A 57671-nucleotide genomic window follows, 5' to 3' on the forward strand; every position below is an offset into this window, starting at 1 on the left:
AAAATATTGCAAGGGTTTTCATGAGAGAGTGAGCTTGAAGGCTTTATTCTGTGTTTCCGTTTGAATGTATGGTAAAGACTATGAGATTGTCGGAACAGTGACTGGGACGCAGGAACCTCTTCAGTCCTTCAGCAAAAATTGCCCTCATGATCCTGAAGGCATACACCGGATTCTCCGACAGACAACTGGTGGAATATCTTAACGGAAACATACCCTACCAGATGTTCTGCAGAATTATGATAAATCCCATCCTTTCCTATAACCAACTTCAAGATACTCTGTATTATCCGTAATGAAATTGCATTCTATCTTGGTATTGATCTCCTTCAGACGATTCTAGTTTCAGACTGGAAATCTTATCTTGAGAATCTTTATGTCTGCATGTGGCATCAGTCATATATGCGTCCTTATTCCAGAAAAATTTTTAGATCTTATATCAAAGCCGGAAACAGTTTGCCGGATTTCTGCACGACTTTTTCTTCTGCCTGCAAATAGGAGAGGGCCTGCATGGCAAGTTCTTTCTGGTCGAACAGCCTGTCGGCAACTTCATGAACGGACAAAGGTCCTTCATTTAACAGAGAAAGAATTTTTTGGATCATTTCCTGAAGGTCCTCTGTCTGCTTGTGTGACTTATGTCTGGTAATGCATACGTCACACTGTCCGCAGTTATGTTCGTTTCTTTCTCCGAAATAATATAACAGCATGCGGCTTCTGCATTTGTCTTCCGTATCAGCATATTCCAGCATGGCATTGATGCGGCGGATATAGCTTTCTTTCCGGTCTTCATAGACTTCCCGGCTTAAAACGATGCGGCGGGTTTCCTGACGTTCACGGGTATAGACGATGTATGGGGTCTTCTTTCCCGGGATATAGTTCAGGATACGCCGTTTGGAAAGAGCGATTAATGTATCATAGACCTGTTGCCGGTTCAGGCCGCTTCGGAGTGCCAGTGTATCTTCATTGATGTAGGCATAATCAGTAAATAAGCCGGTATAGGAACGGAGGATGGTACGCAGGAGCTTTTCCGTATCTTCATTGTTCTCGTGAATACGGTATAATTCATCCCGGTTCAGTGTAAATATCAGTCGGGAGGCGTTGTCCTGTTCATCCGTATATTCCAGATAACCCGCGCGGGTCAGTATTTTCAGGGCACTGTCTACCTGGATCGGGAAATGCTTGAAATTCTGGCAGAATTCATCGATGTTGAAAGCATAAGTGCATCCCAGTCCGTCTCCCATAGCCATCTGGTAATAGTAATTGATGTCTTCGTAGACTTTCCGGATATACTCTTTCTCTGGGAAAGTGTCTGCGATGCGTTTCTTTAGCAAGACTTTATCGTTTTGTGCGTATAACAATACGGCATATGCTTTCTGGCCGTCTCTTCCGGCTCTTCCTGCTTCCTGGAAATAAGCTTCCGGTGAATCCGGGAAGTCAGCATGCAGCACCAGTCGGACATCCGGTTTGTCGATTCCCATACCGAACGCATTGGTTGCTACCATAACCCGGCAGGTTCCGCTTACCCAGTCCTTTTGGCGCTGGTCTTTCAGCTCGTTGCTTAATCCTGCATGATAAAAGGTAGCCGTGATGTCGTTCTGATTGAGCAGCAGGGCAATCTCCTTGGTCTTTTTTCTGTTACGGGTATAAACGATGGCTGACCCGTTTACGCTTTTCAGAATGTGCAGCAGTTCATCAGCTTTGTTTTCTGTTCGCCGGACAATATAAGCCAGATTGCTCCGTTCGAAACTCATCCGGAATACATTTTCCTTTTCAAAGCCGAGTCTCTGCTGGATGTCTTTGACAACTTCGGGAGTAGCTGTCGCCGTGAGTGCCAGTACGGGTATACCGGGCAGTAATTTTCTGATGTCTGAAATCTTCAGATAGGCGGGCCGGAAGTCATATCCCCATTGGGAAATGCAGTGGGATTCATCGACGGTAATCATGCAGACTTTCATGCTGCGCAGTTTGATCTGAAAGATTTCGGAGTCAAGCCGTTCGGGAGATATATATAAGAATTTGTAATCGCCGAAGATGCAGTTCTCCAGTGCAATGACGATTTCCTCGCGCGTCATGCCCGAATAAATGGCAACAGCTTTGATACCCCGGTCGCGCAGGTTTCGTACCTGATCCTTCATAAGGGCAATCAGCGGAGTTATGACAAGACAAAGACCGGGCTGTGCCAAAGCAGGAACTTGGAAAGTGACAGACTTTCCTCCTCCTGTTGGCATTAATCCCAATGTATCTTTTCCACTTCCGATGCTGTTGATGATGTCTTCTTGTATGCCCCGGAAGTGATCATAGCCCCAATATTGCTTCAGTATGCCCTGATAGTCCATGTTTACGAGCGGCTCGGTTTGATGTCTTCAATCTGTAACTGGATTTCCCCGCGCTTGTGGGTATTTTCTTCAATGGTGTAACAGATATTGAAAGACTGTTTGGTCTTGATATACCGGGCCTGTGAACTTTGTCCGAAGGCAATACCATTCATGACGTTGTTGGATTTGTTGTCTACCAGTTCCAGTTTGATGTGTTCCTGATCACGTCCGACGACTTTGCTGGTTCCGTAGTCGTATACATTCAGGGTAGCGAATACGGGTTTGTGGTTGTCGGGGCCGAAAGGATTGAATTTCTTCAGGTCAAAGAAGAACTTGGGAGTGATATCCCGGAAATCCAGCTGGGCATCAATATTGATTGTTGCACTGGTTTGTTCGGGGAGAATGTGGCTGGTGACATAATCCTCAAAGCGGCGTGTAAACTCAGGAACATTCTCCACTTTCATGGAAAGTCCGGCAGCATAAGTATGACCGCCGAAATTTTCCAGTAAATCCCTGCAATTCTCGATTGCCTTGTATACATCAAATCCTGAAACAGAACGTGCAGATCCTGTAGCCAGACCGTCAGTGCGAGTCAATACGACGGCAGGACGGTAATAGATTTCCGTCAGTCTTGACGCAACGATTCCGATCACTCCCTTATGCCATGCTTCGTTATAGATAACAATTGTACGGCGTTGTGAAAGGTCAGAAAGCTGATCCACAATCTTATTGGCCTCTTCCGTCATGCTTTTGTCCAGATCCTTTCGGGTTTCATTGTATCTGTTGATGCGGTTGCTCTTTTCAAGAGCCTGCTGGAAATCCTTTTCAATAAGCAGGTCGACAGCTTCTTTTCCGTTTTGGATACGTCCGGAAGCATTGATTCGCGGACCGATCTTGAATACAATGTCGCTCATGGTGATATCCCGTTCAGCCAGTCCGCATACGTCGATGATGGCTTTGAGACCGATACTGGGATTTGAATTAAGCTGACGCAGGCCATGATAAGCAAGAATCCTGTTTTCACCCATGATGGGAACGATATCGGATGCAATGCTGACAGCAACTAAATCCAGTAAAGGAGTCAGCTGATGGAATTCGATTCCATTATTCAGTGCAAAAGCCTGCATGAACTTGAATCCTACTCCGCATCCGGAAAGGTGATGGTAAGGATATGTGGAGTCATGGCGCTTGGGATTCAGAATGGCAACCGCTTGCGGAAGTACTTCATCCGGAACATGATGGTCACAAATGATGAAGTCTATTCCTTTTTCTTTGGCATAGGCTATTTCCTTTACGGCTTTTATTCCACAATCTAGCACAATAATGAGTTTTACACCTGTTTCGTAGGCGTAATCTACTCCTTTCTTTGAGACTCCATATCCCTCATTATATCGGTCCGGTATATAATAGTCAATGTTCGAATAGAACTGTTGAAGGAATTTATATACCAGGGCAACGGCAGTCGTACCGTCCACGTCATAATCTCCGTAGATAAGAATCCGTTCCTTTTTTCCCATGGCTCTGTTTAAGCGTTCTACAGCAATGTTCATGTCTTTCATCAGGAACGGATTGTGCAGTTCGCTCAGTTGGGGCCTGAAGAAACGTTTGGCTTCTGCAGCGGAGTCGATACCTCTTTCCCGCAGCAGATGGCATAGGATCGGGTTAATTCCCAATTCCTTGGACAAGGCTCTGGCTGCTTCTCTTTGTTCTTGAGTTGGAGGCTGATAGTTCCATTTGTAATTCATTATATATGTTTTTTCTTTCTTTTCTATCTTCGTGAAGGCGATTGGTCTGAGTCAAGGTTTCAGATGGATACTATATATCAGTTTATATTTCGCCATTCAATCTGTAAAATTAGCAAAAAAGAAAGAATAAACGGCTAATTCCATCTTAAAATTATGGAATTAGCCGTTTAATAATTTATAACAAGTCTATTTTATAAAGACTTATAAACCGAGTTTCTTTGCGATATCAGCCGGAATAGCATCTTTATGTACAAGAATGTTCATAGTCTTGTAAGCAACAAACGCTTTGGAAGCATACCAGATTCCTTTGTATTTGCCGCTTTCTCCCCATGAGTTCTTAACCATGAAGTATTCTTTACCGTTCTGATCTTTTGCAATACCGTAAATCAGCATACCATGGTCGTCGGTAGTTTCCCAGTTGTCGAAAGCTTCCTGACGCATTTCTTGTGTAACAGTGATTTCAGGCATCGGTTTGCTTGTCAGCTCCTTGCGTTTGTCAGCCTGGCTCATGCCTGTCCAGCGTGCCATATCTGATCCGGTAAGTTCTGCACCTTTGGCTGCATCCGGACAAACTGCGATACCGTCGCGGGTGAATCCCTGTTCGCTGACGTCAGAACCCCAAGCGAATGTATATCCGTTTTTCACTGCATTGTCCATAACGGCCATCAGTTCGTCAATCGGCAGGTTGTATGACAAGGCATTACGCCAGTTGTCCTGGATTTCAATGTTGAATTTCTGGTAGAACGGATGATGAGTGTAAGAAGTCAGTGATACATAGTCATCCATATTCAAGCCCAGAACTTCGTCAGCAAAGCTTCTCGGAGTGTAAGTTTTGCCTTTGTAAGTAAATTCTTTCGGGCATTCTCCCAGATAAGTATCATAAATAGAGCTCAAACCCTTTTTCCATACAGGAGTCAGTTTGGAGAAGTTTCCTTTTCCGATGGCTTTCACGTATGCTTCAGCAACTGCATCCAGTTCGTTGTGTACGGGCAGTGAGTCACCATACATGATGCCCGGCATAGCTTCCTGCGGAACCATACCATAGTTTTCATAACAGTAAACGATGTCGTAGAAACTTCCGCCCGGTGAGAAAGAAGCATCTCCGTGATAGCGTACGTAGTTTGTAGCACGGTCTTCCATCGTTTTGTGTACTACGAACATTTCTGAAAGGTCGAATTCTCCTTTACCCAGGCGGAGAAGTTCTGATTCCAGATAACCCAGAGAAGAGAATGACCAGCATGTGCTGGAACGGTTCTGGTTCTTGATGGAAGTGATCGGGTTTTCTTTTACGGTTGTGAAAACGAATCCTTCGTCGTTTTTGTCCTTTTTAGGTCCTTTGGCATAAACGCTGCTGAAACAAAGTCCTAAAGCGGCAAGTGCGATAAGTTTGTTCATTTGTCTTTAGATTTTATTGGATGTTAATTAAAAATGATAATTATTCGTTCATAATAGCTTCAACTTCATCGATGGTGATCGGAATCCGTTTGTCACCGGTGAAACGTGATCCTTCCGGAGTGATCAGAATATCATCTTCCAGTCGGATACCTCCAAAGTCTTTGAAGCGGTCGATGGCATCAAAGTTCAGGAAGTCAGTGTGCAGATGCTCTGCTCTCCATTTATCGATAAGAGCAGGAATAAAGTAGCATCCCGGTTCATCTGTGATGACGAATCCTTCCTGCAGGCGTCTTCCCATACGCAGAGAAGCCAGTCCGAATTGATCGGAAGGACGTACTTCATCATCATAACCGACGTAACACTGTCCCAGATCTTCCATATCGTGTACATCAAGACCCATCATGTGACCTAATCCGTGAGGCATGAAGAGGGCATGGGCTCCTGCTGCAACAGCTTCGTCGATATTGCCTTTCACCAGCCCCAGATCTTTTAATCCCTGAGCCAATACTTTGCAGACATCCAGGTGCACGGATTTATAGGTTACTCCCGGACGTGCCAGTTCCAATGCTTTGTCATGGCAAGCCAGAACGATGCTGTAGACATCTCGTTGGCGGCTGGTAAATTTACCTCCTACAGGGATAGTTCTTGTGTGGTCTGAACAGTAGTAGTTCATCAGTTCAGCTCCGGCGTCAGTCAACATCAGTCGTCCTGTTTCCAGTGTGTGGCTGTGATCGTGATTGTGGAGAGTCTGACCGTTTTGAGTCAGGATTGTGGCAAATGAGGTCATGCGTCCGTAAGAAGTTGCAATTCCGTCCAGTGCTCCGGCTATGTATTGCTCCGAAACTCCGGGTTTGCACAAGCGCATGGCAGTCGTATGCATTTCGTAGCCTACGTTGCACGCTTTGTCTATTTCGGCTATTTCACAAGGCTCTTTGGAAGAACGCAGGGAAACAATGGCTTTGATCAGTTCTACGGAAGCATGTTGCTTGAGCATGGAAGTGCGAATACCTGTCAATTCTTCCAGCAGCAGCATATTGTCATACCGGTAGGGAGGCAGAAAATGGATTTTCTGATGCCGTGCAATGGCATTTCCTACGATTTCTTTCAGTTTGGCAAAAGGAAAACTCTTTTCAATACCTACTTGAGCCGCCAGGTCTTTTACGCTGGGCTGTGGTCCCATCCAGATGATATCGTCCATGTCAACATCATCTCCGAAGAAATATTCTTCTCCGCTATTGGCGTCGATGATACCGGCATATCCCGGATGAGAATGTCCGAAGAAGTAAACAAAAGAGCTGTCCTGGCGAAATTTGTATGTATTGTCCGGATAGTTAGCCGGTGCTTCGTTATTACCTAGGATTAGGATAAGTCCGTCGCCTACTTTTTCACGTAAGTTACAGCGACGTTTCTGATAGGTTGCTGAATCAAACATATTTTTTCACTTTAGTTTCAAAGGTATGTGTTATCAGTTGCAAATGTAGCAAATAAATTAGAAAAAAGCCTCCTTTGTATATCTAAAAAACATATCTTTGCGATAAGAACTAAAGAAAGAGGATATGGCTATGGATTTTCAAAAAATGGGTCTGGTTCTCGAAGGCGGTGGGATGCGCGGCGTTTTCACCTGCGGAGTTCTGGACTTTATGATGGATAAAAAGATTGAGTTCCCTTATGCGGTAGGAGTATCGGCCGGGGCATGTAATGGCTTGTCTTATTTGTCCCATCAGCGAGGGCGTGCCAAGTATAGTAACATTGATTTGCTGAAAAAGTATGATTATATTGGCCTGAAACATCTTTTCCATCAGCGCAGTATTCTGGATCAGAAATTGTTGTATGAACTGTTTCCCGAAGAGATCCTTCCGTATGATTATGATGCTTATTTTCAGAATCCAACCCGTTTTGAGATGGTGACGACCAATTGTATGACAGGGCGTGCCTGTTATCTGGAAGAAAAGGAAGACAAGGAGCGTCTTTTGCGGATTGCAAGAGCTTCAAGCAGTTTGCCGTATGTTTGTCCGATTGTGCATGTGGATGGCCGCCCGATGCTGGATGGCGGAATTGTAGATTCGATTCCGGTGGAAAGAGCTATGCAGCAGGGATATGAAAGAAATGTTGTGGTGCTGACCCGTAACCGTGGTTACCGTAAATCGGAAAAAGATATAAAGGTTCCTCATTTCATCTATACACGTTATCCGCGTCTGCGGGTTGTGCTGAGCCGCAGATGTCAGGTCTATAATGAACAGTTGGAAGAAATAGAACGTCTGGAAGATGAAGGCCGTATTATAGCCATCCGACCGGTTAAAAAGGTTGTTGTCAACCGGATTGAGAAGGACATTAAAAAGTTGACGGACTTGTATGAGGAAGGATATGCCTGTGCGGAAAAAGTTTTGTTGCCTTTGCTGGATGAAAAGGTAAAATGACAGATTTTATCAGATAGAGAGTCGCTGCTTAAGGCAGCAGAAAGATAATGGACCTCTTTGCTCCTAAAAAAGCGAAGAGGTTATTTATTGGAATCTGATGATGGAATTCCAATTCTAACCTCTTCGTTTTTATATCAGAAGTAACTGATTACTTGGCGAAGCTTACGGCACGGGTTTCGCGGATAACCGTGATCTTGACCTGTCCCGGATAAGTCATTTCATCCTGAATCTTCTTGGCGATTTCTGTTGACAGGTTTTCTGTCTGTTTATCGTCAATCTTGTCAGCTCCTACAATAACGCGTAATTCACGTCCTGCCTGGATTGCATAAGTCTTGGTTACACCCGGATAAGACATTGCCAGCTGTTCGAGATCATTCAGACGCTTGATGTAAGCTTCCACGATTTCACGGCGTGCTCCCGGACGTGCACCAGAGATGGCATCACATACCTGTACGATCGGAGCCAGCAGGCTGGTCATTTCGATTTCATCGTGGTGGGCACCGATAGCATTGCAGATATCTGCTTTTTCCTTATACTTTTCAGCCAGCTTCATTCCCAACAATGCGTGCGGCAGTTCCGGTTCTTCATCAGGCACTTTACCTATATCGTGCAGCAGACCGGCACGTTTGGCTTTCTTCGGGTTCAGGCCCAGTTCGGATGCCATGACAGCACAAAGATTGGCTGTTTCACGTGCATGCTGCAACAGGTTCTGTCCGTATGAAGAACGGTATTTCATCTTACCGATGATTCGGATCAGTTCCGGATGCAGGCCATGGATACCCAGGTCGATGGTTGTACGTTTACCGGTTTCAATGATTTCATCTTCTACCTGTTTGCGTACTTTGGCTACAACTTCTTCAATACGTGCCGGATGAATACGACCGTCGGTTACCAGCTGGTGCAGGGCCAGACGTGCAATTTCACGGCGTACGGGGTCGAATGCAGAAAGAACGATTGCTTCCGGAGTATCGTCTACCACGATTTCTACACCGGTAGCAGCTTCCAGAGCACGGATGTTTCTTCCTTCACGTCCGATGATACGTCCTTTGATTTCGTCTGATTCGATATGGAATACTGTCACTGAGTTTTCGATGGCAGTTTCGGTAGCTACCCGCTGGATAGACTGGATAACGATGCGCTTGGCTTCACGGTTAGCTGTCAGCTTGGCGTCATCCATGATGTCGTTGATATATGACTGAGCCTGGGTCTTGGCTTCTTCTTTCAGAGAGTCGATCAGTCTTTCCTTTGCTTCTTCTGCTGAGAGCCCGGAGATAGTTTCCAGTTTCTCGCGTTCCTGTGACTGGAGATTGTCCAATTCTTCTTTTTTCTTCTCGATGATGACCATCTGTGCATCCAGATTTTCCTTGATGGCTTCTGTTTCGTTCCGTTTGCGCTGCAGTTCCTCGTTCTTCTGGTTGAGTACCATTTCGCGCTGCTTCAGTTTGTTTTCAGCCTGTTGGATTTTCTGATTACGGATAGCAACTTCTTTTTCCAGATCGGCCTTTTTGTTCAGAAACTTTTCCTTCACTTCCAGGAGCTTGTTCTTTTTGATAACTTCGGCTTCTGTTTCGGCCTTTTTGATAATGGATTCATATTTCGACTTCAAGCCATACTTGAAGAATCCATATGAAAGTGCCCCTCCCACGAGAAAGGCAACAACCGCTAGTATTACTGTTGTCAACATTATAATTAAATTAAGTATATAATAAAAAAACGCGCACAAACCTTCTGCCGTAAATGTTTTTCCGGCATCAAGCTTGTGCGCAAGTTCACAGTCTCCTTATTTCTTCTAAACCGTTCCGCTTTTGTCCTTTTCGATATACTTGTCAATGTCTTCCTCCAGCTGTTTCAGCTTGTCCACATAGGGTTGTGTATCGTTTCGGTCCTTCATAGACATGTTCTCAAAGGCCAGTTCCAAAGCCGCCATAGCCCAGTGTTTCACGGTACTGAACTCCGGGTAAGCCCTGCGGTACTTGTTTAGTTTATTGTCAATCTGCTTGGCTGCGTCCCGGTATAACTGTTCTTCTTCCCTGCGGATAGTCAGCGGATACCGTTCTTTGTCAATCAGCAGATGTATTTTCATTTTGTCTTCCATAAGCGTATCGTTCCTGTTTCCTCCTGTTTCATTCATTCAGTAGAGCGATGCACTTGTCGACTTCGCGCACAAGCCTCGCCAATCGTTGTTTAGTATCTCTGAGTTCATTGTCGTTGATACTGATTATGCGAGCCATTTTGAGATTGGTGTATTGTGCTTCAGCTTCTTTGATGCAGCTTTCCATACGCTGTATTTCCGCTTCCTTTTCGGAAAGCAGTTGCCGGAGTGAAGCGTTTTCTTTTTTCAATTCATCGTATAGAAACATAAAATGCCTCAGTTTTCCTTCGAAAGTATTCAGTTGCTTTTTATCTTCTTCCGTCATCTGTACACCAAATTCTACACAAATATAATGTATTGGTGAGAAACACAAAAATTTTTTGGCCAATATTTTCATTCTTTTTATCTTTGTCCTTGCACTGAGGTGACATTAAGTGCAAATTCGACAAATTAATTTTTTTAGGAATAATTATGTATACAGTTATTAAGCGCATGGAGGTTTCGGCTTCTCATAGTCTGAAGCTTTCTTATCAGAGTAAGTGTGAGAATTTGCATGGTCACAACTGGATTATCACAGTTTTTTGCCGTTCCAAAGATTTGAATGAAGACGGGATGGTGGTTGATTTTACACATATCAAGGAAGTGGTGATGGGGCAACTTGACCACCGGAATCTGAATGATGTTCTTTCCGTCAATCCTACTGCGGAAAATATTGCTCACTGGATTTGTGAACGTATTCCTCATTGTTTTAAGGTTGAAGTATGTGAATCGGAAGGAAATACGGTCGTTTATGAAAAAGATTAATGAGATTTTCTACAGCCTGCAGGGAGAAGGATATCATGCAGGCACTCCTGCTGTATTTGTCCGTTTTTCGGGATGTAATCTGAAATGTGACTTTTGTGATACGCGCCATGAAGAAGGAACAGAGATGGAAAACGGGGATATTGTGAAAGCTGTTGAACAATATCCTTGCCGGATGGTGATTCTTACAGGGGGAGAGCCGGGCTTGTGGATTGATTCGGCTTTGGTGGATGCTCTGCATGCTTCGGGACGTTACGTCTGCATTGAAACTAACGGTACTTGTCTTCTTCCTGAAAATATTGATTGGGTGACCTGTTCTCCGAAACAGGGGACATCTTTGAAGGTTGCTCATGTGGATGAGGTAAAGGTCGTTTATCTGGGACAAGATGTTTCTGCTTGCTTGGATATTCCTGCCCGTCATTATTTTCTTCAGCCATGTTCCTGCCAGAATACGGATGAAGTGATTGCCTATATCAAGCAGCATCCGGTCTGGAGGCTGAGTTTGCAGACTCATAAGCTGATCAATATTCCTTAGAAAAACGTCGAAGCGTTTTTCTTGAAACGCCGAAACGTTTTCTTCAGAACGTCGAAACGTTTTTAAAAAAGCTGGGCAGCTTTTTCGGGATTCTCCGGAGCTTGTCCGGCTTATAAACGAATAAAAGCTGCAACTTATTCAGTTACAGCTTTTTATTCTTGCACGGGAAGAGAGGCTCGAACTCCCGACACTCGGTTTTGGAGACCGATGCTCTACCAACTGAGCTATTCCCGTGTTTGCGGTTGCAAAGGTAGTAATAATTCTGTTAACTCCAAATGTTTGATAAATATATTTTGCCTGTATTCTTTTAAAGAAGCCCTAATTCATTGAACATAAGTCGGTAAGTTTCTGCTTTTTTTTCGAGCTTCAGCGGATAGGCACGGCTGGATGAGGGCATTCTGTAGAGAGAAAGTTGCCTGTCTTCGTATTCAAAACGGGTTTTAGCTCCAACGGGAGGTTCCGATGCGTGCAGTTGCATGCGCAGCGTATCGGTTGCTTTTTGTCCGGTTGTCACGATGGCCTGGCATCTGGGAAGTTGTTTTAACAGCAGTCCGATATCGGTCGGTTCCACTATTTCCAGGAACTTGTCGGAGGCATTGTCCTGCAGGCGGCGTACGGCTGAGGCTGTATCATACAATGCAATTCCCTTTTCCTGAAGGAAGCTGATAATGCCTTCTTTGTCAAAAGCTTTTTTGTGAGGAAGCAGAAAATGGTCCTTGTTTTCGAAGAAAATCAATCCAAATATGCGCCACATATCGTTTTGCAGATTCGGATAAAAAAAGTCCATGCTCCAGCGTTTCTGTTGGGGAGGAAAGCTTCCCAGCATCAGCAATACGGCATTGGAAGGAAGAAATGGTTCAAGGGGGTGATTTTCTACCGGAGGGAGATTCAGAATGTCAGACATGTCGGAGTGAGATTGGTCAGAATGACTCCGGACAGGAGTTCGTGGCCGGTTGTATGGCGATACTCTTCCTGTCCGGAGAAATGGAGTTATGCTTTAGGCTTTGGCTCTTTTTTAGCCAGAAGCACAATGTTGTAGACATATTCGGTCATCCAGCTTTCAGAATAACCCAATGTATGCTGGTAATGACGGATGTTGGTACAGGTTTTGCGTACGCCATCGTCTTTCCAGTCGGTTTTGGTCAGGATGTCATGGATGGTTTTTTCCGTCATGTTGCGCAGCATTTTCTTCAGTACGCTGGGCATCCGGAATTTCCATTGCATCAGATTGCCGATGACCATCATCAGATCCTGGCTGAATCCCTGGAACATAAACAGATAAGTTTTGACATCGTTTACGTTCTTACAGTTCTTTTTGATGGAGTTGTCTATTTCCTTAAAGAACGAATCTGTCAGTCCATAGATATCAGCCAGCATTTTGCGGCAGCGTGTCTTTTCGGCTATACCTAATTTGTTGTTTTGAGTTGGTATTTTTAATGTACGTTTGAAGACAGCCATGTCAGGCAGGAAGTTGATGTTACTGATACCCAGCTGTGCAGCCATTACCGCCTGGTAATATACACGGATGAGTGTCATGAAGTCTTCCATACCTCCCACACGGACAGTTTCTTCTGTTGCTTCGGCTTGTTTTTTGCTAAACAGTTTAGAGAATATGTTCATAATTGTTTTATTGATAGTTTAATTGTTTGCAAAGATACGAAAAATGTTACCAACACTCGATGTCTTTCTCAATATCTTTCATTTGCTTTTTATGAAATACCGGACTTTTAATACCTTTGCGTTTTTGGGCCAGGTAGTCGTCCAGCAGGCGGAACGCATATTTTCCCAACAGGATGATGGCAGTCAGGTTGCAGATAGCCATGAGTGCCATAGTCAGGTCGGCAAGGTTCCATACAATGCGCAGATGGGCCAGTGAACCGAAAAGGACCATTCCTCCCACAAGGATGCGATAGACTGTGATCATCCATTGCTTCTTTGTGATGAACCGGATATTGGCTTCTCCGTAATAATAGTTTCCGAGGATACTGCTATAAGCAAAGAAGAGGATAGCTACTGCGACATAAATACTTCCGATGCTTCCGATTTCATTGTTGAGGGCAGCCTGTGTCAATTGGATTCCGTCCAGGTTTTTATCCAGATGGAGATTGCTGAACAGAATGATGAAGGCGGTGCAGGTGCATATGACAAGGGTATCGGTAAATACTCCCAGAGCCTGTATCAGTCCTTGTTTGGCAGGGTGGGTGACATGGGCTGTTGCGGCAGCATTGGGAGCAGATCCCATACCTGCTTCGTTGCTGAACAGTCCTCGTTTGATTCCTTGCATCAGAGCCGCCCCGACTCCACCGCCGATTGCCTGCTCGAATCCGAAAGCGTTTCCGATGATCAGTTCGAGAACAGCCGGCAATCGGGTGATATTGCTCAGGACAATGTAAAGAGCCAGCAGAATGTATCCTAATGCCATGAGCGGTACCAGGATGCTGTTGATCTTGGCGATGCGGTGTATACCTCCGAAGATGATGATCAGGGTGAGCAGCGTGATTGCCGAACCCATGTATAACGGACGGATCTGGAAGGCACTGTCGAATGCCGCACAAATCGTATTGCTTTGTACGGAATTAAAAGCGAAACCGAATGTAATGGTGATCAGTACTGCGAACAGAATTCCCATCCACCGCTTCTTCAGGCCGGTTTCCATATAGTAAGCAGGACCTCCGATGTAAGAGTGACGACTCTTTCGTTTGAAGAGTTGGGCCAGTGTGGATTCGACGAAAGCACTGCTTGATCCCAGCAAAGCGATGATCCACATCCAGAATACTGCTCCCGGACCACCCATTGTGATGGCTGTTGCTACCCCTGCCAGATTACCGGTTCCGACACGGCTGGCCAGCGATAAAGTAAATGCCTGAAAGGATGAAATATGTTTTTCGTGTCCGTTTATCCTGGCGGTGGAGTCCCCGAGCAGATGAATCATTTCGCCCAGCATACGGAACTGGACAAAGCGTGTCCGTATCGTAAACCAGCAGGCGCAGCCCAGCAGAAGGGCAATAAGTATATAAGTCCAAAGAATGTTGTTAGTTGTATCAATCAGTTGTATAAAATAGTTCATTTATTGGGTTTCTTTTAATTGAAAATAGAAAGTATGTCCTCTGAATACTTGTTCTACCAGTTCAAACCGGATGAAGTCAGCCAACAGTCTGCATAATTCGTGCCGCGGCATCCCCGTAAGCTTCCTGCACTGGTTAAGTGTCAGGGCGCCTTGCTGGTTGAGAAGGGTAAGAAGTTCCTGTTCTCTGGGGCTGTAAGTGACGATAACTTTTTCGTCATTACGGTTGTGCTGCCAGATTTTTAAATGTACGGGGCTGGCCAGAATGTTCTCATCCTTGATGCGGACATAAGCCCAGGCCTTGCCTGTTTCGTCGAGAGCGCATATGGGTTTCCGGTCACTTTCTGCGACACGTACTTCAAGCACATCCTTTCCCTCCACCTTATATATATAGTTCTCTAACTTTACGGGAGGCTGGCAATACATCTGGGCGGCTGCATCAATCATGTAGATTTCTTCTTCCGAGCGTACACCGGCTATCTTTCCGTTGTCTTTGACTCCCACCAGCAGTCGTCCGCCTTGCGTATTGGCAAAGGCGGACAGGCTTTTGGCGATTTTCCGTGCGTCCGATATAGCAAACTTGAAGTCTTGGCAGACATGTTCACCTTCACTGATAAGTTTCTGTATGTAGTTTGTTTCTGTTACAGTTTTCATGATGGGTCCGTACGGAGATAATATTGACCGGGCTGAAGGTCAGTCACAATGTTTGTGAGTCATGATGTCCAGCACCAGTTTGTCTGTTTCGTTCATACCCTGCGAGCCGATTTTGGTCAGGTTGCGGATACTGAGGTCTACATTGTCTTCAATGATTCCTTCTACGGAAGTTACACATTTGTTTTCCATAGCAAGGATGGCTGAAAGAACCGCAGTAGAAACCCCGCTGGTAAGCTTGAGTGCGCAGCTGGGTTTTGCACCGTCGCAGATCATTCCCGTCAGGTTGGCAATCATATTCTGTACTGCGAAGGATACCTGCTGATAGTTTCCTCCCATCAGGTATGTGATTCCGCAACTGCTTCCGGTAGCAGCAACGACGCATCCGCAAAGAGCAGAAAGACGTCCGAGACTCTGCTTGATATAGATTGCAGTCAGGTGACTGAGGATCAGTGCGCGGGTTAATTCTTCCTCTGATTTATGGTTGTCTTCTGCATAAACCACTACAGGAAGTGTGGCTGCAATACCCTGATTGCCGCTTCCGGAATTACTCATTACAGGAATCATCGCTCCGGCCATACGGGCATCACAGGCAGCGGAAGTGTATGAAAGGATATGTGTGAATGTATTGCTTCCCATAATCAGCCGTTCACTGTCGCTGCTGCATAAGGTTTTACCCAGTTCGTGTCCGTAGTTTCCTTTAAAGGAACGTTCGGCAGCCTGTTTGTTCAGGCGTCTGGCTTCCAGAATAAACTGGAGCTCTTCGATGGGAGATGTCGTAGCAAAGTCGTAGACTTTCTTCAGATTAAGTTCTACGGATTCCTCTTCTGTTTCACCGGAGGTTCCGCTTCGCTTGTCCATCAGTACACTGTCATTTTTACTCAGGTATACAAAGTTTGTATGCCCTCCGCTGATGATGGCAGTTGCTTTTTCTTCGCCGGCCATGCAGGTTACTTCAATGTAGAGCTTTTCTTCGATGTTCTCTTTCAGACTGATCTGGATGGCTTGTGCTTCAATCATTTTTTTACCGGCTTCAACGGCTTCCGGCGTGCTGTCTTTCAGCACTTCCAGCTGGTATTCCGATTTTCCGATCAGTGCTCCCAGGGCAACGGCAATGGGGAGTCCGATCATGTCCGTTCCGGGAATACCTACACCCATGGCATTTTTCAGAATATTGGCGCTGAGCAGCACCTGTATCTTTTGTGGACGCTGGTTTAGTGTCTCTGCAGCCTTGGCTACGCAAAGAGCTACGGCAATAGGCTCAGTACAGCCTATTGCCGGAACTACTTCCCGATTGATCAAGGCGATTATGCGTTCTCTCTCAGACTTGTCAATCATGATTATCTTTTATTTTTTATAATTTTTCAGACCTGTTTCAAGGAAGTTGATATATTTCTGAATGTCTTCGTCGTATGAATATGACTGGTTGAGCGGCATTCCTTCGTTGTCAATCAGAACATAGAACGGCTGTGCGTTGGCTCCGAATTTAGAGCGTTGCAGGTAGCTCCATTTGTCTCCGACAGTACGCAGGGTGCGTTCTTTGCCATTTTCCGTGATCTTGATCGGTTCCGCAAGTTTGGTCTTGTCATCAACAAACAGGGTAATCAGTACGTAATCCTCATTCAGCAGTTTGCTTACTTTAGGATCTGTCCATACTGCCAGTTCCATCTTTCGGCAGTTTACACATCCATATCCGGTGAAGTCAATCATTACAGGCTTTCCTTGCTGACGTGCGTATTCCATACCAGCTTCAAAGTCATTGAATTTAGCATGTACCTCATTCTTGTAGAGATTGAAATCCTGTGTCTGCATAGGAGGTGCAAAAGCACTGACTGCTTTCAGAGGTGCTCCCCATAATCCCGGGATCATGTAAACGGCAAATGCCAGTGAAATCAGTGCCATAAAGAAGCGGGGCACACTGACTTTGGTATCGTCGTCATCGTGCGGGAACTTGATTTTTCCCAGCAGGTACATACCCAGCAGGGCAAAAATGACAATCCAGAGTGCCAGGAAGGTCTCGCGGTCCAGAATACGCCATCCGTATGCAAGATCGGCAACTGACAGGAATTTTAAGGCAAAAGCAAGTTCCAGGAATCCCAGTGTAACTTTGATTACGTTCATCCATCCTCCGGATTTAGGCATAGATTTCAGCCATGACGGGAAGAGGGCAAACAAGGTGAAAGGCAGGGCAAGTGCGATAGCAAATCCTAACATACCGATAGCCGGAGCAACAACACTGCCGGTGGTTGATACTTCAACGAGCAGGAATCCGATGATCGGTCCGGTGCAAGAGAAAGAGACCAGCGACAGGGTGAATGCCATCAGGAAGATGCTGAGCAATCCTGTAGTCTGTTCAGCCTTGCTGTCTACGGCGTTACTCCACTTGGAAGGCAGGGTAATTTCGAATGCACCGAAGAAGGATGCTGCGAATACGATCAGCATCAGACAGAACAGAATATTGAAAATAGCGTTAGTGGACAGGGCGTTAAGTGCGCTTGCTCCGAAAATCAGAGTGATAGCCAGTCCCAATGTTAAATAGATCACAACGATGGAAGCACCGTATGTCCAGGCATCACGGATTCCTTTCTTCTTATCTTTCGTACGTTTCAGGAAGAAGCTGACAGTCATAGGGATGATAGGCCATACACAAGGAGTGAACAGGGCTAAGAGTCCGCCGACAAGTCCGGTAAAGAAGATATAAATCCATGAGTGAGATTCTTCTCCAACCTGTTCTCCGAAGTTGTTCAGCTCGTTGATGACGGGTTTCCAGTAGTCTGTAGTCTGTACTTTCATAGCCGGAGTTAGAGGAATCAGAGCTACGCTTTGTGCCGTATCGCCTGATGCTGCTTCGTTGGCAGCATTTCCTTGCGCTTCAGCAGGAGCAGCAGCCTGTTTGCCGGAAGCAGTTCCGGTAAAGGTGAAATCAACGCTGGTCGGCGGAAGGCAATTTTCATCATTGCAGGCTCCGTATTCCAGGTAACCGGTCAGCTTGTAGGCACCGCCAGTCAGTTTGATTTTCTGAACAAACTGAGCTTTACTTTCAAAGAAACGTACCTGCATGCCAAAGATCGGGTCCATTTTTTCGATTTGTTTGCCTCGCGGAGTCAGTTTGCCTATCAGTTCTGCACCTTCAATCTTATCAACATTGAATGTGGCAGAGATAGGTCCTCCTTCTGGAAGGTCAGTAGAGTAGACATGCCATCCTTTGTCAACGGTGCCGGTAAAAATGATTTCGGCTTCGTTGTCTGAAAGTGCATTCCATTCCGTTTTAAACTTGACCGGATCTTGAATCTGTGCAAAGGCCGGCAAGCATAACAGGGCCATAAACAGCCAACTGAGTACATGTTTTTTAGTCATTGCTACTTGTTACTATGTTATACAATCGGTTATTACTTGGAAAAGTGTTGCAAAGATATCAAATTTTGGCTAATTCTCTATATAGGACAAGTAGTTTTGGCTATCGGAAGGCTCTGTCTAAAGGGTATATGAGGACAGAAAAGACATGCGGACCGGTCCTCCCTTTGCTTTTCCGTATGGGAGCAAAGGGAGGACCGGTCCGTCTTTGTTGGATATGGTGTAAAATGGGCTGGATAAAAAACAGTGCAGTCGTTTGTCAGAAAGGACAGTCCCGGATACCTTCCTGGGTCATTTCGGCTTTTATCCGTTTCAGTGCTGTCCGTAATCTTTTGGCCATCGTGCTTTTATTGAGATGAAGTTCCGCAGAGATTTGCATGTAAGTCATTTCCATATAAAAATGCATTTTGATAATTTGTTTGATTTGCGGAGGTTCTTTCTCCAGGATGCTCATCAGGACATATAAGATTCTTTCTTTTTCTTTCTCTTCTTTTATAGTGTCGGACCAGGTGTCTCCTATATTCAGATCCGTAAGTTCCTGGGTAATGAATTCATGCTTTTTCTTGCGGTAAAAGCTGTAAACGTAGTTTTGTACGATGCGGTAGATCCAGGCCTGTATATGTCCGTTGCTGTAATATCCTTGACGGAGTTTTATTAAAATCCTACTGTAGATGTCCTGGCATAAGTCTTCAACATCTTCTTTGTTGCAGACCAGTGAACGTACGTTTTGTCGTATTTGTGGCATATGTCTTTGCAGGAGAATGTTTAATAGGTTTTCTTCTGAATTTGACTGATAAAGATTGAGTAACTCTTCGTCAGAAGTTTTTTTGAGTTTTTTCATAATTGAAATCAGGTATATTGCTGTGTTCTTTGTCAGAGACAGCAAGGTTTTCTTAACATTCTCGAGGGAGATGCTAAATGTAAATTGATTATAAATTTGTTTTGGATCGTAATGAAAGGGGGATTTTTAGGTTGAGTTCATTGCTTTTAGGTTAAAGGTTAACATTGCTCGTTTTTCTTTTGGTTTTATAAATTTATAATAAAAACGCGAAAGTTGTATAAAGGGGAAAGGTATCTCCTCTTTTTTTGAAGAAATAATTGTTTTCAGCCTTCTTTTCTTATGGAATGACTATAAATCCGGCTTTTGTCGCCGTAACAAGGAAGGGCGATTGCCTGGTTCTAAAAATGGGTTGAAAAGAAATATCAAAAAAATATTCCCGAAAATTTGTAGATTCCAAAATAATGCGTACCTTTGCATCGCCTTTGAGAAACAAGACACTCTCAAAAAGAGTTTTGGAGAGGTGGCAGAGTGGTCGATTGCGGCGGTCTTGAAAACCGTTGTGCTGCGAGGCACCCGGGGTTCGAATCCCTGTCTCTCCGCGAAGAGAATGTAAGTTCCGTAAAGTCAAGGATTTACGGAACTTTTTTTTATTGGTCAGCACAGGTGTTTCCCTTTATATTTAGTCTTTTCTGAAAGCGACCGCACGATGTCTTCGCATTGACAGGTCAATGCAAAAAAAACGACCGCACGATTGAGCCGCAACGACCGCACGATTGGGCTGAATCGACCGCACAATTAGGCCGCAACGACCGCACGATTTTTTTTGGGTGTTCATAGTATGATTTTTGTTCAGCTTGAGGGGAGGGGATGATAAACAACAGGTGTATAAAGTTTGTTTGAGGTATATATCTTATCAGATTTATAAGATATTATTTGTACTTTTTAAAAACTTTTTGCTATATTTGCATAAAACATAACACGGATGGGATATCGTACTGTTGCTAAATTTGGAGTTCTTCTATCTGTTATACTTTTTTGTATAGGAGTAGGATTGTATGGCTTTGCCCGGCTGAATGCAGCCGATAAGGACAAAGACATTGATTTAGTGTCGTGGGTGCCTGACGATTGTATCGGCGTAATGGAGACCGATAACATTGATTTCTTTATGAATGCTTTTTCACGGATGGCTTACGCTGCCCAGCTGGATACGCTTCATCGGGTGGGACTGATCAAGACCATTCTCAATGATATTATACCTTATATTTCTTCCAGTGACCACGGAATTTCCAATGAGGTCAATCAGATGATGGTCAGTTTTCATGCCCCTTCGGGCAGTTCCCGTGACCTGGTCGCTTATTTCCGTTTGGGAAAACCGGAGCGGAAAAAGTTATTGAAAGCTATCCGTGAGCATCGGGGCAAGGAATTTATACCCAGGGAAGAAGGTTATCGCGGACGGACTATAGAGATCTTTCCGATAGATTCATCTGATTTTCTTTCTGTATATAGTGGAGACGGGTTCCTGGCTATCAGTTATCAGAAACGTTTGATCGAACGGGTGATTGATGCGGAGAAAGATGGAACGTCGTTGAAAGAAGATGTGGTATTTGCCTCGGTCCGCCAGCCTAAATCGGCCAATTTCCTGACCTTATACGCGCATTCATCTTCCATCCCGGCGATTGACGGTGGTGAAAAAGAGTGTTGGAGTGAGTTTGATATCCACATGAACAGCGAAGTCTTTTATTTGAGTGGCGTGATGCATGCTTCGGATGTATGTATGCAGCGGGCAGTAGATCATCTGCGTGCCATTCCTTCTATTTCGGGCGACAGTCTGCTGGTACTTTCCGGTCAGGCTAAGGTTGATTCGTGTATCTCTAAGCGAGTGGCATCTTCCCGGACTTCATTGTTTGATGAATGTGTTTCCAATTTGTCCCGGGATGCTTCTTATATTATGGTGGCCGATATGGATAAAATTGCTCAAAAACCTGAATATTACTATTCCTACTTACCCTCGTTCCTTCAGCGTCATCCGGATCTGTTCCGTCCTTTCATTCTTTCCGTTCAGATTACGGAAGTGGAAGACCGCTTGTCGCATATCTTTGTTTTTACCTATAAAGAATAACTTTTAGCGAATAAATTATGAAAACACTTGTTACTGGATTTTGTTTGTTTGGCATAGTTTTATCTCTCTGTTTTGGATGTACGAACTCTTCTTCTGGTAAAGGCGATCTGATAGTGGTTGATACCAAAGCAAATTTCCCTGAAAAGGAGATTTGCATTCAGGATCTTGCAGATGTTTCTTATATTCCTCTTTATATATCCGACTCAACTTTGGTTCTGAGGATTTTTTCGGTTACTCCTGACGGTATTGCGGCAGAAGGTGAGAAGAAATGCATTCTTCTTTTTACTCCTGATGGTAAGGCTTTGCAGGGAATGGTCAGTTGTAACGGTGAAGGTCCGGAGGAATATTCAGGAATCTGTGATTATTTTGTAGATTGGAAGCGGAAGGAAGTTTTTGTATTTCAGGATTTCAGATCGGTTAAGGTTTATGATTTTCAAGGTCGTTTCCTTCGCGAACTGCTTGCGAATAATCGTTCACGACTAGCTTTTGCAAGTGTAGGAGTATCCGATTTTGTGTGTACTTATTCAAATAATGAGATGCAGACTGGCAGTCGTCCGTATTTTCGTTTCTCGAAAGAAACTGGAAAAGTAGACACTCTGGATGCTGTGACAGTCAATGAGCAGATATTCATCAACCGGAAAATCCTTTGGGACGATGGTCGGGAAACACAGGCTAAGGGAGGTGTGAACTGTCTGTTTTCAATGATGGATGCCGGATTCTTGACCAATCCTTCTTTGGATACTGTATTTCAGGTGTTGCCTGATTGGAGCATGAAGGCGGTGGTGATGCCTGCTGTTTCTCCACGTAAGGATAAAAACGTACCTTTGCTTGATTTTTTGGGAGCATCTGATTCGTATTTATGGGCTCAGTTCCATGTCCGGCATGTAACAGTCCGCATGAGTGATATGATGGCCGGTCGTCGTGAGGATTCTCCCAGTGTAAATATGTATGATTTCCGTACGGGAGAATGGTGTGTTCCCAAATATGTCAATCGTGATTTTTCTTCAGAGTCCTGTTATCTGTCGCAGTACATTAGTCTGTTTGCTGTTCCTTATGGGTATGGCATGATGACATTGGGAGCTCCTGAATTGATTGAAGCTCGTGAGGCAGGGGAAGTAGTCAATGACGAATTGAATCAGCTTATTTCTTCTCTGGATGAGGAATCAAATCCTGTAATAGTTTTGCTGAAATTTAAGTCTGCTTCCGGCCGTTAAGATTTCTCAGCGCAGTTTGTTCTTCAGGAAGTGAGGCCCGGCTTTTACCCGGAAGTAGATCATGGATACTACGGTCAGGGCAGATCCAAAGAGATAGGCCATGCGGAATGATGCTATTTCTGCAATGTATCCTCCTGTCAGCATGCCGATACCGAGACCGACATCCCAGGAAGTCAGATAAGTGCTGGTAGCTGTACCGCGCTGGCTGTTGGGAGCAAGATTGACGAACAGGGTGTTATAGGCTGGGAACATGGTTCCGAAGCCGATGCCGAGCAGCAGGGCAATGACGAAGAAGAAGACTGTCGTTGCCGTGAGGTTCCAGCTGACCAGCCATCCGCAGGCCGTCAGACTGAAATAGCAGAAACATACCAGATAGAGTCCGGCAGAAATGACCTGTGTCACCAGGCCTTTATCCACCAGCCGTCCGCTGAACAGACGGCTTACAGCCATTCCCAAAGCCATGCAGGTGAAGAAGAATCCGGTTTCGGCGGTAATGCCGATTTGCCGGGCATACATGGCTACATAATTGGTGGTCATGCCGTAAGGAATGGAAAGCAGGAGCAGACTGATTCCTGCCGGAATGCCTTTCAGCAGGATGAACCGGTCCAGGGAAATGGGATCGTGTTTCACTGGAGGGCGGTATGTGGTCTTCACCATGCTGGCAGCCAGCAGTCCCAGTATGCAGGCTCCCAGTGCATAAGAGAAAATGACGGTGTAAGATTCTCCGGCATTGTGGAGAAACAGTCCGAACATGGGGCCGATGGACATGGCTATGTTGTTGGCCAGCCCGTAGTATCCCAGTCCTTCTCCGCGGCGTGACGATGGCATGATGTCAATAACCAGTGTATTTCCTCCTACGGTTACCGTTCCGAATGACAGTCCGTGAACAATACGCAATATAATAAATAAGGTAAGTGTTCCGGCCAGCATATAGCCGGCAAAGATCAGCATGAAAATAAAGTAGGCGAACAGGTAAAGAGGCTTGCGCGCAAATGTGTCGAGCAAATATCCAGAGAACGGACGGATGCAAAGGGCTGCAATGGTGTAGCAGGAAAGTACGATGCCGATGGTGGCTTCAGCTACCTGGAAGACTTCGTTCAGGTAGAAGGGAAGTACCGGAATCAGCAGCCAGAAGCCGAAGTAGAGCAGGAAGTTGGCTGCCAGAATCAGGCAATAACTGGGAGTTACAAGTCTGTCCTTGGACATGTGAATTTATTTTAGTTGATATGGAAAAGGTGTCAAAACATATATTTCTGTTTTGACACCTTCTATTGTATTCGCCTTTATGCTTTAGTTGGCTGATTCAAATTCTTTCAGGAAACGGGTGTCGTTTTCTGAGAACATACGCAAGTCTTTTACTTTATACTTCAGGTTGGTGATACGTTCCACTCCCATACCGAAAGCATAACCGGTATATACTTTGCTGTCGATGCCGTTGGCTTCCAGAACGGCCGGATCTACCATACCGCATCCCAGGATTTCTACCCAGCCGGTATATTTGCAGAATGCGCAGCCTTCACCGCCGCAGATATCGCAGCTGATGTCCATTTCAGCACTGGGTTCTGTGAACGGGAAGTAGGACGGACGGAGACGGATCTTGGTTTCCGGACCGAACATTTCCTGTGCGAACTGCAGAAGTACCTGTTTCAGGTCAGTGAACGATACATTCTTGTCGATGTAAAGACCTTCTACCTGATGGAAGAAGCAGTGTGCGCGGTAGCTGATAGCTTCGTTACGGTATACACGTCCCGGGCAGATGACGCGGATAGGCGGCTGTGAAACTTCCATTACGCGGCTCTGTACGGAAGAAGTATGCGTACGCAGAATGATGTCGGGATGGCTTTCGATAAAGAAAGTATCCTGCATGTCGCGTGCCGGATGATCTTCAGCAAAGTTCATGGAAGAGAACACATGCCAGTCATCTTCTACTTCCGGACCGTCAGCAATGGTAAATCCCAGGCGGTTGAAGATGCTGATGATTTCGTTGCGTACGATGTTCAGCGGATGACGTGTGCCCAGTTCAATCGGGTAAGCCGTACGGGTAAGATCCAGTTCGGCAGTTCCGTTGTCCTGTGATTCGAATGTTTCTTTCAGGGCAGCGATCCGTTCCTGCATCCGGTTTTTCAGTTCGTTCAACTTCATGCCCACTTCCTTTTTCTGTTCGGCAGGCACATTGCGGAAATCTGCCATCAAGGCGTTGATGACTCCTTTTTTACTCAGGTATTTGATACGCAGCGCTTCCAGTTCTTCGGCATTGCCGGCTGTGAGGCTGTCTACTTCCTGAAGCAGTTCTTCTATTTTTGCTAACATATTTCTGTAATCTGTTTTTTCGTATGCGCAAAGGTAAGGATTAAAACTGAAATATTTTGATTTTTGAGGGACAAAAAAGAAAACTCTCTCTTATTTGATAGGGAAAAGAAAAAAACTGCTAATTTTGCATTTGATTTTTCAGAAGTGCAGATGAAAAAAATAGTTTTTGGTTGCTGTTTGTTGATCTTCATTGCTTCTTGTGGCGGAAATGGAAAAAAAGTAGATCCGTTTGAGAAGCTGACCGAACAGCTTGATTCGATGAATGTAGGTTCTGATTCAGTGCTTCAGGACACGATGGTGCTCGTAGAGGAAGTCATTCCTGTTACGGTCGATGAAAGTTTTGCTGATTTTTTCTACAATTTTGCTTCGGATGAAAAATTCCAGCGTTCACGTATTCTTTTTCCGATGCCTTACTATGAGGGTAAGGAGGTTAAACGCATAAGCCGGGAAGCCTGGAAGTTTGATCCTTTGTTCAGCCGTCAGGATGCTTATACCATTCTGTTTGATAAGGCGGAAGAAATGGAAATGGAAAAAGATACGAGTCTGCATAGTGTACAGGTGGAATGGATTTATCTGAAAGAGAAACGGGTGAAGCGTTATTATTTTGAGCGCAAGAAAGATGCCTGGTTCCTGGAAGCCATAAATTGGGAGAAACTTGCACATGGGGAAGGAAACGAGGAAGATTTCCTGACTTTCTATGAGCATTTTGCATCGGATTCTATTTTCCAGAGAGAGCGTCTGCATTACCCCTTGTTGTTTGTTACGGCCGATCCGGAGGATGAATTCCAGATTCTGGAAACTACACTTGACATCGGTCAGTGGTTTGCTTTCCGTCCGCCGATGATGAAAGAAAAGCTGACCAATGTACGTTATGGACAGACTGAAACCTTGACTTCGGATACGAAGGTTGTTGAATTCAAGGGATTTGGAAACGGTTTCAGCAACGTGATGTATTTTGAACGCCGGCATGGCATCTGGAAGCTGATGAAGTTTGAGGATTTAAGTGACTAGACAGAACGTTTCATTGATTTTTTTACTGATTGATGCATGAAAGAATTATATAATTGCTCGCTGCTGCCTTACAATACCTTTGGTATGGATGTGAAGGCTTCCCGCTTTGTGGAGTATGCGTCAGTGGAGGAACTTCGCGGTTTGTGGAATGCAGAGCGTGAAGCGGTTGCCCGCGCTTTACATATTGGCGGAGGAAGTAATCTGCTGTTTGCTTCTGATTATGAAGGTCTGATTCTGCATTCGGCCATAAAGGGATATACGGTGGTAAAGGAAACGGAAGAAGAAGTGGAAGTCCGTGTCGGAGCCGGTGAAGTCTGGGACGATTTTGTCGCTTATACGGTTGCCAATGGCTGGTATGGTGCGGAAAACCTTTCATTGATTCCCGGTGAAGTCGGGGCATCGGCCGTACAGAATATCGGTGCCTATGGTGTGGAAGCCAAGGATCTGATTGTTTCGGTAGATACGTTTGGATTGGAAACCGGAGAAGAACGCCGGTTCATGCGGGAGGAATGCCGTTATGCATATCGGGAAAGTGTCTTCAAACAGGAACTGAAAGGAAAATATGCAGTGACTTTCGTAACCTATCGGTTGAAAAAGCATCCTGTCTTCCATCTGGAATATGGAAATATCCGTGCAGAACTGGAGAAACAAGGATGCCAGGTAGATCTGGAGAATGTACGCCGGATTATTATTGCCATCCGGCAGGCCAAGTTGCCTGATCCGAAAGTATTGGGCAATGCAGGCAGTTTCTTTATGAATCCGGTTGTACCGAAAATGCAGTTTGAAGCATTGCTCGCACAATATCCGGACATGCCTCACTATCCGGTGGATGAAGCTCATGTCAAGATTCCGGCCGGATGGATGATCGACCGTTGCGGATGGAAAGGAAAGCGTGTGGGACATGCCGGTGTGCATGAGAAACAGGCGCTGGTACTGGTCAATTGCGGCGGAGCAACCGGAAAGGAAGTCATGCATCTGGCTGAAGAAATAGTGGCTTCCGTCCGCGAACGTTTTGGTGTGACCATTCGGCCGGAAGTAAATTATATCGGCTGAAAGGTTGAAAATGTCAAACTAATCAGAACGGAGAGAGTATGAAGGTAACCATATTGGGCAGTGGAACCTCAACCGGAGTCCCTCAGGTGGGCTGCAGGTGTGAGGTGTGTACCAGTAAAGATCCTCATGACAACCGCTTGCGTTGTTCGGGAATGGTAGAAGTGAATGGAGTGCGTATCCTGATAGACTGCGGTCCGGATTTCCGTGAACAAATGATCCGCATGGATGATTACCGGCCGATTGATGCCGTATTGATCACACACGAGCATTATGATCACGTAGGAGGGCTGGACGATTTGCGTCCTTTCTGCCGTTTCGGAGATATTCCGGTCTATGCCGAAGCATATACGGCCGACCGCCTTCAGGCTCGTATTCCTTATTGTTTTACTGAAAATCTGTATCCGGGAGTGCCTCATATTCCGTTGCACGTTATTGAGGCTGGCAAACCTTTTACCGTCAGCAACAGTTATGGCCATTCGGTGGAAATACTTCCTTTTCGGGTCATGCACGGCAAACTGCCGATTATGGGATATCGCATTGGGGAGATGGCCTGGATTACGGATATGCTGACTATGCCGGCTGCTTCATACGCGTGTCTGAAAAACCTGGATTGTCTGGTGATCAATGCTTTGCGCCAGGAACAGCATCCCACTCATCAGACTGTTCGTGAAGCCCTGGCACAGATATCATGCATTCAGCCGGAAGAAGCCTTTTTGATTCATGCGAGTCATCAGATCGGACTGCATGCAGAGGTAGAAAAAGAACTGCCGCCGCATGTGCATCTGACATACGACGGCATGGTTATCTGGCTTTGAGAAACCGGTTTCGTATCGGCGGTTATCGGGGGATGCGGGCTTTGAGCGATTCCTTGCAAAGTCCGTTCAGACCGCATGATTCACATTTCGGACTACGTGCCGTACAGACATAGCGTCCGTGAAGGATCAGCCAATGATGTGCGGTCGGTATTAATTCTTCGGGAATATATTTGATGAGATATTTTTCTGTGGCCAGTGGAGTGGTACAGGTCTGGGGAACCAGTCCGATGCGGTGACTTACGCGAAATACGTGGGTGTCGACAGCCATAGCCGCTTTGTTGAAGACAACACTCTGGATCACATTGGCCGTCTTGCGTCCCACTCCGGGAAGCTTGACCAGTTGTTCCAGTGTGTCGGGCACTTCTCCATGAAAATCTTTCACCAGCATTTGTGCCATGCCGACCAGGTGCTTGGACTTGTTATTGGGGTAACTCACACTCCGTATGTATTCAAAGATAACTTCAGGAGTACTGGCAGCCAGTGCTTCCGGAGTCGGAAAGTCCCGGAACAGGGGAGGCGTAATCATGTTGACCCGTTTGTCTGTACATTGTGCACTGAGGATCACTGCGATGAGGAGCTGAAAAGGATTTTCGTAGTGCAGTTCCGTTTCAGCCACAGGCATGGCCTGCTGGAAATAGGTGATGACTTTTTCGTATAATTCTTTCTTTCGCATGGTTGACAATTCTTAATCAGCAAATGGATTGCAGGGTGATGTATTTTTGTTTGTTCGGGAAAGTATATGTAGCCTGTTTCCCGTTTTTGTCCGTGCTTCCGGATCAGTACCATTTCTTTCTGCGGAACAGCAGATAGACAGCCGTTCCTGTTACAAGCATGAGTATCCAGGCAAAAAGATAGCCGTATTTCCAGTTCAGTTCGGGCATCCAGCTGAAATTCATTCCCCAGATACCGGCCAGGAAGGTCAGCGGGATGAAAATGGTGGAAACGATGGTCAGTTGTTTCATGATTCCGTTCATACGCTGGTCGTTGTTGGACAGATAAAGATCCACCAGGGCCGAGATCATGTCCCGGCATCCTTCCAGTGTCTGGAGAACGAACTGCAGATGATCGTTCACATCGTTGAAGAACGGACGGTTGGACTTGTGCAGAAGCGTATTGTCCGAGTGCAATAACTTGTTGATATGTTCCTTGAGCGGAAGGATGCTCTTCTTGATCAGACGGAAGATACGGCGGTATTGCTGGATTTCTTCGATGCCCGGCATTTCGGCAGGATTGGAAGAAAGCAGGCGTCCTTCCATGTCTTCCAGCTCATCTTCCAGATCAGAAATGATGGACATGAAGCTGGTCATGACGCTGTTCAAGATCACGCTGAGCAGAAAGTCTGTCTGTCGGTTGCGGATCTTGAGCACATTTTTCTCCAAAGCCGTGTGGATTTCGTTCAGCATCTCGGTTTCTTTTTCGACGAACGTGAGCAGGAAGTTCTCTCCCTGAATGATACAAAGCTGCTGCGACAGATAATTATTGTCTTTTTCCGCAGTCAGTTGTTTCAGGATGATTACATTATAATTTTCATGTTCTTCGATTTTGGTCAGGTGATCTGCATTCAGAATATCTTGTGTGACCAAAAAGTCGATACCGAAGTGTTGGCAGACTTTTTGCACGGTTTCCGTGTTCTGCAGTCCGTGTATCTGTATCCAGTTGATGCTGTTCGGCTGAAGATGAGGAATCATTTCGTCAATATCTTTGCCGTTGCAGTCGTGTACCCCCTCAGGATTATACGAGCAGAGGTGAAGATGAGTCGGAGTCTGGCTGATTCCCGTATAGTTCAGCTTCTCACTAAGCAGATTGTTCTTTGTCATAGCCTGTGAACGTTAGTCTATTCTTTTCAGTACAACATCTTTTTTGTCGATGTATTTATCGAAATGGAAAGAAGGCATGCCAAGTGCGATACCGGCATGTATGGTACAGCCTTCAATGCCCAGCAGTTTCTGCAATTCTTTTTTCCGGTTCATGCCGGCGGCACTGCATACAAATCCGGTGTAGAACTGGGAAACGCCACATGCTTCGGCCATGAGTGAAGCATTCTGGTAAGCCAGGTTACAGTCCTGACATCCGAAACGTTCTTTACTTCCGGTATAGAAGAACAAGGCTGCAGCAGCTCCCCGCAGGATACCGTCATTCCCTTTGTCGAACTCTTCCTGCAGTTGTTTGAAAACCGGAATATAGCGATAGCTGGAAGGCATGAGCGGTTTCAGTATCATTTTCAACAATGGATTTTCCACTGCATGGACAATAGACATGAAAGTACCGATGGTGATTCGGCTGATTTCCTTCAGTGTTTCGGGGCGGGTCACCAGTACCATCTTGACTTCCTGCGCATTGGTAGCAGTCGGAGCCCGGTGTGCTGCTTCAATAATTCGTTGCAGCAATTCTTCCGGAACCCGTTGCTTGGAGAAAGCACGATTGGAACGGCGGGAACGGATGAGCAGTTCTACCTGGTCGGCTGTGGGCAACTGGCTTCGGTCGAATGCATGGACTTTTTCAGGAGGGAAATCCGAATGTTCAATGGAATTGCCGGGACAAACGGCTACGCAATGTCCGCAACTGATGCAAGCGTCGGCATTTACTTCAATGCCTTTATCCTCATGAAAACTGAATAGAACAGAGGGACATATTCTGACGCATTTCTTACAGCGTATACAGGTGTTCTGATTAATATGTATTTGAGTCATTGTATGAAATGAATTAGGATACATGATGCACAAAGGTACGATTTTTATTTGTTTTTCTCTGTTAGCATAAAGTTTTTATGGAGGAATGGCTTCTGAATCATTCGATCATTCATCTGGCAGAAAAAGTAACGTCGGGCTGGAGTAATCCGGGCTTGCCCTGAAGCGATTTCCTTAACTTGGAGAAGAAGATTAAGATTCTCCGGTTGAATTTCATTATATTCCGAAAATTCTTCGTACCTTTGCAGCCCGTTAAAAGAGAACATTTACTTACGATGCCGTGAATAGCGGTCGTGTATTCTAGAACACCACGTAAAAAACAGGAGCGATGAAAAAAGAAAATCTTGTATCAGTACCTTTTATGGTCTTGGGTATTGTGTTTTGTACCTGCCTTGTGGCAGCCAATCTGTTAGAGACCAAAGTTGTTCAACTGGGCCCGATTTCCGTTACGGCAGGGCTGATTGTATTTCCCGTTTCATACATTATTAATGATTGCATTGCCGAAGTGTGGGGATTCCGCAAGGCGCGTCTGATCATTTGGATGGGGTTTCTGATGAACTTCATGGTAGTAGCCATGGGGCAGATTGCTGTAGCTTTGCCGGCGGCTCCGTTCTGGGAAGGGGAAGAAGGTTTAATTTTGTATTCGGCATGGCGCCCCGTATTGCTGCTGCGAGTCTGACAGCTTTTCTGGTCGGTTCGTTTATCAATGCATACGTGATGAGCCGTATGAAGGTGGCTTCACATGGAAAAAACTTTTCTGCCCGTGCCATTTTGTCGACTGTGGCCGGTGAGGGAGCCGATTCTCTGATCTTTTTCCCGCTGGCATTCGGAGGACTGATGCCTGTGTCTGAACTGGCTAAGATGATGCTGGTGCAGGTCATTCTGAAGACTCTTTATGAAGTGATTGTCCTTCCTGTCACCATTCGTGTCGTGAAATACATCAAGCGGGTAGACCAGAGTGATGTGTACGACGAGCATATTTCCTATAATGTCCTGAAGATTTCTGACATTAATTAAGCAACTTTATCGGTTTAATCAAATAAAATATGAATAACGAAACAGCCCTTGTTGTATTCAGTGGGGGACAGGATTCCACCACTTGTCTGTTTTGGGCAAAGAAACATTTCAAGAAAGTTTATGCCCTGAGTTTTATATATGGCCAGAAACATGTGAAAGAGGTGGAACTGGCACGCGAGATTGCGCGGAAGGCTGACGTGGAATTTGCTGTGATGGACGTTTCTTTCATCGGCCATTTGGGTAAGAATTCCTTGACAGATACATCGATTCACATGGATGAAGAGAAACCGGCCGATTCATTTCCCAATACATTTGTTCCGGGAAGAAACCTGTTTTTCCTGAGCATTGCAGCGGTTCATGCCCGTGAAAAAGGCATCAGTCACCTGGTGACCGGAGTATCACAGACCGACTTCAGCGGCTATCCAGACTGTCGTGATTCTTTTATTAAATCGCTTAACGTGACCTTGAACCTGGCCATGGATGAGCAGTTTGTTATCCATACTCCTTTGATGTGGATTGACAAGGCGCAGACCTGGGCACTGGCTGACGAACTGGGTGTACTTGACCTGATCCGTCATGAGACGCTGACTTGTTATAACGGTATCCCCGGAGACGGCTGCGGACATTGTCCGGCATGTAAGCTTCGTCGGGAAGGCCTGGAGAAATATTTGCAAAGTAAAAATCAAATGAATGAATAAGTTTATGGAAAGAAAAGACGAACTGACCCTGTTGGGAAACAAGCATACGGAATATAAGCAGGACTATGCGCCTGAGGTACTGGAAGCTTTCATGAACAAGCATCCTGAGAATGATTACTGGGTACGTTTCAATTGTCCGGAGTTCACAAGCTTGTGTCCGATTACGGGACAGCCTGACTTTGCCGAGATCCGCATCAGTTATCTGCCCGACAAGAAGATGGTGGAAAGCAAGAGCCTGAAACTTTATCTCTTCAGCTTCCGCAATCACGGTGACTTCCATGAAGATTGTGTGAATATCATCATGAAGGATCTGATTCGCCTGATGGATCCGAAGTATATTGAAGTAACGGGTATCTTTACTCCACGTGGCGGTATCTCCATTTATCCGTATTGCAATTACGGACGTCCGGGTACGAAGTACGAAGAGCTGGCAGAGTACCGCCTGCGGAATCACAACTGATTTTTGAGGAGCTGTTGATGATTACGACAGCTCCAGTCCCAGTGCCTCTTTCAGCTTGAGCAGTTTGGGGTTTTTCTGGCTCATCATCTGGAAACGTTCCACATGGCTGTAGGCACGTATATTTTCGTTCGGAGCACTGACACGTACCGTCATCCGGATTTTCCGGTTATGCAGTTGGGTGCGGAGATGCGTTTCGATGTGCGGAGCCAGCTGTTGCATGTACTTCTGCACAATGTCATTGTCCACAACCACTTCAAACGTAACTCCGTCTTTCAGCAGTTGAGGCTGCATGTTCATCATGCGGCCTGCGTTGGCTGCTTCTTCTTTCGGAAGGCGGGCGGCAAATTCACGCCAGTAGTAGTTGAGGTCTTTTTCATTAAAGATATAATCTTCCCAGTTGGCATCTGCCTGCGGGATGGCAGCCGTAGCCTGTGCAGCAGGAGCGGCTTTTTCTGTTTGTGGTGCCTGCGACCGCCGGATGGAAATACCCATGCTTCCGGCTTTCATGACCGGAATCTTCTTTTCCGCCGACGTTTTCGGCAGCGGATTGGCATGCATCGGACCGGCTCCGGGAGCTGAAGCCTGCGGAGACGGAGCGGATGTTGCGGGCTGAACCGGTTCTGCCGGACGGTATGAGGCGTTCGGTTGCTGTAAGGTAGAAGCATAGTTGCCGGCTGGCTGTGCCGCGTAGTTCCCGGCAGCAGGCTGCGGTTTCGGTGTAGCGGGTTGAGCCGCTTGGGCTGTAGCCTGATTGAAAACGGGAGATAAAGTCTGCTTAGGGCTGCGCCCCTGGCCCGGCTCTTCAGCTTCAGCAGTCAGTTGGGCCACCTGTATCAGGGTCAGTTCCACGAGCAGACGCTTGTTCTTGCTCAACCGGTAGTTGAGGTCACAATCGTTGCACAGCTTCATCGCCTTGTATAGAAACTGCGGCGTGCATTTCTGTGCCTGAGCCTGATAGCGTTCGCGGATGGAAGCTCCCACTTCCAGCAAAGGCAGGGTAGCCGGATCACGGCTCACCAGCAGATCCCGCAGATGAGAACTCAGTCCGGTGATGAAATGATTCCCGTCGAATCCTTTTTTCAGTACATCGTTGAAGAGAAGCATGCATTCCGTTACCTTGTTTTCCAGGAAACAGTCTGTCAGCCGGAAATAATATTCATAATCCAGTACGTTCAGGTTGTCGATGACACTCTTGTAAGTGATGTGTCCGTTTGTGAAGCTTACCACCTGGTCGAAGATGGACAGAGCATCACGCATACCTCCGTCGGCCTTCTGGGCGATGACATTCAGGGCTTCCGGTTCGGCTTCCACATGCTCCTTGAGGGCCACGCTTTCCAGGTGTTCCACCATGTCGCTGACACTGATCCGGTTGAAATCATAAATCTGGCAGCGGCTCAGGATCGTCGGAAGGATCTTATGCTTTTCAGTGGTCGCCAGGATGAAGATTGCATGATGAGGCGGTTCTTCCAGCGTTTTGAGGAAGGCATTGAAGGCCGCCTGTGAAAGCATGTGTACCTCGTCGATGATATACACCTTGTACTTGCCGATCTGTGGCGGGATTCTCACCTGTTCGATCAGGGAGCGGATGTCCTCTACTGAATTGTTCGAAGCGGCATCCAGTTCGTGTATATTGTAGGAGCGCTGTTCGTTGAAAGCCTGGCAGGATTCACATTCGTTGCAGGCTTCTCCGTCTTCCTTCGGATGAAGGCAGTTGATGGTTTTCGCAAATATACGTGCACAGGTTGTCTTTCCCACTCCGCGGGGTCCGCAGAACAGGTAGGCATGAGCCAGCTTCTGATTGGCGATGGCGTTCTTCAGGGTAGTGGTCAGTGCACGCTGTCCGACTACCGTATCGAACGTGGCCGGACGATATTTACGCGCTGATACAATATAATTTTCCATAAATCGGATGAGTTGTTTGAATTCATATCTTTCGCAAAAGTACATAAAATCTGCCAACCTTCTAAACGATGTCGTTTATTATTTCGCTGCACGGATGCGATACTTTCCGGATTTGTGTGTGATCTCACTTTTTTTCGTATCTTTGCGGCTGTGTATTAAGAATCTGTTTTATGAGTAAATTACTAGAGGCCTGGAACTTTATCCGCCGGTATAAATATGCGATCACAATCGGTGTTTTTCTGCTGATTATCGGTGTGCTGGACGAAAACAGTCTGATCCGTCGCATCTCTCACCGCCGTGAAATCTATCAGCTGAATTCAGAAATTGAGCGCTATCGCAAGCAGTATGAGGAAGACAGCCGCATGCTGAAAGAGATTACCTCGAATCCGAAGGAGCTGGAGAAGGTGGCTCGTGAGCGGTACCTGATGAAGAAATCCAATGAAGATATTTACGTTTTTGAAGAAGATTTGAAATGACAGCCCGACAATCAAATATATTGGCCATGACCGGAGCAGTTCTTTTGTTCATCGGTCTGGCGCTCCAGTTTGTGAAATTAGTGTTTGCTCCCTATGTCTATCTGGCCGGTTCCATCCTGTTTGCCTATGTGCAGGTACGTTCAGGCTATGACGGCAAGAACATCGTGATCCGCCGTCTCCGTCGCCAGCAGCTGATGGGAGCCATGTTACTTGTTTTCACGGGAGTGCTGATGCTGTTGTGGCATCGCAACGAGTGGATTGCCTGTCTGAGCATTGCTGCCGTGCTGGAACTTTACACGGCTTTCCGTATTCCTCAGGAGGAACAGAAAGAAAAGAATTCCTGAAAGCTTTGATTTTCAGGGATGTTATGTTCTTGAAAAAACGTCCCGTTGTTTTTTAAAAACGTTTCGTCGTATATTGTTAAATGTTTCGGGCTTTTACCTGAAACGTCCTTATGTTTTTGAGCGGATGGTGCAGTCCGCTTTTTTGGTATGCCTGCATGTCTGCCGAAAAGAAGAAGTGCCGGTGCAGTCTTCTCGCGAAGGGTTGCACCGGCACTTCCGGTTAATGTCTTTCCCGCTCAGGCTGTGGGCGGAATTTGACGGTTCCTTATCGGATGATTGTCATTTCCTTGATCAGATGACCTGCTCCCGCATACTTGTCGATGATGAACAGCGTATAGCGGATGTCTACCACAGCAGCGCGCTGCAACTGGGGATTATAGGCAATGTCACCCGTCAGACCTTCGTAGTTGCGGTCGAATCCGGTACCGATCAGTTCGCCTTTGGCATTGAAGACCGGCGATCCTGAGTTACCTCCGGTGTTGTCGGTTGCCGTTGCAAAACAGATAGGCATGCGTCCGTCCGGCATGGCATACGGACCGAAATCTTTCTTTTCATACAGTTCCTTGAGGCGGGCCGGTACGACGAATTCCGGATTGTTGGGATCTTCCTTTTCCATGACTCCTTTCAGTGTCGTGTAGTAGAGATATTCCTTTCCGTCTGCCGGTTCATATGATCCGATCTTGCCGTAAGTAAGTCGCAGGGTAGAGTTGGCATCGGGGTAAACCGGTGTCTTCTCTTTATGCTTGAGTTCCAGCATACCTGCCACCCAGGTCTTGTGTGCCCGGTTATAAGCATTGGTCTCTGCCTTCATGGCATCACTGGTAGCCTGATATCCTTTTTTCACCGATGAGGCATACTGCACCATCAGGTCGTTGGCCAAAGTTTCTGCATCCGGTTTTTTGAGGAAACGCTCCAAAGCTTCCGGACTGCTGAAAACAGACTGGCTGAAACAAGCGTCGACAAAGGCATCGGTATTGCCCTGGAACTTCTTATCGATCAGCTGGAAAATGCTGATGCGCTGTTCGGCAGGAACCAGCCGGGCATACAAGGCGATCAGCTGACGGGATACCTTGCGGTCTACTTCCGGGTTGTAATCTTTGTTGAAGAACTTCTTGCTGCTGTTTCTGAGCTGTTCGGTTGCTTCACTGATTTCTTTCTTTTTCCCGTTCTGCAAGGCTTTCAGCAGACCGGCTGTTTCCGGAATGTTGGAGAATTCGGTTCCCAGCATCAGTGCTTCGTAGATAGCCTGCTGATGATAAACCGCGTCGTGGCGTTTGGCAACAATCTTGCGGATGGTCTCATAAGCCTCGCGATAAGCGTCGTTTCCGGTTTCACGTCCGAACTCAAGAAGTCTTTCCTGCTGTTCCTTTTTACGGTTCAGCACCTTCAGTTTCACCAGTCCTTCGTTCATACCGATGGCATTTTTCCAGTAGTTGGCCGAAGAAGCATATTTGGCTGCATACTGGATGCGAGTTCTGGCATCCTTTTGCATTTCCTCGTTCAACGCTCTCAGTCGCACGCCACGAACCGTGTCACGCATGAAGTTGGTAGTCTGCATACGTTCTTCCACTTCGTCGCTGATCATATAGCGCCAGTTGCGTCCGGGGAAACCCATCACGAAAGTGAAGTCACCTTCCTTGACACCTTTCAGATTGATGGCGATGTGTTTCTTGACTTTCAACGGAACATTGTCTGCGCTGTATTTGGCCGGTTTTCCATCCTTGTCGGCATAGATGCGGAAGATGGAGAAGTCACCGCAATGACGCGGCCACATCCAGTTGTCGGTGTCGGCACCGAACTTACCGATGGAAGAGGGAGGTGCGCCCACCATTCGGATATCCTTGTAGACGGTCTTGACAAACAGGTAATATTTGTTTGCGCCGTAGAACGGTTTCAGTTCCAGTACGGTGAACTCGTCGGTGTGGATTTTTTCCTGCTCGGCAAAGCGGTCAGCCACCTTGCTGAGGTAGGAAGGAGACAGATAGTTCAGTCCTTCCGGATCTTCATCTTTTTGCAGCTGTTCCATCACGTAGTCCGTCACATCGAGGATACGGTCGATGTAAGTAACGGTCAGTCCCTCGCAGGGAAGTTCCTGTTCACGGGTCATGGCCCAGAAGCCGTCGGTCAGATAGTCATGCTCCACCGAACTGTGCTGCTGGATGTAGCCATATCCGCAATGGTGGTTGGTCAGTACGAGACCTTCCGGAGAAATGACTTCACCGGTACATCCTCCTCCGAAGTGAACGACTGCATCCTTCAGACTGATGCTGTCGGGGGAGTACACTTTGTCGATGCTGATATCCAGTCCGAGATCGTACATGACGGCAGCATTCTGCTTTTTCAGGTCGGTCAGCATCCACATCCCTTCGTCAGCATGGCTGGCGAAGGTTGTGAAAACGCTTAAAAGTGAGAATAGGATTGTTTTCTTCATCGTTTATTCTACAATGTTCATTTCGTCAATCAGGTTCTTGCATCCTCCCAGTTTTTCCACGATGAACAGGACATAACGGATATCTACGGCAATACAACGCTGCAGGTCGTTGTCGAAGTTGATGTCGCCGCTCAGTGATTCCCAGTTACCGTCGAAAGCAGTTCCGATGAGTTCACCGTTGCCGTTCATGACGGGTGATCCGGAGTTACCGCCGGTGATGTCGTTGGTTGTCAGGAAGCAAGCCGGCATTTCTCCGTTAGGCAACGCATAACGTCCGAAGTTCTTGGAAGCATAAAGCTCTTTCAGTTTGGCCGGTACGACGAATTCCGGGTTGTTGGGATCCTCTTTTTCCATTACTCCCTTCAGGGTTGTATAGTATTTGTAGTGGATTCCGTCTTTCGGATCGTAGGATTTCACGTTTCCGTAAGTCAGACGAAGCGTGAAGTTTGCATCCGGAGCTTTCGGAGTCGGTGCATACATTTCGCACAGACCGCGAACGTAAGTTTTGTGAAGCAGGTTGATGTCACCTCTTGCGTTGCTCAGCTGGTCAGCCAGTTCCTTATACTTCGCATTTCTTGCAACGGTGTATTGTACAGCCAGGTCCTTGTCGATTGCTTCAACGGTCGGGTTGGCCATGAATGCATCGAAGTTCTTTTCGCTGGCAAAGATGCTGTTGTCATACAAAGCATCCACGTAAGCATTGTAGTCGCCGTTGAACTGTTTCTGTACGGTCTGGTAGAAGTCGGGCAGAGCTTCCGCAGAAACTTTCGAAGCATACAGCGGGATCAGCACTTTGGCAACCTTGCGGTCTACTTCATGGTCGTAGTCCTTGTTGTGGATGTTGGCGAATTCCTTTTTCAGTGTTTCCAGTGCTTTGGCAATGTCCTTCTTGTTCTCCTTCTGCAAAGCAGTCTTCAGCTCATCGAAGGCAGCCTGAGGTGCACTGAATTCGATACCGCTGCGGAAAGTTTCGCTGAAGTAAGTATTGCGTGTCTGGATCGGCATAACCCGTTTGACGTATTCGTCAATCTGTCCGACCACCTTTTCATAATCTGCATTACCCTTTTCCTTGGCATACTGTGCAAAACGGCTTTCCTGTTCAGCTTTTGTTTCCAATACTTTATTGTCCACAATGGCCTTGTTCATACCGATGGAGTTTTTCCAGTAGTTGCTTGATCCGGCAAACTTGCTGGCATACTGGATACGTACCTTGTCGCTGGCAGCCATTTCCTTGCGCAGTACGTTCTGGCGTGCTTCACGAACCTCGATGCGCGGCACGTTGGTAGCTTCCATACGGAGACGCACTTCGCTTTCGGTCAGATAACGGCTGGTGCTTCCCGGGAATCCCATGATCATGGCATAATCGCCTTCCTGCAATCCCTTCAGAGAGATGGTCAGGTATTTCTTTGATTTCAGGGGTACATTGTCCTTGCTGTATTCTGCCGGATTTCCGTCTTTGTCTGCATAGATACGGAAGATGGAGAAGTCGCAGGTGTGACGCGGCCACATCCAGTTATCGGTTTCTCCACCAAACTTACCGATAGATGAAGGAGGAGCGGCAACCATACGAACGTCCTTGTATGTCTTGATGTAGAACAGATAGAAGCGGTTACCTTCGTAGAAAGGCAGTGCCTGAGCCGTGATACCCGGAGCTTTTTTCAGGTCGCTTTTCTTCAGTTCTTTTTCAGCGAGTTCTTTCAGGTATTTGCTGCCGAAGGTTTCAGCTTCGGTTACTTTTCCTTTCTTTACATCTTCGTTTACTTTTTCCGTTACATCCACGATGCGTTCAACGAAACGGAATGTCAGGCCCGGAGTAGGGATTTCTTCCTGATAACTCTTTGCCCAGAATCCGTCAGTCAGGTAGTCGTGTTCCACGGAACTGTGCTGCTGGATAGCTCCATATCCGCAGTGGTGGTTAGTCAGGATCAGTCCGTTGGGTGAAATGATTTCTCCCGTACAGCCTCCTCCGAAGATACCGACTGCATCTTTTAATGTCAGTTGTTCCGGATTATAAATGCTGGCAATGTCTATTTTCAGGCCCTGAGCTTTCATTCTGTCGGCCAGGTTCTGCTCTTGCATCATCTGCAGGAGCCACATTCCTTCATCGGCTTTTGCCGGTGAAAATGCCGCACAAAGCAGTGCGAGTGCTAGTACTTTCAGTTTTTTCATTCTATTTTTAGTTTAGATAAATTTATGCAGGTAATTAAAATACAAAGGTAATAAAAATATTAGGAATACTTACGAAAAAGAGTCCTGTCATTCCTCTGAAAGCAGGAATGCAGGACTCTTTTTGATATAAGATTCGGTATTCTGTTTACAGTTTCCTGGGTTTTACCGTTATAAAAGTCATATAGTCGTCATTATCCGACAGGATATTGATATGAAGACCTTCTGGAGAGACAAAGCAAGATCCATAGCGATTTGTTTTTTCTTTGATATTATATTCTCCTACTTTCTGGAAATCTTTATCAAGAATGACAACAGCCAGATGGCGGGATGGAAAGGCGCGGGTATTTCCGTCCCATTCTGATTCTGGTAACGTAAGCAGTCTGTAATATAACTGATTCCAGCGGTCATAATAAATACCTGTGTATTGAACCTGCTCTGCTACGTTGCGCATGATATCAGCCATAGAGTTTCTTTTGGCCGGACGTATGGAATAGGGGTGGGAGTATCCTGCAAAGAAGGTTTTCGTTTCTTGGGTGTGGATGTTGAATACCCGTATGCTGTCGTCAGCCGGAAAACTTAGCACCATTTCATTGGCGGGGCTTAAATCGTATGGTATAACGCGATAGGCAAAAGGTTGCCATACTGCATCCTTGTTCCCGTATATTTCAGGATAACTGTTTGCATAATATACAATACTGTCTTTCAAATTCAGAAGCAACGAAACACCTTGCGGAATGTCATTGGACTGAGTGTCGCACACATTGCATCCTTGTCCTTGCAGTATGATGTATTCATCTGCTTTTTTAATGGGTGTATTGGGACAAGGCAATATTTCGGGACACCGAAAGTGGCAATTCTTTTGTAAAGGATAATCTTTTAGGCGGTATTTTTTGAGGAGTTCGCCTTTGTTATTGAACAGGTCTAGTTGCCATAGCCAGGTATGATATACAAAGATCGAGTCTTCATTGTGTATCAGAAATCCAAAAACATTTCCATCCAAAGCGTTGGGGCCTTCTTTCCTAAATTGTATTTTGCGGACTTCCTTGCCGCTTTTTACATCAAAGATGCAAATGTTATGTAGTGGGTTATTGTATGAGGCAAGAAATAGAGAGTCGTTCTTTTCATATGTGTGGATATGTGAAATTACTTGTGTCGTAGAGTCATCCAGAGAAAATACTTTATGAGGAAGCTCTTGCATGGTATACAACTGCTTCCCCATACGGTTTTCTGAAGTTTGTTTACTGCATGCTCCACATACAATTCCGATAGATAAAGCAAGAATAAACTTCAAATTCATATGATTCTTTTTTAATTGTTTGAATTTACATTACATCTGATAGTGGAAGCCACTTCTTTATGTTCATAGTTTCTTGGGTTTAACTGTAATAAAAGTCAAATAGTCGTCATTATCCGACAGGATATTGATGTGAAGACCTTCGGAAGAGACGAAAGCCCGGCTGAACCGGTTGCTTGGTTCTTTGATGTTATATTCTCCGACTTTCTGAAAGTATTTATCAAGAATTATGACAGCAAGGTTTCGTTTTGGAGCTGATTTTTCATTGACATCATAATCCGACAGAGGTAAAGTCAGGAGTCTGTAATACAGCTGATTCCATTTGTCGTAGTAAATTGATGTATATTGAACCTGTTCCATTATGCTTCGGTCTACTTCTTTTTCAGAACGGGCTGGGTGAATGGTATAAGGTTTGGAATACCCTGCGAAGTAGCACTGGGTCTTTTTAGTGTGGATATTAAAAACCCGAATGCTGTCGTCTGCCGGATAGTTTATTACCATTTCACCTTGAGGACTGAGATCATAAGGTACAACCCGATAGGCAAAAGTTTGCCATATTCCTTTTTGATTATAAATTTCCGGATAGCCGTTTTCATGACGTACCAAACTGTCTTTCAGGTTAAGAAGTAAGGTGACGCCTTCAGGTATCTGGTTGGATTGGGAATCACACACATTACATCCTTGTCCTTGTAATATAATATAATTATCCACTTTCTTGATAGGAGTATCAGAATATGGTAATATATCGGGACGTCTGAATGAACATCCTGATTCCAGGGGATAGTCTTTTATTTTATATTTTTTTTGTAATTCACCTTTTTCGTTGAATAAGTCTAATTGCCATAGCCAGGTATGATACATAAAAATAGAATCTTTATTATGTATCAGGAAACCACAGAAATTAGGGTCTAATGCATTGGGACCTTCTTTCTGGAATTGTATTTTCTGAATTTCCTTGCCGCTTTTTACATCAAAGATGCAAATGTTATTTATAGGTTCATTGTACAGAGCAAGAAGTTGAGAATCGTTTCTTTCATATGTCTGAATATGATTTACTATTTGAGTTGTAGAATCATCTAACAAAAAAACTTTATGGGGAAGCTCTACCATTGTATACAACTGCTTTCCCATACGGTTTACAGAAGTTTCTCTACCGCATGCTATGCATAGAATTCCAATGCAAATGGTAACTATTGCAATGCAAGTAAGAAAGAGTAGTTTTTTTCTCATTGTATTAGTTTATATTATGATTTCATACAAAATTATATAAAAATGTGATTACATTTTTTGGGGGGGAGGGTGATTTTTTTTTTTTTAACTTTTCAATAATTAAATCTATCCAGCCTGTTATCCTTTTGTCATCCGGCTGACATTTTGCATATTCGGGCCTGTGAGAGTCGCTGATTTGCGTCCCGAGGTGCGGGGAGAAGCCAATTCGCGAACGGGAAATTTCTTATTCGCTTGTATTTTAGTATATTAGCTGAAAATTTAACATATTCAGGCTGCTCATCCGGATCAGAAAAGAGGCATCTGGAGCAGCGAAAGGAACATTCGGAGCCGATGTCTGCCCGTTCTTCCAGATTCGTGCGGTCGTTTTCCTTGGTTTGACCGTACATTTTGGCCGGAACGGGCTGTCGAAAGCACCGCAACGGCCTGACGATTTTTGCATAATGAACCGTTATTTCTGCATCTGTATGCAAAAGATTGCATAAAATATCGCTTTTATCTCCGGATTGCTTTCCGGATGAGGCCGGATCAGATCCGGGCGTGTAAGTCTTTTCTGTCAGAATGATTCAAAAGGAAACCGGAAAGTCCGGCGGGCTTTCTTTTTGCCCCGATGCTTTTGCTTACAGTCTGTCACACTCCCTTTTCGGCCACTTTCAGGAACTGTTCCGAAAGAGTAATAATCCTCTATTTAAGTTTAAATTTTGGTAATTTTCTTTTGTCAAAACGACAAAGATTATACCTTTGTCGCGTAATTCAAATAAAGTATCGCGAGCATGTATAAACTTTATTTTTTCCTGTTTTGTGCTGTGCTTTTTGCTTCTTGCGGTAAGAAATACAGAATAGAAGGGGTGTCTTCCGTTTCATTGCTGGACGGCAAGATGCTGTTTATCAAAGTGCCGGCAGGTGACAAATGGGTAAATATTGACTCGGCAGAGGTGATTCACGGCCTGTTCAAGATGGAGGGAAAAGCAGATTCAACGATGTTGGCTACTCTGTTTATGGACGATGAATGCATCATGCCTTTCGTCATTGAACAAGGAAAAATCAATATCAATATTGACAATGCAGGCATCACCATCAAGGGAACTCCGCTGAATGACAGTTTCAATGATTTCATCATGCAGAAAAATTCACTGGACGACCGCGCATACGAAGTGGAGCGTGAGGAAAGCCGCATGATCATGGACGGTAAGGATCTGATGACGGTTCACCAGGAAATCGAGAAAAAGCGCCTGGCTTTGTCGGACGAGATGAATACGCTGGTGAAGGATTTCATTGGAGCCAACTATGACAATGTGCTGGGTCCCGGAGTATTTATTTTGTGGTGCAACAGCATGCCCTATCCGATTCTGACTCCTCTGATGAAGGAAATTGTGGACAAGGCGCCGGAATCGTTCCGCAATGATCCGCTGGTCAGGGAATTCCTGATGGTGGCGCGGAGCAATATGGAGAAGATGCATTGATAAAGAAAAGGCATACAGAGAGGTGCGGTTGCACGGTCTGTATGCCTTTTTTTCAGTTACGATATTTTTCGGGGAGTCCGCTCTCGATGGCCTGATAGGATTCGGTCATCAGTTCTTTCAGATTTTCTTCTCCCTTTCCCTTGGGATAGATCGGCGTGTGGATTGTCAGTTTGAGCCGGTGCCAGGAAAGGAGTTTGCCGGTTCTCGGCAGTATGTCAAACGATCCGTCGATGGTCATCGGAACGACGGGCAGCTGTAATTGGTCGGCCAGGAGGAAAGCGCCTTTTTTAAATTCGTTCATGTGTCCCGTGAAGGTGCGTCGTCCTTCGGGGAAAACCACAAGGGAGGTTCCTCCCTGCAACACTTTTTCTGCGTGTTTGATGGTTTCATAAACTTTTCTAGGGCTGGATTTATCTACAAAAATGAAACCGGCCGATTCGCATGCCTTTCCGACAAAAGGAACTTTGCGGAGACTTTTTTTCATCATCCATTTGAAGTTTCTTCCCAGAAATCCGTAGATCAGGAATATATCGAATGCTCCCTGATGATTGGCCAGGAAAACATACGATGTGCGGTGGTCGATCTTTTCGTGACCTTCTACGGAAACCGGCAGAAGAAACAGCCAGCAGGTGAGTTGAGACCAGATTTTTCCGGGATAGTATCCCCAGAAATGTCCGTTTCCCAGCCAGCATCCGATCATGGTAGTCAGTGCCGTGAGGATGGTCAGAATCAGAAAGATGGGCAGACCGATGCAGATTTGGTAAATGATGTATAAGATCTTCATTGTTTATTGGTTTTTATTGATTGAATACTACTTCTGCGTAAGGTGATAAGTGTAATTTCCGGCCACGCACCCAGGCGCATGGGGAAAAGAACATAGCCCAGACCTACGTTCACATAAAGGCCTCGTCCGTCTTCCAGGTACATGCCGCAGTGCTCCGGATAAATGAAGCGGGAGAAGGAGAAACCGAAGAGCCGGATCTGCATGTCGTGTGTATGGCCCGACAGGGTGAGCTGAACATCGCTTTCCGGCAATATTTCTCTGCGCCAGTGTGTCGGATCGTGACTGAGCAGGATCTTGAACATTCCTTCAGTTCCCTGAAGTGCCTGAGTCAGGTTGGCGTAGTCGGGGAAGGGAGGAGCTCCGCTGTTTTCCACGCCGGCCAGTGCAATGGAGTCGTTTCCCCGGTGCAGAATGCGGTGGCTGTTCATCAGCATTTGCCATCCCATTCGGTTTTCCCGGACGATGAGGCTGTCCACATTGGCAATCCGGTCAAGTTCGGATTCCCATCGGGTGTAAGTGCCATAGTCGTGGTTTCCCAAGACGGAGAACACTCCGTCTTTTGCACGGAGTTGTGACAGGACGGGAACGAACTCGGTCAGTTCGTCCGCACGGCTGTTGACCAGGTCACCGGTGAATACCGCCAGATCCGGATGCTGGGCATTGCATAAATCGATGGCCCGTTGCAGGGCATGGCCGTTGCCTTTCCAGCTTCCCGAATGGATATCGGACAACTGGAGAATGCGGTATCCGTCGAAAGCATCCGGCAGATCGGGCGAAACGTAAGTAACCTGATGTACCTTGAAGTTCTCTTTTCCCCGGACTGCACCGAACAATATGTAGCCAAAGGCGGCCAGTGCAGGCAGGAGAGCAATCCATCCGTGAGGAAGCCGGATGCGGAGCAGATTGGAAATTCCCCGCACCAGCAGACTGAACAGTGCAAATACCGCTTTGGGAACAGCGATACATAATGTAATGATCAGGTAAGTTCCGAAGTGGTGTTGCTGTATGCTGTCCTTGAACAGAATGAATATCAGCAGTACCAGCAACAGGGACGCACTGGGAATGCCGAACAGTTGTTTCCATAATTTGTTGGACTGATGGCGGATGTATGCTTTGTAGATATACCAGTCGGGCAATAAAAGCAGGACGATAAAGAACAGGGAAACTCTCAGCAGAATCATGGCTTATGGTCAGTCTTGTAAGTTGGCAGATAGATATTTTCTCATTTCTTTTACGCTGAAGCCTCTTCGTTCAGCATAGTCTTTCAACTGTTCTTCGTCGATTTTTCCCACCGCAAAGTAGCGGGAAGCCGGATGCGAGAACATCAGACCGCATACGGAAGCATGAGGCTGCATCATGCCGTTCTCAGTCAGATGAATGCCGATGCGCTTCATGTCGATCAGTTCATCCAGCAGATAGCTTACCGAAATATCGGGTAAGGAGGGATATCCGACAGCAGGACGTATGCCCTGATAGTCTTCATTGAGCAGCTGTTTCATGGTCAGCTGTTCGTCGGGTGCGTAGCCCCATGCTTTTTTCCGGATGAATTCATGGAGTTTTTCGGCAGCAGCTTCCGCCAGTCTTTCGCCGAGTGTCTTAATCAGCAGATGCTTGTAGTCATCATTCTGGTAAGGCTCTTCCATGCGTTCGTCGATGGTTGTGGCAAACGCTCCTACGGTATCGGTAATTCCGGAACTCAACGGACGGACGAAATCGCTCAGACAGAGAAACGGATCTGTGGGATGAATGCGGGTCTGCTGTCTCAGGAGCGGAAAGCGATGACCGGCAAGGATCAGGTTGTCTCCGTCGGCATTGGCTTCCATCAGCCGGTAGACGGCATGCACTTTATACTTTCCATCTATGGCGTTCAGCATGCGGTTGGCTTCCTTATGCAGCTGCATAGCCTCTGCTGCCTTGGCGCGGTCGGCTTCGGGAAAGGAAGCCAGCCATCCGGCACGGCAAGCATCACAGCCGTGAATATCGGCAATAGTTGCAAACCGTGGCTGAAATCCCCAGGCATGGAAAAAATAAATCCAGTTGATGTATTCAGCCAGGTCGTGAATGTCGTAAGTAACGGTTGTAATACCCATAAGAATCACATTTCGTTTTAATCTTTAAAGAGCTCTCCGGAAAGTCAGAGCCTGTCCGCGTACTTCCTTGTGGAGTTGTCCGTTGTCATAGACCAGAGATCCGTTGACAAAGGTCTTCTCAACCTGGGCATGGAAACGCTGTCCTTCCATCGGACTCCAGCCGCATTTGCTCTGGATGCACTCGGGAGTGACGGTCCATTCTTTGTTCGGATTGACCAGTACGAGGTCGGCCTGATAGCCGGTTCGGATGAAACCGCGACCCTGAATCTGGAAAAGTTCAGCCGGAGCGTGACACATTTTCTGGACGAGCTGTTCCATGGTCAGGACTCCTTCGCGCACCAGTTCCATGATACTGATCAGGGAGAACTGGAGAGTCGGCATGCCAGATACCGCTTTCAGGGCTCCTCCTGCCTTTTCGCTCAGCAGATGGGGGGCATGATCTGTTCCGATCACGTCAATCCGGTTTGTGGCGAGTGCCTGGCGCAAGGCATCCCGATCCTGTTTCGTCTTGATGCTGGGGTTGCATTTGATGCGTGCTCCCAACGTCTTGTAGTCTTCGTCACAGAAGAAGAGATGAGACACACAGGCTTCCGAAGTGATGCGCTTTTCCCCGAGAGGACGGTCTTCGAAAAGTTCCAGCTCGCGTGCCGTGCTTACATGCAGGACATGCAGGCGTGCTCCGGTTTCTTTGGCCAGCTGTATAGCCAGAGAAGAAGAACGGTAGCAGGCTTCTTCACTGCGGATGAGCGGGTGGCAGGAAATATCGGGATCCTCTCCATATTTTTGTTTGAAGAGTTCTGTATTCTGACGGATGATATTCTGGTCTTCACAGTGGGTAGCAATCAGCATCCCTGCTTCAGAGAAGATTCTTTTGAGGGTTTCCATGCGGTCGACCAGCATGTTTCCGGTACTTGCTCCCATGAAGAGTTTGACCCCGCATACATGGGTCTTGTCAAGAGCGGCCAGCTGGTCAGCATTGTTGTTGGTTGCTCCAAAATAGAAAGAATAGTTGACCAGGCATTTCCGGGCTGCATCAGCAAACTTGTTGTCCAGTGCTTCGAGGGTTGTAGTCTGCGGATTGCAGTTGGGCATATCCATGAAAGAGGTGACTCCTCCGGCGGCAGCTGCCGCTGTTTCGGTAGCCATGTCGGCTTTATGAGTCAGTCCGGGATCGCGGAAATGTACATGATCATCGATCACGCCGGGCAACAGATAACATCCCGTAGCGTCAATCTCTTTGTCGCAGGGTGATGTCGGAGTTTGTCCGTTTTCCAGTATTTCAGCTATCTTTTCATTTTCTATTACTACAGAGCCGACGAATTTTCGTCCTTCATTTACAATGGTTGCATGATGTATCCACGTACGCATGTTTCTTAGTTTTTTATTTTGGAAGGATATTTTCGGAACCAGCTGTCCCATTTTAGTTTAATCACACCGAATACGGCCTCACCGAAAATGCTGCTGTTCATCTTGGAAGTTCCCAATTCGCGGTTGATGAAGATGACGGGTACTTCTATGATTTTGAATCCGCATTTGTAGGCAGTGAATTTCATTTCTATCTGGAAGGCGTACCCTTTGAAACGGATCTTGTCCAGCGGAATGGTTTCCAGCACTTCGCGGCGGTAGCATTTGAAGCCCGCTGTCGTGTCATGAATGGGCAGACCGGTAATGAAACGTACATATTTGGAAGCAAAGTATGACATGAGTACTCTTCCCATGGGCCAGTTGACCACATTGACTCCGCTGATATACCGGGAGCCGATTGCCACATCTCCGCCCTCATCATGACAGGCTTTATACAGGCGGGGCAGGTCATTGGGATTATGACTGAAGTCCGCATCCATTTCGAAGATGTAGTCATACTTGTGTTCGATCGCCCATTTGAATCCGGTAATGTAGGCTGTTCCAAGTCCTAATTTTCCTTTCCGTTCAATCATGAACAGGCGTTCGGGAAACTCTTGTTGCAGACGGCGTACGATATCAGCCGTCCCGTCCGGTGAGTTGTCTTCAATGATCAGAATATGGAAATATTTCTCCAGTTTGAAAATGGTCCGGATGATATTTTCAATGTTTTCTTTTTCATTGTAAGTCGGGATGATTATGATGCTGTCACTTGTTTGCATATTGATGTCTGTTTTAGGCAAAGATAGGGAATAATATAAGATGTCTTATCATTTTCTTCGAAAAAGTGATAAAAAACTTCGGATGCTTTTCTTTGCCATAAAAATAAAAATGCCGTATTCCCAACGTTCTGAGAATACGGCAAGGTCATATTTTTATTTATCCGATATGGCCAAAAGTATATTGTGCAGCTTGTGTCATCCAGTCAAAGGCCTGTGGGCATATTCCTATGAGGCAGATTGCTGCAAGGCAGATTGCCAGAGCCGCTCTTACCGCACCGGAGCTGGTGAACTTCGGCAAGGGATTGGTTTCTGCCGGAGTGATGAAGATTGCCTTGACAACCAGAAGATAATAATAAAGTGAGATCACGGTATTTACCAGTGCGAGGAAAACGATCATCCAATGACCGGCATGGAAAGCGGCTGCAAAGACCATGAACTTGGAGAAGAATCCGGCGAACGGGGGAATTCCGGCCAGTGAGAACAGTCCGGCTGTCATGACCAGACTCAGCCGTGGATTGGTCTGATAGAATCTGTTGTAAGCTTCGCGGTCGGTTCTTCCTCCGCAATTCTGTTCTACTGTACTGATCACACCGAAGACGGCCAGGTTGGCTACCACGTAGACAGCTACATAATATGCCATGGCTCCTGCGCCCTGAGAGGGAGTCCCAAGTACGGCCAGTATCAGGTAGCCGGCTTGTGAGATACTACTGTATGCCATGAATCGTTTCATGTCGTGTTGCAGGAGGGCAAGTACGTTGGCCAGTGTGATGGACAGAATGATCACGACGGCTGCCAGATCTTCCCACTGGCTTGCCATGGGACCGAAGGCTTTTACCAGCGCATTCAACAGCGTAAATGCAGCTGCTCCTTTTGAGATGACGGACAGGTAAGCACTGACACAGGTCGGAGCACCTTCGTAGGTATCGGGAGTCCACATATGGAATGGAACCAGACTTAACTTGAATCCCATTCCGGCGAAGAACAGAACGATTGCCAGAATCTGAAGGGGAGTACCTGTCATGTGCTGGCTCAGGTCGGCAAAATACATGGTTCCGCAAGTTCCGTATACCAGAGACAGTCCGTAAAGCATCAGGGCAGAAGAGAACATGGCAGAGAGGATGAATTTGGCTCCGGCCTCTGCACTGTGATGGCGGAACTTGTCGAATGCTACGAGACAAGCCATCGGGATGCTGGCCAGTTCAAGTCCGACATAAAGCAGCAGGAAGTTACCTGCGCTGATCATATAGAACATTCCCAATAGAGTGGAGAGAGTCAGAAGATAGAACTCTCCGGCCTTGTGGCGTGTATCTTCACGTTCCAGCCAGGGATTGGCCTGCAGGAAAACGAGCAGAGTACCTGCCGTGAGCAGGGTCTTGGCAACGGAAGTCATTGCAGTGTTCTGATACATGCCGCCGAATGCTTCGACTTCATACGGACTGGTAAGGGTGACAGGAAGCAGCAAGACGAGCAATACACACGAAAGCCGTTGCATGACTTTCGGGGAAGGAGTCTTGAGGAACAGGTCAGTAAGCAATACAACGATCAGAATGACCGCCAGAGCTATTTCTGCCTGCATAGTGTGTAAGGTTGTCAGTATATCCATAATGCATTACAATTGACAAAGTTGTGAAATAATAGGTTCTACACTTCCACTGATCAGATGGCTTACCCAGTAAGGAGCCAGACCTAATCCGGCAACGGCCACAATCAGGCAGATCACGGCGAAACGTTCATCCCATGTCGCATCGGTCAGTTTCAGGTGTTCCGGGTTTGTACAGGTTCCATACAGGATCTTTCCGACAACACGCAGGATATAGACTGCCGTGATAACGATACTCATGGTGGCGATCACCGTACAGATACGGTGGAAGGCATCTGCATGCTGGAATGAACCGACAAAGACTGTCATCTCAGCAATGAATCCGCTTAATCCCGGAAGACCGAGGTTGGCAAGTCCGGCAATGACATAACCGACAGAAAGGAACGGCATGATTTTCATCAGTCCGCTCAACTGACGGATGTCGCGGGTGTGTGTACGTCCGTAGATCATACCGATCAGGGCAAAGAACAGAGCTGTCATCAGTCCGTGACTCAGCATTTGGAGAATAGCACCTGTTGCACTCACTTTGGTCATCATCAGCAAGGCAAAAAGTACGAGTCCGCAGTGGCTTACGGAAGAATAGGCATTGATGTATTTCAGGTCGGTCTGTACCACAGCGCTGAAAGCACCGTATACAACGGAGATGGTGGTCAGTACCAGGAAGAAGTCTCCCCAGATTGCAGCTCCGGTAGGCATCAGGAACATGGCGATGCGGAAACATCCGTAACCGCCCAGTTTCATCAGTACGCCTGCATGAAGCATGGATACAGCTGTCGGTGCTGAAGCATGACCGTCAGGGCTCCATGTATGGAAGGGAAACAAGGCACCTAATACGCCGAAACCGACAAAGGTCATCGGGAAGAAGATGCGCTGCATTTCGGTCGGGATTTTCAGTTGGGCGATCTCCAGAATGTTCATGGTTTCACCGCCTGCTCCATAGAAGATTCCAAGAATACCGATCAGCAGGAAGGCAGATCCGCCCATCAGCATCAGGGTAAGTTTCATCGCTGCATATTCTTTTTTGCCGCTTCCCCAGACTCCGATCAGCAGATACATCGGGATCAGTGCCACTTCATAGAACATGAACATGGTGAACAGGTCGGTAGATATGAAGAAGCCGAATACTCCTGTACTCAACAGGGTGAACCACAGAAAATATTCTTTTGTCAGGGGCTTGAGTTTCCAGGATGCGAAAGTACCTGTGAACACAATAATGGAACTTAGCAGCAGCATGACTACGGAGATACCGTCCACTCCTACGGAATAGCAGATGTGAAGCGGTGCATACCAGACTACGCTGTCCGTAAACAACATCTCGGCAGTGGCTCCTTCATTGCGCAGTCCGATATAGGATACGGCCAGATAGGCTGCAAGAATCAGCAGCAGGGAAGAGCCGGTTACCATGACACCCCTTATTTGATTCACGTTACGGGCAATCCAGAGACCCAGTAACATGAGCAGGGGAATTATAACAAATAGACTTAATATATTCATAATACTAATAACATGACAGTTAATACTATAATTCCACCCAGGAACCACATGGTGTAGCTCTGGATCTTTCCGCTTTGCATGGGCTGTACGCTTTCTCCTGTTGCGTTGGCACCCCAGGCCATGAAGTTCATGAACTGATCTACCACGTGGCGGTCAAACCAGGCAAGCGGAGTGGAAACACAGCGGAAGATGATTCGCTTGGTAATGAACAACCAGATTTCATCCATATAGAAGCGCTTGTATGCAGCACGGTGCAATGTGCTGAATCGGGTTGCCAGCATGTCTGCTACCGGCTGTCTGTCGCGGGCATACATCCAGGTTGCAATGGCGATGGCAATGATTGCAACGATGATGCTTGTTGCGGCCACCTGTGTGTCAAGGTGAATGTCGTATGCTTCACCGTTTGCTGAAACAAAATGTCCGAAAGGCAGTAACCATCCGCAAACGATTGTGATGGCTGCTAGGCACATCAGCGGGAAAGTCATGGCCAGCGGACTTTCGTGCGGAACGTGTTCGGCATGAAATTCCTTGTTCTCTGTTCCCCAGAAAATACCGTAATAAAGGCGGAACATATAGAAGGCTGTCATACCGGCGATGATGGTCATTATCCATCCCATGACCGGACTGAACTGGAAGCAGGCTGTCAGGATCTCATCTTTTGAGAAGAAACCTGAGAACGGAGGAATACCGGCAATGGCCAGACAGGCAATGAGGAAGGTAATGTGTGTGATGGGCATATACTTGCGAAGTCCTCCCATGGTAGACATTTCGTTGCTGTGGACGGCATGGATAATACATCCGGCACCCAGGAACAGCAGGGCCTTGAACATGGCGTGGGTGAACAGGTGGAACATTCCTGCCATGTATCCCAGTCCTCCTTCATGCGGATTTGCCGAGGTGCAGACACCGAGGGCGACCATCATAAAACCAATCTGGGAAATGGTAGAGAAAGCCAGCACACGCTTGATGTCGCTTTGGGCACAGGCTACGGATGCTGCATAGAAGGCTGTGAATGCTCCTACATAAGCAACCAGATGCAGGGTGTGAGGAGCAAAACCGATGAACAGCGGGAACATGCGTGCTACCAGGTAAACACCGGCTACCACCATTGTGGCAGCGTGGATCAGGGCGCTGACCGGAGTCGGACCTTCCATAGCGTCAGGCAACCAGATGTGCAGCGGGAACATGGCGCTCTTTCCGGCACCGCCCACGAACATCAGTCCCAAAGCCAGCGGAAGTACCATTCCCAGCTGCATCAGGCGCTCTTCACTCGGAGTGAAGGTAAAGGTCTGCATGTAATAACCGTAGATCAGAATACCGATCAGGAATCCGAGGTCGGCAAAACGGGTTACGATGAATGCTTTCTTGCTGGCGGCAATGGCTTCCGGTTTTGTATAATAGAATCCGATGAGCAGGTAGGATGAAACACCCACAAGCTCCCAGAATACATACATCTGGAAGATGTTTGTTGCAACCACCAGGCCAAGCATGGAGAAGGTAAAGAGGGACAGAAAAGCATAATAGCGCTGGAATCCCTTTTCTCCTTTCATGTAACCAAACGAATAGATATGTACCATTAAAGATACGGTGGAGATAACCACCAGCATCATGACTGAAATAGGATCAAGCAGGATCCCCATATCAATATGAAGCAATTCGGTAAACGGAAGCCACTGGAAGTTCCACGGAGTCAGGGTAGGGAATATTCCTTCAGCCGTACGTGGCGTCGTAAAATATTTGAAGGCGGTGAGATAACTCAGTACGGTTACCCCTGCCAGGGAAAGCGTACCGATCCATCCCGCTGTACGATGTTTCATGTACATGCCTGTCAGTCCCAGAATGAGGAAGCTCAGTACAGGCAGTGCAAGTATCAGAATTGTATATTCCATAATCAATAGCTGTTTTTAGTTATCCTTTCAGATCGGTAATGTCATCAGTCAGTATCTGTTTGACATTCCGGTATACATTGATAATGATGGCGATGGCTACAGCGGTTTCTGCTGCTGCTATGGCGATACCGAACAAACTGAAAAAATGACCTTCTAAGTGATCTGGAAACAAGTAACGGTTGAATACTGCAAAGTTGATGTTCGTGGCATTTAACATAAGCTCTACCGAGATGAGCAGGGCCAGCAGATTCTTGCGGGTGAAGAATCCGTAGATTCCGCAGAACATCATGATGGTACTGATGACCAGATAGTGTATTACGTGTATTTCTAATTCCATATTCGTAGCTTTTTATTTATCTTTTCTTGCTATCAGGATACCGCCGATCATGCAGGCAAGCAGTAAGACACTGACAACTTCGAACGGCAGTATGAACTGGTATTTTCCCGTACCGGTCAGGGAGAGACCTATTTCTCGTACCGGCAGTTCCACGCCCTGTGGAATCATGTTGAGGGCAAATCCGTTGGTAAGTACCAGGAAAAGAACCAGAGCGGCTCCGACAAGAGTCGTGAGCAGTACGCTGATCAGTTTGGCGCGGTTCATACGATATTTCATATCTTTATCTGACTGTGTCAGCAAAATAGAGAATACATACAGGACCACGATACCTCCGGCATAGACCATCAACTGTACAGCTCCCAGGAAAGTATATCCCAGTATGCCGTAAATGGCTCCTGTGCCGAACAGTACGAACAGCAGGTAGGTGGCTGCGCGCAGGATTTTTCCGGTTGTGACGGCTAATACGGAACAGACCGCAATGGCTGCCGCTACAACGTAGAATACGATTTCTTGAAGTGTAATTTCCATGTTCTCTCTTTTTTATTTAGCAAGTGTTGAACCTTCATGGTTTAGTGTAAGCAGGAGTTTTTCCTTTTCAAAGACTGCATTCTCGAAGTCATTGGTGAACTGGATTGCTCCGTGGGGACAGGCATTTACGCACAGCTGGCAGAACATGCAGGATCCCAGATTATATTCATACTTCACTAAAAACTTTTTCTTTTTTCCGTCTTCATCCTCGCGGGTTTCCGAGGTGACTTTGATGGTTCCGTTCGGACAGGCCATCTGGCACAGACCGCAGGCTACGCAGTGATGATGGTTTTCACTGTCGTGCGGCATGACGAGCATGGCACGATGGCGTTCCGGAATATGAAGCGTTGTGTGGCGGTTTTCCGGGTATTGTTCTGTGACCTTAGGCTGCCAGAATACTTTCATGGAGGTGCGCATGCCGATCAGCAGACTTTTTACTCCCGAACCGAATCCTTTGATATATTCGTTAAAACTTTCCATAATGTTTGATTACAAATCCTTTCTTATCGGTGGTTAAAATGTTAATCCGGTGACTTTACACAAAGTCATTACCAGCAGAACCAGCAGTGAGAGCGGCATCAGGTATTTCCATTCCAGAGTCAGTACCTGGTCAATGCGCAGGCGGGGGAAAGTCCAGCGGATCCACATGAGCAGGAATACGATGAAGAAGGTTTTTCCGACGAACCAGATCACTCCGGGAATGTAGTCCATGACTGCATTGAATGCGTCAAGTCCGGCAATGTGCAACGGCATCCATCCGCCCAGAAAGAGGGTAGTGGCGATTCCGGCGGTGATGAACAGGTTCAGATATTCTGCCAGATAGAAAAATCCGAAGTGCATACCGGAATATTCGGTGTGGTAACCGGCAGTCAGCTCCTGTTCGGCTTCGGCCAGGTCAAACGGTCCTCGGTTGGCTTCGGCATTACCGGCGATCAGGTAGATGATGAAAGCTGCAAGGGCAGGAATATGTCCTTTGAAAATGTTCCATCCGTCGGCCTGTCCGCTGACGATTTGCTGGATATCCATGGTTCCGCTGAGCATAACCATTGTCAGGACGGTCAGTCCGATGGAAAGTTCGTAGCTGATGATCATGGCTCCGCTTCGTACGGCTCCGATGATGGTATACTTGCTGTTACTGCTCCATCCGGCCAGAAGGATTCCCAGTACGCCGATGGATGAGGCTGCAAGAACGAAAAAGATACCGATATCCATGTGAAGGATTTCTCCACCTTTATTCCAGGGCAGGCAGGAGAAAGTAAGGATAGAGGCCAGAATGACCAGGAACGGTGCCAGATTATAAAGGAAATGATCTGAGTTTTTCAACTCGATGATTTCCTTGGTCAGAATCTTGATCACGTCGGCCGGTACCTGAAGCAGACCTCCTTTTCCACCGACACGGTTCGGACCGATACGGCACTGGAAGGCTGCACAGACCTTTCGTTCCATATAAATAAGGATGATGGCCAGGACGGCATAAAGCACCAGAATCATGACGCCTACCACGAGTCCTTCCAGAAAAATAGCTAACCCTTCGGGCATGATACTGCATAAGGCAGCATGGATGGCCATGAAGAGAGGCTGTAGATTATAATAGTCTAGAAACATATTTCTTCTCTAATTTAGGGTGATACATAACAGTGTTTACCGGTCAATGTCAGGAATAACGTAGTCCATTGTTCCGCCGATAGCAATCAGGTCGGCAATCTTGTTATCTTTGCAGACCGTATCAAGTACGTGTACCAGCGGCAGTCCGGTAGACCGGTAGTGCAGGCGGTAAGGTGTCTTGTCTCCGTGACTTTCAAGCATGACACCAAATTCTCCACGGCTGCTTTCTACGGCTGCTGAGTAATTTCCTTCGGGGATCTTGATGATGGGCTTGGTCTTGACACGGAATTCTCCGGCAGGAATGTTGTCAATCAGCTGTTCGATGATGTGGCATGATTCCATGATCTCGTCCATACGCACCATATAACGTGCAAACGAATCTCCTTCTGTATAGAGGATTTCCTTGAAATCGACCTTGTCATATACGGCGTAGGGATGATGCTTGCGCACATCGTTAGCCCAGCCTGAAGCACGTCCTGAACCTCCGGTTACTCCCAGTGAGATTGCGTCTTCGCGGCTTAACAGACCGACGCCCTTCAGACGGGTGGTTGCGATGACGTTTCCGGTGAAGATATCGTGATAGTCCTTGATGACGCTGCGCAGGTGCTTGATGAACTCTTTCACCTTGCGCTGGAAATCGGGATGCAGGTCAGCCTGAACACCTCCGATCATGTTGTAGTTCTGGATCAGTCGTCCGCCTGTCGTTTCTTCAAAGATATCCAGAATCATTTCGCGTTCGCGGAAACCGTAGAAGAACGGTGTCAGTCCTCCCATATCCATGACCAGACAAGAATAGAACAACAGGTGAGAATCGATACGCTGAAGTTCGTCCATGATGGTACGGATGTATTGAGCACGTTCCGAGATTTCAATGCCTGCCGCCTTTTCAATGCACATGCAGAGGGCGTGACGGTTTTGATGAGCGCTCAGGTAATCCAGACGGTCTGTCAGGGCGAGCGTCTGCGGATAGGTGAGACTTTCGTTAAGCTTTTCGATACCCCGGTGAATATATCCGCAGATGGGATCTACCTTGCTGATGGTTTCACCTTTAAGAGAGGTGCGCAGACGAAGTACTCCGTGAGTTGAAGGGTGCTGGGGACCGATGTTAACCACAAAGTCCTGCTGTCCGAAAACAATGTTTTTCTTGTCAGCGATTGTTCCGTCCGGGTTCAGATAATATTCTTCGGTGATATCGGCATTCTCCTCGTTCTCCATGTTTAGCGGATTGGAGTTCATGTCATAATCCTTGCGCAGCGGATAACCGATCCAGTCTTCGCGCAGGAAGAGACGCCGCATGTCAGGATTGTTCAGAAAACGGATACCAAAGAAGTCGAACACTTCGCGTTCTTTGATTTCTGCAGTTTTCCAGAGATCACATACTGAG

General features: G+C 46.5%; 50 protein-coding genes, 2 tRNA genes and 2 pseudogenes (1 of these 54 only partly in view). 16 read left to right on the forward strand and 38 right to left on the reverse strand.

Features of this window, described 5'->3' with window-relative positions; all coding sequences use genetic code 11:
• Positions 1 to 405, forward strand: a pseudogene (locus BACCOPRO_RS17580) (transposase); the annotation flags it as partial.
• Between the two features lie 26 nt (positions 406 to 431).
• Here the strand turns inward: BACCOPRO_RS17580 and BACCOPRO_RS12020 are convergent.
• The 4 genes from BACCOPRO_RS12020 to BACCOPRO_RS12035 all read right to left on the reverse strand — a co-directional run bounded on the left by BACCOPRO_RS12020 (position 432) and on the right by BACCOPRO_RS12035 (position 6884).
• The gene (locus tag BACCOPRO_RS12020; protein WP_008144028.1) at positions 432 to 2333 is read right to left on the reverse strand and encodes a RecQ family ATP-dependent DNA helicase; all 1902 of its coding nucleotides are present in this window, start codon (positions 2331 to 2333) and stop codon (positions 432 to 434) included.
• 2 nt (positions 2334 to 2335) lie between these two features.
• The gene (recJ, locus tag BACCOPRO_RS12025; protein WP_008144030.1) at positions 2336 to 4057 is read right to left on the reverse strand and encodes a single-stranded-DNA-specific exonuclease RecJ; all 1722 of its coding nucleotides are present in this window, start codon (positions 4055 to 4057) and stop codon (positions 2336 to 2338) included.
• A 201-nt stretch (positions 4058 to 4258) separates the two neighbouring features.
• The gene (locus tag BACCOPRO_RS12030; protein WP_008144032.1) at positions 4259 to 5452 is read right to left on the reverse strand and encodes a C1 family peptidase; all 1194 of its coding nucleotides are present in this window, start codon (positions 5450 to 5452) and stop codon (positions 4259 to 4261) included.
• 40 nt (positions 5453 to 5492) lie between these two features.
• A complete protein-coding gene (locus BACCOPRO_RS12035; RefSeq protein ID WP_008144034.1) occupies positions 5493 to 6884 on the reverse strand; it encodes an aminopeptidase P family protein in 1392 nt (463 codons plus the stop codon).
• 124 nt (positions 6885 to 7008) lie between these two features.
• Here BACCOPRO_RS12035 and BACCOPRO_RS12040 point away from each other — a divergent pair, with 124 nt between their 5' ends.
• Complete coding sequence (locus BACCOPRO_RS12040) at positions 7009 to 7869, forward strand: patatin-like phospholipase family protein (protein WP_008144036.1); 861 nt, start codon at positions 7009 to 7011, stop codon at positions 7867 to 7869.
• Between the two features lie 148 nt (positions 7870 to 8017).
• Here the strand turns inward: BACCOPRO_RS12040 and rny are convergent, their stop codons facing one another.
• The 3 genes from rny to BACCOPRO_RS12055 form a co-directional block, all read right to left on the reverse strand.
• Positions 8018 to 9553, reverse strand: a complete 1536-nt coding sequence (rny, locus tag BACCOPRO_RS12045; RefSeq protein ID WP_008144037.1) for a ribonuclease Y — start codon at positions 9551 to 9553, stop codon at positions 8018 to 8020.
• Positions 9554 to 9658: 105 nt separating this feature from the next.
• On the reverse strand, positions 9659 to 9964 hold the full coding sequence (locus BACCOPRO_RS12050) for a cell division protein ZapA (RefSeq protein WP_022277765.1): 306 nt from the start codon (positions 9962 to 9964) through the stop codon (positions 9659 to 9661).
• A 28-nt stretch (positions 9965 to 9992) separates the two neighbouring features.
• Complete coding sequence (locus BACCOPRO_RS12055) at positions 9993 to 10286, reverse strand: coiled-coil domain-containing protein (protein ID WP_040311508.1); 294 nt, start codon at positions 10284 to 10286, stop codon at positions 9993 to 9995.
• 146 nt (positions 10287 to 10432) lie between these two features.
• On the opposite strand from BACCOPRO_RS12055, the gene BACCOPRO_RS12060 reads away from it, so the two are divergent.
• Both BACCOPRO_RS12060 and BACCOPRO_RS12065 read left to right on the forward strand, forming a co-directional pair.
• Positions 10433 to 10765, forward strand: a complete 333-nt coding sequence (locus BACCOPRO_RS12060) for a 6-pyruvoyl trahydropterin synthase family protein (protein ID WP_008144043.1) — start codon at positions 10433 to 10435, stop codon at positions 10763 to 10765.
• On the forward strand, positions 10752 to 11297 hold the full coding sequence (locus tag BACCOPRO_RS12065) for a 7-carboxy-7-deazaguanine synthase QueE (protein WP_008144045.1): 546 nt from the start codon (positions 10752 to 10754) through the stop codon (positions 11295 to 11297). The genes BACCOPRO_RS12060 and BACCOPRO_RS12065 overlap by 14 nt, the downstream gene beginning before the upstream one ends.
• Positions 11298 to 11458: 161 nt before the next feature.
• Here the strand turns inward: BACCOPRO_RS12065 and BACCOPRO_RS12070 are convergent.
• The 8 genes from BACCOPRO_RS12070 to BACCOPRO_RS12105 form a co-directional block, all read right to left on the reverse strand.
• Positions 11459 to 11531: transfer RNA gene (locus BACCOPRO_RS12070), tRNA-Trp, on the reverse strand.
• A gap of 73 nt (positions 11532 to 11604) precedes the next feature.
• Entirely contained in the window at positions 11605 to 12201 is a 597-nt protein-coding gene (locus BACCOPRO_RS12075; RefSeq protein ID WP_008144047.1) for a uracil-DNA glycosylase family protein, read from the reverse strand.
• Between the two features lie 86 nt (positions 12202 to 12287).
• Positions 12288 to 12917: a DUF8491 family protein gene (locus BACCOPRO_RS12080; RefSeq protein ID WP_008144049.1), complete on the reverse strand. Its 630-nt coding sequence runs from the start codon at positions 12915 to 12917 to the stop codon at positions 12288 to 12290.
• Between the two features lie 46 nt (positions 12918 to 12963).
• A complete protein-coding gene (locus tag BACCOPRO_RS12085) occupies positions 12964 to 14364 on the reverse strand; it encodes an alanine/glycine:cation symporter family protein (RefSeq protein WP_008144051.1) in 1401 nt (466 codons plus the stop codon).
• Complete coding sequence (locus BACCOPRO_RS12090) at positions 14365 to 15015, reverse strand: AlbA family DNA-binding domain-containing protein (RefSeq protein ID WP_008144052.1); 651 nt, start codon at positions 15013 to 15015, stop codon at positions 14365 to 14367.
• Positions 15016 to 15054: 39 nt separating this feature from the next.
• Positions 15055 to 16350, reverse strand: a complete 1296-nt coding sequence (locus BACCOPRO_RS12095) for an L-cysteine desulfidase family protein (RefSeq protein ID WP_008144054.1) — start codon at positions 16348 to 16350, stop codon at positions 15055 to 15057.
• Positions 16351 to 16359: 9 nt separating this feature from the next.
• On the reverse strand, positions 16360 to 18369 hold the full coding sequence (locus tag BACCOPRO_RS12100) for a protein-disulfide reductase DsbD family protein (protein ID WP_008144056.1): 2010 nt from the start codon (positions 18367 to 18369) through the stop codon (positions 16360 to 16362).
• A gap of 256 nt (positions 18370 to 18625) precedes the next feature.
• The gene (locus tag BACCOPRO_RS12105) at positions 18626 to 19207 is read right to left on the reverse strand and encodes an RNA polymerase sigma factor (protein WP_008144058.1); all 582 of its coding nucleotides are present in this window, start codon (positions 19205 to 19207) and stop codon (positions 18626 to 18628) included.
• 454 nt (positions 19208 to 19661) lie between these two features.
• On the opposite strand from BACCOPRO_RS12105, the gene BACCOPRO_RS12110 reads away from it, so the two are divergent.
• The 3 genes from BACCOPRO_RS12110 (at position 19662) to BACCOPRO_RS12120 (ending at position 22480) form a co-directional block, all read left to right on the forward strand.
• Positions 19662 to 19746: transfer RNA gene (locus BACCOPRO_RS12110), tRNA-Ser, on the forward strand.
• A gap of 383 nt (positions 19747 to 20129) precedes the next feature.
• Entirely contained in the window at positions 20130 to 21266 is a 1137-nt protein-coding gene (locus BACCOPRO_RS12115) for a hypothetical protein (protein WP_008144061.1), read from the forward strand.
• Between the two features lie 17 nt (positions 21267 to 21283).
• The gene (locus tag BACCOPRO_RS12120) at positions 21284 to 22480 is read left to right on the forward strand and encodes a DUF4934 domain-containing protein (protein ID WP_008144063.1); all 1197 of its coding nucleotides are present in this window, start codon (positions 21284 to 21286) and stop codon (positions 22478 to 22480) included.
• A 6-nt stretch (positions 22481 to 22486) separates the two neighbouring features.
• Here BACCOPRO_RS12120 and BACCOPRO_RS12125 read toward each other — a convergent pair whose 3' ends face one another.
• Together BACCOPRO_RS12125 and pheS are read right to left on the reverse strand one after the other, a co-directional pair.
• A complete protein-coding gene (locus BACCOPRO_RS12125) occupies positions 22487 to 23686 on the reverse strand; it encodes an MFS transporter (RefSeq protein ID WP_008144064.1) in 1200 nt (399 codons plus the stop codon).
• 84 nt (positions 23687 to 23770) lie between these two features.
• A complete protein-coding gene (gene pheS / locus BACCOPRO_RS12130; protein WP_008144066.1) occupies positions 23771 to 24790 on the reverse strand; it encodes a phenylalanine--tRNA ligase subunit alpha in 1020 nt (339 codons plus the stop codon).
• 150 nt (positions 24791 to 24940) lie between these two features.
• Between pheS and BACCOPRO_RS12135 the strand changes: the two genes are divergently transcribed.
• From BACCOPRO_RS12135 to BACCOPRO_RS12145, 3 genes are read left to right on the forward strand one after another with little or no spacing between them, the layout of a single operon-like run.
• Positions 24941 to 25801 (forward strand): DUF4348 domain-containing protein, encoded by an 861-nt coding sequence (locus BACCOPRO_RS12135; RefSeq protein ID WP_040311509.1) that lies wholly within the window; start codon positions 24941 to 24943, stop codon positions 25799 to 25801.
• 36 nt (positions 25802 to 25837) lie between these two features.
• Complete coding sequence (gene murB / locus BACCOPRO_RS12140) at positions 25838 to 26854, forward strand: UDP-N-acetylmuramate dehydrogenase (RefSeq protein ID WP_008144070.1); 1017 nt, start codon at positions 25838 to 25840, stop codon at positions 26852 to 26854.
• Positions 26855 to 26892: 38 nt separating this feature from the next.
• Positions 26893 to 27669 (forward strand): MBL fold metallo-hydrolase, encoded by a 777-nt coding sequence (locus BACCOPRO_RS12145; protein ID WP_040311483.1) that lies wholly within the window; start codon positions 26893 to 26895, stop codon positions 27667 to 27669.
• Between the two features lie 22 nt (positions 27670 to 27691).
• Here BACCOPRO_RS12145 and nth read toward each other — a convergent pair whose 3' ends face one another.
• The 3 genes from nth to BACCOPRO_RS12160 all read right to left on the reverse strand — a co-directional run bounded on the left by nth (position 27692) and on the right by BACCOPRO_RS12160 (position 30359).
• Entirely contained in the window at positions 27692 to 28342 is a 651-nt protein-coding gene (nth, locus tag BACCOPRO_RS12150; RefSeq protein WP_008144074.1) for an endonuclease III, read from the reverse strand.
• A gap of 103 nt (positions 28343 to 28445) precedes the next feature.
• Entirely contained in the window at positions 28446 to 29486 is a 1041-nt protein-coding gene (gene corA / locus BACCOPRO_RS12155) for a magnesium/cobalt transporter CorA (RefSeq protein WP_008144075.1), read from the reverse strand.
• Between the two features lie 12 nt (positions 29487 to 29498).
• On the reverse strand, positions 29499 to 30359 hold the full coding sequence (locus tag BACCOPRO_RS12160; RefSeq protein ID WP_040311510.1) for a nitroreductase family protein: 861 nt from the start codon (positions 30357 to 30359) through the stop codon (positions 29499 to 29501).
• 325 nt (positions 30360 to 30684) lie between these two features.
• Here BACCOPRO_RS12160 and BACCOPRO_RS12170 point away from each other — a divergent pair.
• The 3 genes and pseudogenes from BACCOPRO_RS12170 to queF all read left to right on the forward strand — a co-directional run bounded on the left by BACCOPRO_RS12170 (position 30685) and on the right by queF (position 32531).
• Positions 30685 to 31373, forward strand: a pseudogene (locus BACCOPRO_RS12170) (queuosine precursor transporter).
• A gap of 29 nt (positions 31374 to 31402) precedes the next feature.
• Positions 31403 to 32071 carry a 7-cyano-7-deazaguanine synthase QueC gene (queC, locus tag BACCOPRO_RS12175; RefSeq protein WP_008144087.1) on the forward strand — a complete coding sequence of 223 codons (669 nt, stop codon included), beginning with the start codon at positions 31403 to 31405 and terminating at the stop codon, positions 32069 to 32071.
• Between the two features lie 4 nt (positions 32072 to 32075).
• Positions 32076 to 32531 carry a preQ(1) synthase gene (gene queF / locus BACCOPRO_RS12180; RefSeq protein WP_040311511.1) on the forward strand — a complete coding sequence of 152 codons (456 nt, stop codon included), beginning with the start codon at positions 32076 to 32078 and terminating at the stop codon, positions 32529 to 32531.
• Positions 32532 to 32552: 21 nt separating this feature from the next.
• On the opposite strand, the gene BACCOPRO_RS12185 is transcribed toward queF, so the two are convergent.
• Positions 32553 to 34433, reverse strand: a complete 1881-nt coding sequence (locus BACCOPRO_RS12185; protein ID WP_040311484.1) for a DNA polymerase III subunit gamma/tau — start codon at positions 34431 to 34433, stop codon at positions 32553 to 32555.
• A gap of 170 nt (positions 34434 to 34603) precedes the next feature.
• On the opposite strand from BACCOPRO_RS12185, the gene BACCOPRO_RS12190 reads away from it, so the two are divergent.
• Together BACCOPRO_RS12190 and BACCOPRO_RS12195 are read left to right on the forward strand one after the other, a co-directional pair.
• The gene (locus BACCOPRO_RS12190) at positions 34604 to 34909 is read left to right on the forward strand and encodes an FtsB family cell division protein (RefSeq protein WP_008144092.1); all 306 of its coding nucleotides are present in this window, start codon (positions 34604 to 34606) and stop codon (positions 34907 to 34909) included.
• Positions 34910 to 34935: 26 nt separating this feature from the next.
• A complete protein-coding gene (locus BACCOPRO_RS12195; RefSeq protein ID WP_040311512.1) occupies positions 34936 to 35253 on the forward strand; it encodes a hypothetical protein in 318 nt (105 codons plus the stop codon).
• A gap of 265 nt (positions 35254 to 35518) precedes the next feature.
• Here BACCOPRO_RS12195 and BACCOPRO_RS12200 read toward each other — a convergent pair whose 3' ends face one another.
• The 4 genes from BACCOPRO_RS12200 to BACCOPRO_RS12215 all read right to left on the reverse strand — a co-directional run bounded on the left by BACCOPRO_RS12200 (position 35519) and on the right by BACCOPRO_RS12215 (position 42278).
• Complete coding sequence (locus tag BACCOPRO_RS12200) at positions 35519 to 37684, reverse strand: S46 family peptidase (RefSeq protein WP_008144094.1); 2166 nt, start codon at positions 37682 to 37684, stop codon at positions 35519 to 35521.
• 3 nt (positions 37685 to 37687) lie between these two features.
• Positions 37688 to 39853, reverse strand: coding sequence for a S46 family peptidase (locus BACCOPRO_RS12205; protein WP_008144095.1), 2166 nt, complete (start codon positions 39851 to 39853; stop codon positions 37688 to 37690).
• Positions 39854 to 39998: 145 nt separating this feature from the next.
• Positions 39999 to 41150, reverse strand: a complete 1152-nt coding sequence (locus BACCOPRO_RS12210) for a DUF4221 family protein (RefSeq protein WP_008144096.1) — start codon at positions 41148 to 41150, stop codon at positions 39999 to 40001.
• 63 nt (positions 41151 to 41213) lie between these two features.
• A complete protein-coding gene (locus BACCOPRO_RS12215; protein ID WP_008144097.1) occupies positions 41214 to 42278 on the reverse strand; it encodes a DUF4221 family protein in 1065 nt (354 codons plus the stop codon).
• Between the two features lie 869 nt (positions 42279 to 43147).
• Here BACCOPRO_RS12215 and BACCOPRO_RS12220 point away from each other — a divergent pair.
• On the forward strand, positions 43148 to 43837 hold the full coding sequence (locus tag BACCOPRO_RS12220; RefSeq protein WP_008144102.1) for a DUF4369 domain-containing protein: 690 nt from the start codon (positions 43148 to 43150) through the stop codon (positions 43835 to 43837).
• A 52-nt stretch (positions 43838 to 43889) separates the two neighbouring features.
• On the opposite strand, the gene BACCOPRO_RS12225 is transcribed toward BACCOPRO_RS12220, so the two are convergent.
• The 13 genes from BACCOPRO_RS12225 to BACCOPRO_RS12285 form a co-directional block, all read right to left on the reverse strand.
• Entirely contained in the window at positions 43890 to 44621 is a 732-nt protein-coding gene (locus BACCOPRO_RS12225) for a lysophospholipid acyltransferase family protein (protein WP_008144103.1), read from the reverse strand.
• Complete coding sequence (locus BACCOPRO_RS12230; RefSeq protein WP_008144105.1) at positions 44618 to 45802, reverse strand: metallophosphoesterase; 1185 nt, start codon at positions 45800 to 45802, stop codon at positions 44618 to 44620. The genes BACCOPRO_RS12225 and BACCOPRO_RS12230 overlap by 4 nt, the downstream gene beginning before the upstream one ends.
• Before the next feature lie 9 nt (positions 45803 to 45811).
• Positions 45812 to 46711, reverse strand: a complete 900-nt coding sequence (locus tag BACCOPRO_RS12235; protein ID WP_008144106.1) for a vitamin B12 dependent-methionine synthase activation domain-containing protein — start codon at positions 46709 to 46711, stop codon at positions 45812 to 45814.
• Between the two features lie 24 nt (positions 46712 to 46735).
• Complete coding sequence (locus BACCOPRO_RS12240; RefSeq protein ID WP_040311485.1) at positions 46736 to 48079, reverse strand: dihydroorotase; 1344 nt, start codon at positions 48077 to 48079, stop codon at positions 46736 to 46738.
• Between the two features lie 5 nt (positions 48080 to 48084).
• Positions 48085 to 48834, reverse strand: a complete 750-nt coding sequence (locus BACCOPRO_RS12245; protein WP_008144108.1) for a polyprenol monophosphomannose synthase — start codon at positions 48832 to 48834, stop codon at positions 48085 to 48087.
• A gap of 157 nt (positions 48835 to 48991) precedes the next feature.
• Positions 48992 to 50437: an NADH-quinone oxidoreductase subunit N gene (locus BACCOPRO_RS12250; protein WP_008144110.1), complete on the reverse strand. Its 1446-nt coding sequence runs from the start codon at positions 50435 to 50437 to the stop codon at positions 48992 to 48994.
• 6 nt (positions 50438 to 50443) lie between these two features.
• Positions 50444 to 51928 carry a complex I subunit 4 family protein gene (locus tag BACCOPRO_RS12255; protein ID WP_008144111.1) on the reverse strand — a complete coding sequence of 495 codons (1485 nt, stop codon included), beginning with the start codon at positions 51926 to 51928 and terminating at the stop codon, positions 50444 to 50446.
• Positions 51925 to 53817: an NADH-quinone oxidoreductase subunit L gene (gene nuoL, locus BACCOPRO_RS12260; protein ID WP_008144112.1), complete on the reverse strand. Its 1893-nt coding sequence runs from the start codon at positions 53815 to 53817 to the stop codon at positions 51925 to 51927. Before nuoL ends, BACCOPRO_RS12255 begins: the two co-directional genes overlap by 4 nt.
• Before the next feature lie 19 nt (positions 53818 to 53836).
• A complete protein-coding gene (nuoK, locus tag BACCOPRO_RS12265) occupies positions 53837 to 54154 on the reverse strand; it encodes an NADH-quinone oxidoreductase subunit NuoK (protein WP_008144113.1) in 318 nt (105 codons plus the stop codon).
• 12 nt (positions 54155 to 54166) lie between these two features.
• Positions 54167 to 54682: an NADH-quinone oxidoreductase subunit J family protein gene (locus BACCOPRO_RS12270; protein WP_008144114.1), complete on the reverse strand. Its 516-nt coding sequence runs from the start codon at positions 54680 to 54682 to the stop codon at positions 54167 to 54169.
• 12 nt (positions 54683 to 54694) lie between these two features.
• The gene (locus BACCOPRO_RS12275) at positions 54695 to 55162 is read right to left on the reverse strand and encodes a NuoI/complex I 23 kDa subunit family protein (protein WP_008144115.1); all 468 of its coding nucleotides are present in this window, start codon (positions 55160 to 55162) and stop codon (positions 54695 to 54697) included.
• Between the two features lie 33 nt (positions 55163 to 55195).
• Positions 55196 to 56287, reverse strand: coding sequence for an NADH-quinone oxidoreductase subunit NuoH (nuoH, locus tag BACCOPRO_RS12280; RefSeq protein ID WP_008144116.1), 1092 nt, complete (start codon positions 56285 to 56287; stop codon positions 55196 to 55198).
• A gap of 36 nt (positions 56288 to 56323) precedes the next feature.
• Positions 56324 to 57671 carry the 3' portion of an NADH-quinone oxidoreductase subunit D-related protein gene (locus tag BACCOPRO_RS12285; protein WP_008144119.1) on the reverse strand. The gene runs 275 nt beyond the window's last position, so the window shows 1348 of its 1623 coding nt (coding positions 276-1623); the start codon falls outside the window, past its right edge; its stop codon occupies positions 56324 to 56326.

The organism is Phocaeicola coprophilus DSM 18228 = JCM 13818 (genome assembly GCF_000157915.1).
Lineage (GTDB): Bacteria > Bacteroidota > Bacteroidia > Bacteroidales > Bacteroidaceae > Phocaeicola > Phocaeicola coprophilus.

What these genes read in the sequence shown, in the direction of transcription:
- BACCOPRO_RS12205 (WP_008144095.1), bottom strand. Translation starts at nt 39,853, where the DNA reads ATGAAAAAACTGAAAGTACTAGCACTCGCACTGCTTTGTGCGGCATTT.
- nuoL (WP_008144112.1), bottom strand. Translation starts at nt 53,817, where the DNA reads ATGGAATATACAATTCTGATACTTGCACTGCCTGTACTGAGCTTCCTC.
- BACCOPRO_RS12245 (WP_008144108.1), bottom strand. Translation starts at nt 48,834, where the DNA reads ATGCAAACAAGTGACAGCATCATAATCATCCCGACTTACAATGAAAAA.
- BACCOPRO_RS12270 (WP_008144114.1), bottom strand. Translation starts at nt 54,682, where the DNA reads ATGGAAATTACACTTCAAGAAATCGTATTCTACGTTGTAGCGGCAGCC.
- BACCOPRO_RS12190 (WP_008144092.1), top strand. Translation starts at nt 34,604, where the DNA reads ATGAGTAAATTACTAGAGGCCTGGAACTTTATCCGCCGGTATAAATAT.
- BACCOPRO_RS12085 (WP_008144051.1), bottom strand. Translation starts at nt 14,364, where the DNA reads ATGAACTATTTTATACAACTGATTGATACAACTAACAACATTCTTTGG.
- BACCOPRO_RS12105 (WP_008144058.1), bottom strand. Translation starts at nt 19,207, where the DNA reads ATGAAAAAACTCAAAAAAACTTCTGACGAAGAGTTACTCAATCTTTAT.
- BACCOPRO_RS12210 (WP_008144096.1), bottom strand. Translation starts at nt 41,150, where the DNA reads ATGAATTTGAAGTTTATTCTTGCTTTATCTATCGGAATTGTATGTGGA.
- BACCOPRO_RS12095 (WP_008144054.1), bottom strand. Translation starts at nt 16,350, where the DNA reads ATGATTGACAAGTCTGAGAGAGAACGCATAATCGCCTTGATCAATCGG.
- BACCOPRO_RS12275 (WP_008144115.1), bottom strand. Translation starts at nt 55,162, where the DNA reads ATGGAAAGTTTTAACGAATATATCAAAGGATTCGGTTCGGGAGTAAAA.
- BACCOPRO_RS12040 (WP_008144036.1), top strand. Translation starts at nt 7,009, where the DNA reads ATGGCTATGGATTTTCAAAAAATGGGTCTGGTTCTCGAAGGCGGTGGG.
- BACCOPRO_RS12030 (WP_008144032.1), bottom strand. Translation starts at nt 5,452, where the DNA reads ATGAACAAACTTATCGCACTTGCCGCTTTAGGACTTTGTTTCAGCAGC.
- nuoH (WP_008144116.1), bottom strand. Translation starts at nt 56,287, where the DNA reads ATGTTTCTAGACTATTATAATCTACAGCCTCTCTTCATGGCCATCCAT.
- BACCOPRO_RS12135 (WP_040311509.1), top strand. Translation starts at nt 24,941, where the DNA reads ATGAAAAAAATAGTTTTTGGTTGCTGTTTGTTGATCTTCATTGCTTCT.
- corA (WP_008144075.1), bottom strand. Translation starts at nt 29,486, where the DNA reads ATGACAAAGAACAATCTGCTTAGTGAGAAGCTGAACTATACGGGAATC.
- BACCOPRO_RS12080 (WP_008144049.1), bottom strand. Translation starts at nt 12,917, where the DNA reads ATGAACATATTCTCTAAACTGTTTAGCAAAAAACAAGCCGAAGCAACA.
- nuoK (WP_008144113.1), bottom strand. Translation starts at nt 54,154, where the DNA reads ATGGAATTAGAAATACACGTAATACACTATCTGGTCATCAGTACCATC.
- BACCOPRO_RS12075 (WP_008144047.1), bottom strand. Translation starts at nt 12,201, where the DNA reads ATGTCTGACATTCTGAATCTCCCTCCGGTAGAAAATCACCCCCTTGAA.
- recJ (WP_008144030.1), bottom strand. Translation starts at nt 4,057, where the DNA reads ATGAATTACAAATGGAACTATCAGCCTCCAACTCAAGAACAAAGAGAA.
- nth (WP_008144074.1), bottom strand. Translation starts at nt 28,342, where the DNA reads ATGCGAAAGAAAGAATTATACGAAAAAGTCATCACCTATTTCCAGCAG.
- BACCOPRO_RS12230 (WP_008144105.1), bottom strand. Translation starts at nt 45,802, where the DNA reads ATGATTCTGCTGAGAGTTTCCCTGTTCTTTATCGTCCTGCTTTTATTG.
- rny (WP_008144037.1), bottom strand. Translation starts at nt 9,553, where the DNA reads ATGTTGACAACAGTAATACTAGCGGTTGTTGCCTTTCTCGTGGGAGGG.
- queC (WP_008144087.1), top strand. Translation starts at nt 31,403, where the DNA reads ATGAATAACGAAACAGCCCTTGTTGTATTCAGTGGGGGACAGGATTCC.
- BACCOPRO_RS12100 (WP_008144056.1), bottom strand. Translation starts at nt 18,369, where the DNA reads ATGACTAAAAAACATGTACTCAGTTGGCTGTTTATGGCCCTGTTATGC.
- BACCOPRO_RS12240 (WP_040311485.1), bottom strand. Translation starts at nt 48,079, where the DNA reads ATGCGTACGTGGATACATCATGCAACCATTGTAAATGAAGGACGAAAA.
- BACCOPRO_RS12225 (WP_008144103.1), bottom strand. Translation starts at nt 44,621, where the DNA reads ATGAAGATCTTATACATCATTTACCAAATCTGCATCGGTCTGCCCATC.
- BACCOPRO_RS12145 (WP_040311483.1), top strand. Translation starts at nt 26,893, where the DNA reads ATGAAGGTAACCATATTGGGCAGTGGAACCTCAACCGGAGTCCCTCAG.
- BACCOPRO_RS12125 (WP_008144064.1), bottom strand. Translation starts at nt 23,686, where the DNA reads ATGTCCAAGGACAGACTTGTAACTCCCAGTTATTGCCTGATTCTGGCA.
- BACCOPRO_RS12255 (WP_008144111.1), bottom strand. Translation starts at nt 51,928, where the DNA reads ATGAATATATTAAGTCTATTTGTTATAATTCCCCTGCTCATGTTACTG.
- BACCOPRO_RS12115 (WP_008144061.1), top strand. Translation starts at nt 20,130, where the DNA reads ATGGGATATCGTACTGTTGCTAAATTTGGAGTTCTTCTATCTGTTATA.
- BACCOPRO_RS12200 (WP_008144094.1), bottom strand. Translation starts at nt 37,684, where the DNA reads ATGAAGAAAACAATCCTATTCTCACTTTTAAGCGTTTTCACAACCTTC.
- BACCOPRO_RS12090 (WP_008144052.1), bottom strand. Translation starts at nt 15,015, where the DNA reads ATGAAAACTGTAACAGAAACAAACTACATACAGAAACTTATCAGTGAA.
- BACCOPRO_RS12120 (WP_008144063.1), top strand. Translation starts at nt 21,284, where the DNA reads ATGAAAACACTTGTTACTGGATTTTGTTTGTTTGGCATAGTTTTATCT.
- murB (WP_008144070.1), top strand. Translation starts at nt 25,838, where the DNA reads ATGAAAGAATTATATAATTGCTCGCTGCTGCCTTACAATACCTTTGGT.
- BACCOPRO_RS12065 (WP_008144045.1), top strand. Translation starts at nt 10,752, where the DNA reads ATGAAAAAGATTAATGAGATTTTCTACAGCCTGCAGGGAGAAGGATAT.
- BACCOPRO_RS12160 (WP_040311510.1), bottom strand. Translation starts at nt 30,359, where the DNA reads ATGACTCAAATACATATTAATCAGAACACCTGTATACGCTGTAAGAAA.
- queF (WP_040311511.1), top strand. Translation starts at nt 32,076, where the DNA reads ATGGAAAGAAAAGACGAACTGACCCTGTTGGGAAACAAGCATACGGAA.
- BACCOPRO_RS12060 (WP_008144043.1), top strand. Translation starts at nt 10,433, where the DNA reads ATGTATACAGTTATTAAGCGCATGGAGGTTTCGGCTTCTCATAGTCTG.
- BACCOPRO_RS12185 (WP_040311484.1), bottom strand. Translation starts at nt 34,433, where the DNA reads ATGGAAAATTATATTGTATCAGCGCGTAAATATCGTCCGGCCACGTTC.
- BACCOPRO_RS12050 (WP_022277765.1), bottom strand. Translation starts at nt 9,964, where the DNA reads ATGGAAGACAAAATGAAAATACATCTGCTGATTGACAAAGAACGGTAT.
- BACCOPRO_RS12250 (WP_008144110.1), bottom strand. Translation starts at nt 50,437, where the DNA reads ATGGATATACTGACAACCTTACACACTATGCAGGCAGAAATAGCTCTG.
- BACCOPRO_RS12035 (WP_008144034.1), bottom strand. Translation starts at nt 6,884, where the DNA reads ATGTTTGATTCAGCAACCTATCAGAAACGTCGCTGTAACTTACGTGAA.
- BACCOPRO_RS12235 (WP_008144106.1), bottom strand. Translation starts at nt 46,711, where the DNA reads ATGGGTATTACAACCGTTACTTACGACATTCACGACCTGGCTGAATAC.
- BACCOPRO_RS12220 (WP_008144102.1), top strand. Translation starts at nt 43,148, where the DNA reads ATGTATAAACTTTATTTTTTCCTGTTTTGTGCTGTGCTTTTTGCTTCT.
- BACCOPRO_RS12055 (WP_040311508.1), bottom strand. Translation starts at nt 10,286, where the DNA reads ATGACGGAAGAAGATAAAAAGCAACTGAATACTTTCGAAGGAAAACTG.
- BACCOPRO_RS12020 (WP_008144028.1), bottom strand. Translation starts at nt 2,333, where the DNA reads ATGGACTATCAGGGCATACTGAAGCAATATTGGGGCTATGATCACTTC.
- pheS (WP_008144066.1), bottom strand. Translation starts at nt 24,790, where the DNA reads ATGTTAGCAAAAATAGAAGAACTGCTTCAGGAAGTAGACAGCCTCACA.
- BACCOPRO_RS12215 (WP_008144097.1), bottom strand. Translation starts at nt 42,278, where the DNA reads ATGGGAAAGCAGTTGTATACAATGGTAGAGCTTCCCCATAAAGTTTTT.
- BACCOPRO_RS12195 (WP_040311512.1), top strand. Translation starts at nt 34,936, where the DNA reads ATGACCGGAGCAGTTCTTTTGTTCATCGGTCTGGCGCTCCAGTTTGTG.